Origin of the sequence: Leifsonia sp. EB34, from assembly GCF_041260585.1 — a bacterium.
In the GTDB taxonomy this organism is placed as follows: domain Bacteria; phylum Actinomycetota; class Actinomycetes; order Actinomycetales; family Microbacteriaceae; genus Leifsonia.
The window spans coordinates 1,293,213-1,347,993 of record NZ_JBGCCV010000002.1 but is presented as its reverse complement, the minus strand read 5'-3'; the positions used below and the strand labels follow the sequence as shown (position 1 = coordinate 1,347,993).

The following is a 54,781-nucleotide window of genomic DNA, read 5'->3' as shown; positions in this document are numbered from 1 at the left end:
CCTCATGGTGCGCATCCCGACCTGCCCGACCCCGGACGGCAAGGACACGGTCAGCGGGTCCTCCTACGCGCAGTTCAACACGACGCTGTCGCGCGGCGGCCTCGCCTGCGTCGTGCTGACGGTCGAGAAGCTCACCGGCGTGGACATCCCGTTCGGAGCGGTCATCAACTTCGACGGCGTGAGCGCGATGTCCACGGCGGTGGGCGGCGTGACGGTCTGCCTGGCCTCGAAGGTGAAGGACGACTACACCAACCCGCCGCTCGACCTCCCGGCGGGTGAGAACACGCTCGTCGGGGACCAGGCGCTCTCGTTCCTGCGCAGCCGGCACGGCGTCGGCGACGGCAGCGACCTCGGCCGCATCTCCAACCAGCAGGTGTTCCTGTCCGCGCTCGCGCGCAAGATCGTCAGCGGGGGTGTGCTCGGCAACCCGGTGCAGCTCTACGCGCTCGCCAAGGCGGCCGTCCAGAACGTCACGCCGTCTCAGACGCTCACCAACCCGACCACGCTGGTGGAGATCGCGCTCGCCCTCAAGGACACCGGACTGCAGAACATGGTCTTCCTGCAGTACCCCGCGGTGGCGGACCCGGACAACCCCAACCGCGTCATCCCGGACGACGAGGCCTCCACCGCGGTGAACAACGCGCTGGTCAACGACCAGCCGGTGGCGCTCACCGGCACGACCGGGCGTGCGGCGGAGGACCCGAACGCGACGGCGACGCCGACGCCGGGCCCGATGCCGACGACGCCGCCGAGTGCGACCGCGTCGCCCGCCCCCACCATCCCGAGCAGCCCGACCGGCACCGGCACCCCCGCGCCCACGAACGCGTCGGGCTCGGTCGAGCTGCCCTCCACCGTCACCGGCCAGACGGCCGCGCAGCAGACCTGCACGAAGGGCAACAACTAGTCACACCGTGGGCGGCACGACCAGGAAGTGCCACCCGATCCACCACCAGAACAGCAGGATGGTGACCCGCGCCGTCCGGTCGGCCATGACGCGGTCGAGGAGGCTGCCGAGCGGTGCGATCCGCTCGGGGCGGCGCCGGGACTGGACGACGAGCGCGACGATCAGGAGGCCGCACAGCACGAAGCCGCCGATCGTGACCCACCTCACGCGGACCTCCCGTTCACGACGACCTCCCGCGCCGCAGCAGCGCGTACCCGCCGAGCAGCCAGCATGCGACCAGCACCACCCGCGCCGGCGGCCAGGCCAGCAGCGGGTCGATCAGGTCCGAGAGCGCGGGGAAGGCGTTCTCGCTGCCGCTGAGGTCGCGGCCGAGGAAGTACACGCCGATCTCCCACACGCAGCCGGCGACGAGGACCACCGACCACAGGATCGCGGCGCGGCGTACGGCCGAGCCCGGCGGCCCGGCGTCCGAGCGGGAGCGCTCGGCCCACGCCACCGGCAGCAGCAGCACGCCGAGCCCCACCACGATCGCCGCGTCCGCCGGTCCGTAGAGCGGCGTGAAGCCGAGGCTCACGGCGGCGACCGCGATCAGCGTCCCGGCGACGACACGGCGGGAGGCTGTATCGCGGTCGGCGGGCATCCGCAGCGGGACACGCAGCCAGCCGAGCGCGTCGAGGGTGAGCACGACGGCCCCCGCGAGGTAGATCGCGGCGTCCACGGGCGCGCCGCGCACCGTGTGGAAGGCGGCCGTGATCACGAGCACGCCGATCCAGCCGACCCGCATGATCGCGGTCGGGGTCGGTCGGCGCCGGCCGGAGGATCGCTGGGAGTGCGATAGCTCTGACACGAGGGAAACCGTACGCCCGACGCCGCGGTTGCGCGATCAGCACGCCGAGACGTTGAATGAGCACATGGCCACCGAGAAGATGACGTCCCTGCAACTGCGCGTCCTCCTCGTCGCGATCCTGGCCAGCTTCGTGGCGTTCCTCGACGGCGCCGTCATCAACGTGGCGCTGCCCGCGATCTCCCGGGAGCTCGGCGGCGGCCTCCCGTTGCAGCAGTGGGTGGTCGACGCCTACCTGGTGACGCTCGGCTCGCTGATCCTGATCGCCGGCTCGCTCTCCGACGTGTTCGGGCGCAAGCGCATCCTGTACGTCGGGCTGATCGGCTTCGCGATCACCTCGCTGCTGTGCGCGTTCGCGCCGAGCGGGCTGTTCCTGGTGCTGTCGCGCGCACTCCAGGGCGTGGCGGGGGCGCTGCTGGTGCCGTCGTCGCTGGCCATCATCATCTCCCGGTTCGAGGGCCCGGCCCAGGCCAAGGCGATCGGCCGGTGGACGGCGTGGACCGGCGTCGCGATGATCGCGGGACCGGTGGTCGGCGGCTTCTTCGTGGATGCGCTCTCCTGGCGGTGGGTATTCGTGATCAACGTGGTCCCCATCGCGGTGACACTCGTCCTGATGTGGACCCTCGGCGACACCGGCAAGGGGTCGGGCGGCCGCGTGGACTACCTCGGCGCCGTGCTCGGGTCGGTCGGTCTGGCGGGTACGGTGTTCGCGCTCATCGAGCAGGGGGCGTACGGCTGGGGGAGCCCGCGGGTGTGGATCCCGTTCGTCGTCGGCGTGCTCTCGCTCATCGGCTTCTTCTTCGCCGAGACGCGGGTGAAGCAGCCGATGCTGCCGCTCGGGCTGTTCTCGGTGCACAACTTCTGGGTCGGCAACCTGGCCACGGCGTTCGTCTACGGCGCGCTGTCGTTCGGGCCGCTGATGGTGACGCTGTTCCTGCAGCAGGTCGCCGGGTTCTCGGCGTTCGTCGCGGGCTTCGTGTTCATCCCGTCGACGCTCTGCATGCTGCTGCTGTCGGGCTACTTCGGCGGCCTGGCCGGCAAGTACGGGCCGCGGTTCTTCATGGCGGTCGGGCCGATCGTCGCCTCGGCCGGCTTCCTCTGGCTGCTGATGATGGGGCAGGGCGTCAACTACTGGTTCGAGCTGCTGCCTGCGGTGCTTCTCTTCGGTGTCGGCCTCTCGATGACCGTCGCCCCGCTGACCAGCGCGATCCTCGGCTCCATCCACCCCGGCCAGGCCGGGATCGGCTCGGCGGTCAACAACGCGGTCGCCCGCATCGCCGGGCTCCTCACGGTCGCGATGGCCGGCATCGTGGTCGGCCAGAAGCTGGACGTCGAGGGGATGCACCGGGCGATGCTCGCGACGGCGGGCCTCCTCATCGTCGGCGGCGTCGTGTCGGCGATCGGCATCCGCAACCACGAGCCGGCGGCCGAGCCGATCAAGACCGCCGCGGTCGAGTAGCGCAGTCGAGTGGCGCAGTCGAGTAGCGCAGTCGAATAGCGCGCTCAGGCCACGGTGATCGACTGCCCGGCCAGCGCCAGCATCACCACGTCCACCAGGGCGCAGGTCATGATGAGCTGCATGAGCAACCGGGTCGGGCTCCGCCGCAGCAGCAGGACGACCCCCGCGACGACGGCGGCCAGCCCGATCACGAGACCGACGACGAGCAGCGGACGCACCGGGAGGCCGGGCCCGAACGTGATCAGCACGGTCGCAACGGCGAGGCAGCCGAAGGCGAGCAGCCCGCTGGCGCGCGCGCCGAGGCGGTGCGGGAGGCCGCGGATGCCGGTGCGGGCGTCGTCGGCGAGGTCGGGCAGCACGTTGGTCACGTGCGCGGCGACGCCGAGCAGTGCGCCGGCCGCGAGCACCCACGGCGCCGGCCAGGCCGGGTGCTCCTGGCCGAGCGTCGCGATCGCGGGAAGGAGCCCGAAGCTCACCGCGAACGGGACGAAGGAGGCGGCGGTCGACTTGAGCCCGAGGTTGTACGACCAGCCACCAGCGATCGCGACGGCGTGGGCGATCAGCGCGCCGAGGCCGAGGAACGCGGTGACCGCCAGGGAGAGCACGAGCGCGAAGAACGCCGAGGCGCGCACGAGGGCGAGCGGGACGTCACCGCGCGCCGCCGGTTTGTCTGCCCGCGCGACCTCCCGGTCGCGGGCAGCGTCGAGCCAGTCGTTGGACCAGCCGATCGAGAGCTGGCCGAGCAGGATGGCGAGCGCCAGGACGACGAGCCGGCCCGGCGGGTAGCCGAGACCGACGCCGAGGCCGGCGGCGACGACCGTGACCACCGCGGTGGGTCCGGGGTGGCTGGCGAGCAGCAGCGAGATCGGCTTGGACGCCATCCCGCCATCGTAGGACGGCCGGCGCCGAGAGGGCGACGGCACGGCGGGAACCGAGCGGGGGGCGCTCGGCGGGACCGGTCGGAGTTCGGAGCGGTCGCTAAGGGGGCGAGGGTTATCCTCGGGTGATGCGCCGCGCCCGATGGACGACGGCCGCCGCCCTCCTGGTGCTCGCGACGACGCTGGGCGGGTGCGCGGCCAGCGGTTCGGCGCACCCTCGGGAGGCCGCCAGCCCGTCTGCGGCGCCGCGGACCGCGACTCCCGCGCCCGACCCGATCCAGGCCTACGCGGACGAGCGGCTGCGCGACCTGACCCTCCGCCAGAAGGTGGCGAGCCTGTTCATGCTGCATGCGCCGGGCACGGATCCGGCCGCGCTGCGCGGGTTCGTCGACCGCTACGGCCTGGGCGGGGTCATCCTGATGCCGGATAACATCCCCGCCGCGCCCGCGGCCCTCGCGGCGGAGACCGCGGCGACCCGTGCGTCCGATCCCGGGCTGCCTCCGCTGGTCGGGATCGACGAGGAGGGCGGCGACGTCACCCGGCTGCCGTGGGACCGCTTGCCCGGCGCCGAGGCGCTGCGCTCCCTCCCGCCGGCGGCGACCCAGCAGGCGTTCGCGCAGCGCGCCGCCCTGCTCAAGGGGGCCGGCGTGAACCTCAACTTCGGGACGATCGCCGATGTGACGGCCGACCCGCGCTCGTTCATCGCCGACCGCATCCTCGGGACTGATCCCGCCTCCGCCTCCTCCCGCGTCGCCGCGTCGGTGACGGGGGAGCGCGGCGCCGTGCTCAGCACGCTCAAGCACTTCCCCGGCCACGGCGAGACCGACGCCGACTCGCACCGCACCGTCCCCACCGCCGCCGTCGATCACGCCCGTTGGGCCGCGCAGGACGCGCCGACCTTCCGTGCCGGCGTCCAGGCGGGCGCCGAGGTCGTGATGTTCGGCCACCTCGCCTACAGCGGCGTGGACGCCGCGCCCGCGTCGCTGTCGCCGACCTGGCACCGCATCCTCGCCGACGAGCTCGGCTTCCACGGGGTGACCATCACCGACGACCTCCGGATGCTGCAGGACACCGGTCTGCCGCAGTACCAGGACGCGGGTGCGAACGCCGTCGCCGCGATCGCGGCCGGTAACACGATGGTGCTGATGATCCAGGGCGCGGAGGACCCGGACACGCTGATCGACGCCGTGGTGGCGGCCGTGCGGAGCGGCCGCATCCCGGCCGCGCAGGTGGACGCGGACGCCAGGGAACTGCTGGTGCTGCGGAGGTCGCTCGCGGCGCAGGGTTGACGTGTCAACTTTTTTTCGGGATTCCGGAATACCCTCCCGACATATGCGGTTGCATGGACTTTGACAGCGTCCGTACACGCAAGCTTCGAGCAAGGAGAAACCGCATGAGCATCGACATCCCCGGATACAAGGCCGGCACCTGGACCATCGACCCCGCGCACACTGAGATCGGCTTCAGCATCCGCCACCTCATGATCAGCAAGGTGAAGGGCGTCTTCGAGAACTTCGACGCGACCTTCGTCACCGCCGAGAACCCGCTGGAGTCGACTGTCTCCGCCAAGGCGCACGTCGCCTCCATCAACACCAAGAACGCCGACCGCGACGCGCACCTGCGCACCGGCGACTTCTTCCTCGCCGACGAGTTCCCGACCATCGACTTCGTCTCCACCGGCGTCCGCCACGAGAACGGCGAGTTCCTCGTCGACGGCGACCTGACGATCAAGGGCGTGACCAAGCCGGTCACCTTCGAGTTCGACTTCGGCGGGTTCGGCCAGGACCCGTACGGCAACTACAAGGCCGGCGCGACCGCCAAGACCAAGGTCGCCCGTGAGGACTTCGGCCTCACCTACAACGCGGCGCTCGAGACCGGCGGCATGCTGCTCGGCGACGACGTCACCATCACCCTCGAGCTCCAGGCCGTCCTGCAGCAGGCCTGATCGCTCCGCACGTCCCGAAACCGCCGAGTACGCGAATTGTCCGCGTACTCGGCGGTTTTCGCCGTAATAACGGCGTACTCGACGGTGTGCGACGGGGGCGGGGTCAGGGGCGAGCGGAGTGCTTGCGGGCGCGGTAGGCGGCGGCCTTGGCGCGGTCGCCGCATCCGGCCATGCCGCACCAGCGCCGGTTGGCGGTGCGGGAGGCGTCCAGGAACGCGCGCGTGCAGTCGGTGCCCTCGCACCATTTGAGCCGCCCGGCGTTCCCCGGAAGGTAGAGCTCCACCGCCGCGCGGCCGACCGCGGCGAGGCACGCGGCGAGATCGCCGCTGGTCGTGACGGTACGGTCGGCGGTCAGGATGGCCGTTGGCCCGGGTGCGGTGGCGTAGCGGTTTACGCGGCGAAGGTCCGCGGGGACGAGCGGTCGGTCGGCCTCCGTGGTGAGCAGCGACCAGATCGTCTCGCGCAGGCGCAGGGCCTCGGCGAGACCCCGCTGGTCGACGGCGGGAGGCTCGTCGACGACTCCGGCGTCGGCGAACCAGCGTGCCAGGTCGGCGGGGTCGCGCAGGTGCTCGATGGCCGCCGTGCGGCGCTCGGCCACCGTCGCCACGAAGTCAAGAGCGAGGTTGCCCGCCACGAACTCGAATCCCACGTCACCATCTTGACAGGTGACGTGGGTGCGGGCAACGTGTGCGCAATGAGGGCGCGGAACGGCATCATCGTCTACGTGACGGTCGCGGTCGCCGCCCGGTCCGCCGACGCCGGCGCGATCGTCGCTGCCGTGCTCGCCGGCACAGCCGTCGGCGGGCCCGGGGCCGGGGGTCTGCTGGCCGGCGCGCTCACCCTTCCGCACCTGATCGGGCCGCTCGCCGGGCGGCTGCTGGACCGGCGCAGCCGGCCGGGACCCGTGCTCGCTGCCGCTTTCCTCTGGTACGCGGGGCTGATCGTTCTGGCCGCGGTCACCCTCCGGTTCAGCGTGGCCGGGGCCGCGGTCGCCTTGGCCGGGGCTGGGTGTGCGGGCCCCCTCGTCACCGGAGGGCTCAGCAGCCGGCTCGCCGGGATCGTGGACGCCGGCGGCCGCGCCGATCCCGCCGCTCGAGGTCACCGTCGCGGGCAGGCGCTCGACGCTCTCACCTACGGCATCGCGGGGACCGCTGGGCCAGCCGCGGTGGCCTTCCTGGCCACGACTTTCGGCCCGACGGTCGCGCTTGCGGCGACGGCGAGTCTCCTCGTTGTGGCGGCCGCCGTCGTGCTCTGGCTTCCGGCCTCCTCTCCCGAGCGCGGGCGCACCGAGCGGGGAAGCGTCCTCCGGCTCATCGTCGTCTCCGGCCCTCTTCGGCGCACCACGGTCGCGACGGTCGGCTCGGCGGCCGCTCTCAGCGCTGCACCCGTGATCGCGACGGCGCTCGCCACGCAGTGGGGCTCACCGCCCTCTGTGGTGGCCGTGCTCATGGCGGCGTACGGCGCGGGAGGGCTGGTGGCCTCCCTTCTTCTGATCGCCGCACCACTGCGCGGAACCCCGGAACGGCTTGTTCGGGCCGGTGTCGCCATCGCGAGCGCTGCGTTACTCCTCCCGTTGCTTGCTCTTCTCGTTCCCTTCGCGGAATCTGCGGTAGGCGCGGTCGCATTCGGCGTGATCGGGGCGGCGAGCTCGGTGCTGTTCGCTGCGACTCTCGCGGCGCGCACCGAGTTCGCACCCCCGGGAGCCGCATCGCGGGTGTTCGCCACGGTCGCCGGCGTGAAGGTCGGCGGCAGCGCGATCGGCGTCGCCGTCGCAGGCCAGCTCGCCCCGCTCGGTGGGGTGCCGCTCACCCTGTTCGCGGTTGCGCTCTGCGCCCTCACGCTCACGACGATCACGCTCGACGCCGCCGTCAGCGGCGACGCCCGCGCGGACTCCCGAAGCCGTCACCCGGGCTCGTCGACCTCGGTGCGAGACGAGCTGGGCTGACGGCAAGGACGTCACGAGGCGGCGCGACGCTCAGCGGAAGTCGCGGGAGGCGGTGCGGATGGCGGTGTCGAGGGGCTCCAGGCGGTCCGCGAGCACGTTGACCACCCCCTCCTCGCTGCGCTCCAGGATGCCGCGGACGATCATCGCCGGCGCCTGCCTGGCCACCCGGCGGTAGCGGTTCCACACCCCGACCGGGCAGATCACGTTCACCAGGCCGGTCTCATCCTCCAGGTTGAGGAAGGTCACCCCCGCTGCCGTCGCCGGCCGCTGCCGGTGGGTGACCACGCCGCCCACCTCGATGCGCCGCCCCGACTCCGCGACCGCCAGGCTGTCGGCCGCCCGCACACCGCGTACTGCCAGCGCCGGGCGCAGGAAGCGGATGGGGTGGTCGTCGGTGGAGATCCCGGTGGCCCACAGGTCGCTCGCGAGCTGTTCGGCGGGGGAGAGCATCGGAAGCAGGGGAGGCTGCACCGTGATCGCGGTGCCCGCCAGGTACTCGGGCCGCTCCTGCGCGGCGTTGCCGGCCTCCCAGATCGCCTGCCGCGGGGACAGCCCGAACCCCTCGAACGCGCCCGCCGCGGCGAGCGCCTCCAGCTGCGTCACCGTCAGCCCGACCCGGCGGGAGAGGTCGCTCAGGTCGCGGTAGGGTCCGGAGGCCTCCCGCTCGGCCACGATCCGCCCGGCGAGCGTCTCGCCGATGGAGGTCACGCCCGCCAGGCCCAGCCGCACCGCGTGCCCGGCGTCGCGGCGGTGGGCGGCGAAGTCGAGCGGCATGCTGCGGTCGAACGCGCCGACCGGGGGCTGGTCGTGCTCCAGGCACGGGTCGGTGCCGGTCGGTCCCTGCCGCGCCGGGTCGATGGCCTCCAGCAGCGGGAACACTCCGGAGAGCTGGATGTCCGGCCGGCGCACCAGCACGCCGTGCCGCCGGGCGTCGGCCGTGAGCGTGCGCGGCGAGTAGAACCCCATCGGCTGCGCGCGCAGCAGCGCCGCAAGGAACGCGCCGGGGTAGTGCAGCTTCATCCACGAGCTGACGTACACCAGCAGCGCGAAGCTGATCGCGTGGCTCTCGGCGAAACCGAAGTTGGCGAACGCCTCGATCTTCTCGTAGATGGCGTCGGCGTCGGCCCCGACGATCCCGTTGTGCGCCATCCCCTCGTAGAGCTTCGCGCGCAGTGCGCCGATCTTCTCGACGCCGCGCTTGGAGCCCATCGCCCGGCGCAGCAGGTCGGCGTCCTCCGCGGTGCAGTCGCCCACCGCGACGGCCATCTGCATGAGCTGCTCCTGGAACAGCGGGACGCCCATCGTCCGCTCCAGCACCGGCACGAGTGCGGGGTGCAGGTAGGTGACCGGCTCCTTGCCGAGCTTGCGGCGGATGTACGGGTGCACGGCGCCGCCCTGGATGGGGCCGGGCCGGATCAGCGCGATCTCGATCACCAGGTCGTAGAAGCTGCGCGGCTGCAGGCGCGGCAGCGTGCCGATCTGCGCGCGGCTCTCCACCTGGAACACCCCGATCGAGTCGGCCCGGCAGAGCATGTCGTAGACGCCGGGCTCCTCCTTCGGGATGCTGTCCAGCGTCCACGTCTCGCCGAGCGACGCCTCGATGGTGCGCATCGAGTAGTCGAGCGCGGAGAGCATCCCGAGGCCGAGCAGGTCGAACTTGACCAGGCCCATCCAGGCGCAGTCGTCCTTGTCCCACTGCAGCACGGTGCGGTTCTCCATCCGGGCGTGCTCGATCGGGCACACCTCGCCCACGGGCCGGTCGGTGAGCACCATCCCGCCGGAGTGGATGCCGAGGTGCCGCGGGAACTTCAGCACCTGCTGGGCGAGGTCGACCACGGCCTCCGGGATGTCGTGGTCGTCGGTGGTGGTGACCTTGCTCCAGGAGTCGATCTGCTTGCTCCAGGCGTCCTGCTGCCCGGCGGAGTGGCCGAGCGCCTTCGCCATGTCGCGCACGGCGTTCTTGGGCCGGTAGGTGATGACGTTGGCGACCTGGGCCGCGTTGTGCCTGCCGTACTTGGCGTAGACGTACTGGATGACCTCCTCGCGCCGGTCGGAGTCGAAGTCGACGTCGATGTCCGGCTCCTCCTCGCGCATGGAGGAGAGGAAGCGCTCGAACGGCAGGTCGTACTTGATCGAGTCGACCGCCGTGATCCCGAGCAGGTAGACCACCGCCGAGTTCGCCGCGGAGCCCCGGCCCTGGCAGAGGATGCCGCGGCTGCGGGCGAACTGCACGATGTCGTGGACGATGAGGAAGTAGCCGGGGAAGTCCTTCGCCTCGATCACGTCCAGCTCGCGCTCGATGCGCTCGCGCTTGGCAGGGCTGCGGTCGAGGTCGGGGTAGCGCTCGGCCGCGCCGCGCCAGGTGAGCTCGCGCAGCCAGCTCATCGGGGTGTGGCCCTCCGGGACCTCCTGCTTGGGGAGCTTCGGCCGGGCGCTGCGCAGCCGGAACGCCAGGTCGTCGGCGATGTCGGCTGTGCGCTCGACGGCGCCGGGATAGCGGGCGAACCGGGCCGCCATCTCCCGGCCGCTGCGGAGGTGCGCGGCGGCGGAGGCGGGCAGCCAGCCGTCCATCTCGTCGAGGCTGCGGCGGGCGCGCACCGCCGAGACCGCCGTGGCGAGCGGGTACTGGGCGGGCGTGGCGTAGTGGACGTTGTTGGTGGCGACGACCGGGAGGCCGAGCCGGCCGGCGATCCGGGCCAGCACGTCGTTGTCGGTGCTGTCGCGCGGGCCGCCCTGGTCGATCAGCTCCACCAGCACGTTGTCGTGACCGAACAGCTCGGCGAGGCGGGCGACCTCTCGTTCGGCGGCCCGCTCGCCGTGCTCGGCCAGCGCGAGGCGCACGTCGCCTTTGCGGCAGCCGGTGAGCACCATCCACTCGCCGCCGGACTGCTCGGCGAGGGTGGGGAGGTCGTACACCGGCCGGCCCTTCTCCTCGCCGGCGAGCTGGCCCGCGGTGATGGCGGCGGCGAGCCGGTGGTAGCCGGACTGCTGCCGGGCGAGCAGGACGAGGTGGCTGCCCTCCGGGTCGGCCTCGCCGTTCTGCGGCCGGCTGAGCGACAGCGACAGCTCGGCGCCGAACACCGTCTTCACGCGCTCGTACGCCTCGGCGGCCTCGGCGAGCCGGACCACGCCGTACAGGCCGTCGTGGTCGGTGAGGGCGAGGCCGCGCAGGCGGAGGCGGGTGGCCTCCTCCAGCAGCTCCTCGGGCGCGCTGGCGCCGTCGAGGAAGCTGAAGGTGCTGTGCGCGTGCAGCTCGGCGTAGGGGACGTGGCCGTCGTCCGGATCCTCCGGCATCGGCTGCGGCACGTACTTCTGCCGCTTGCGCGAGGAGGGCCGCTCCGGCTGCTCCTGCTCGCTGACGCGCCGCCCGCTCAGCCGCCGCTCGAACTCGGACCAGGGAATCGGCGGGTTATTCCATCCCATCGCGCGCCCCTCCCTGCATCCACCTGGCAGAACACGCCGTCTGGAGGTCGGGCCGCACGGCATGTCCTGCCAGGTGGATGCGCGGGCTAGTCATAGCGGGCCTCCGCGAGCCAGGCGGTGCCGGTGAGGGCGAGCAGCCAGGCCGTCCCGTCGGCGTCGACGAGCTGGAAGCGGTGCATGGCGCGGGCGAGCGTCGCGTCCCACCAGCGCTCGCGCACCGGCCACGGGCCGGCCCAGGAGTCCACCGGCCGGGCGTCCCGCGCCGCGCCGGTGGGGGAGAAGCTCGCGATCGGCGCGGTCACGTCGCCGCGATCGGTGACCTCCACCGGCTCGCCGGACGCACTCAGCACCGCCACCGGCCGCGGCACCTCGAACACCGTGGAGGGCGCGGGCGCCGGCAGCGACCCGGGCCACGGCCGGTCCGAGCGGGCGACGCCCACCGGCCGGTCGCCCCACGGCACCAGCACCTGCCGGTCGGACAGCGCCCGGCCGCCGCCGATGGTCGCGGTGACGACGGCGTCGTGGCCGAGCATCCCCTGCACCCGGGTGAGGCCGTGGTGGATGCGCTCGTCCGCGCCGCCGCCCCACAGGCCGTCCTCGTGGTGGCCGATGTCGTCCACGGCCTCCGGCGCGACCGCGACCTTGGCGATCGGGGAGGCCAGCCCGGAGTCGATGGAGCCGGCGCCCTGCAACTGCCAGCGCACCCGGTCCACCACGTCGGAGGCCGAGAACAGCCGGGGGTGCTGCCAGCTCCGCTCGCTCACCCGGCCGCGCTCGTCGGTCACCTCGATGCGCAGCGACGTGCACACCAGCCCGGCCTTGGTGAGCCCGGCGACGAACTGCTCGGCCGTGCCACGGAACGCGAAGGTCACCTGGTCGACCCGGTCGAGGGGAGGCTCGAACTCGATCGCCCGGTCCAGCACCTTCGGCGGGGTGCGCGGCACCACAGCGGCGCCGTCCATCCCGCTCGCCAGGTCGTGGGCGTGCTCGCCGCGCTCCCCGAACCGCTCCCGGACGTCCAGGCGGTCGAGCCGCGCCAGGTCGCCGAGGGTGCGCAGGCCCAGCCGGCGCAGCAGCGGAGTGAGCTCGGTCAGGCCGAGCTGGGCGACCGGCAGGGGTGCGAGGAAGGCGGGGGAGCCGCCGGGCGGCACGATGCGGACGCGGGCCGTCCCGGTGGAGCGTGCGGACTGCTCGGCGGCGAACGGCCCGTCGGCGATCCCGATCCGCACGTCGTCGAGCGCGAGCCCGAGCGTGTCCGCCAGCCCCTCCAGGCAGCGCAGCAACTCCGCGGCCGCAGCCTCCTCGCCGCCGTAGTAGCGCGCCGGACCGCGCGCCCGCAGCACGCACGTGCCCGGCCGCACGGCCTGTACGCCCGGGGTGATCTCCTCGATCGCGGTCAGCACCGGCTCGAAGGCGCGCGCGTCCAGCACCGGGTCGTAGAGGACGATCTCGAGCTGCGGGCAACGCGACTGCGCCTCCCTGACCCGGAGCCCGCGGGTGACCCCGTCGGCGCGGGCCTGGGCGGAGCAGGCGAACACCATCCCCTTCTCGACCAGCGCCAGCGGCACCTCCGCGGGCAGTTCGAGGCGCTGCCGGGCGGCGATGACGGGCCAGTCGGGGCACCAGAGCACGATCGCGCGCGTGACCTGCCGTATCGGAGACATCGCCTAGCTCACCGCTTCCAGGCGCGTGGGCGCCGAGGCGCGGAACGTCTCGTCGACCGCGGGCAGCCACAGCTCGGCGCGGCGCCGCGGTCCGGCCCCGCCGCGGGGTGCGGCCTCCACCGTCACCCGCCGGGAGGAGAGATAGCCGGCGCCGGCGCCCAGCCCGTCCCAGCCGCTGCGGACGACGGAGAGCGCCGCCTCCGCCTGCGGCCACTCGCCGGCGACGACGAGCGTGGCCTCCCGCTGCCGCAGCCGCGCGGTCAGCCGGGCGACGTCGCCGCTCTTCGGCCGCTCCGGGGGTGCGACGGCGATCACGCCGAGCACGTCCGCCATCGCGGCGGTGACGGTCAGCCACTGCGGCCCCGGATGCGGCACCAGCACGAGCCGCTCCAGGTCGATGCCGAACCGCCCGGCGGCCTCCGCCCCGAAGTCGGGCATCCCGACCACCCCGCACCAGGCGCCCGCGGCGCTCGGCCCGGCGAGCATCGCCATCAGGAGCGTGGTGGAGCCGTGCACCGTGTAGGCGGCGCCGGCCTTGAGCGCGCCGCCGGGCAGCAGCGCGGCGAGCGCGGGATGCGTCTCCAGCCGCCGCGCGTCGAGTTTCGTCGCCTGCATCTGCCGGATGCGCGACTGCAGCTCGTGCACCTGCGCCCGGTCGGCGACCGGGTCGGGGAAGGCGGGTGCGACTGCCAAGGACATACGTCTATTTTCGAACACATGTTCGAATACCGCAAATGTATTCTGGTGCACGAAAGTGCACGGGGCCATCTGTCTAGAACAGGAGAAACGACCCGAGACTCCTTCCGAACGCCATTCCGCAGGAGTTCAGGCGCGTGTCGCGGTGGAATCTCCTGCGCTATGCGCGGCCGACGGGCTCGGTGACGAAGTCGATGAGGCGTTCGACCCGGCCGAGGAGCTCCGGCTCCAGGTCGGCGTAGGTGCGCACGCGGCCGAGGATCAGCTTCCAGGCCCGCGCGATGTCCGCCTGGCTGTCGTGCGGCAGCCCGAGCGCGGCGCAGATGCCGTGCTTCCACTCGATGGAACGGGGGATCGAGGGCCAGGCCTCCAGCCCGACCCGCGCGGGCTTCACGGCCTGCCAGATGTCGATGTAGGGGTGGCCGACCACGAGCACGTGCGCGCCGAACGGTCCGCGCGCGACCTTCTCGGCGATCCGGCTCTCCTTGGAGCCCGGCACGAGATGGTCGACCAGCACGCCGACCCGGCGGCCGCGGTCGGGCGCGAACTCGCGCACGATCGCGTCCAGGTCGTCGACGCCTTCCAGGTACTCCACGACCACGCCCTCCACCCGGAGGTCGTCGCCCCACACGCGCTCCACCAGCTCGGCGTCGTGCCGGCCCTCCACGAAGATGCGGCTGGCGCGGGCCACGCGCGCCTTCTGCTCGCCCACGGCGAAGGAGCCGGAGGCCGTCCGACCGGGGGTGGCGGGCGCGCGGCTCGGCACGACGAGCTGCACGGGCTCCCCGTCGATGAGGAAGGACGCCCCCAGCGGGAACACGCGCTTCGCCCCGAAGTAGTCCTCCAGCTCGACGGTCTGCGCCTCCAGCCGGACGATCGCGCCGCAGAACCCGGTTCCGGCCTCCTCGACCACCAGGTCGCGCACGGCCTCCACGGTCGGCACGGCCTTGCGGCCGGCGTTCTTCCAGTCGGTGGCCAGCACATCGGAGCCGTAGCGGTCGTCGTCCATCACGTTGAGAGAGGCTAAGGGATAGGCAGTGGCGGGTGGCGGAGGCTCCCCGCGCGTGGGTGGATGCGGCCTCAGTCGAAGATCCGCACCAGCCGCCAGCTCCGGTCGTCGGCGTCGTGCCGCACGTCGAACACGTGCGCGATCCCGCCGTCGCTGGTCGCCTGGAACCGCCACCCGCCGATCTCCCGCGGCAGTGCGCCGACGCCGTACCGGTGCTCGCCGAACGGCTTCCACCACGCGCAGATCTCCGCCCACACCGTCGGGGTATCGCTCACCCGGTAGCGGGTGGAGCGCCAGACCAGGCGGGTCGGGATGCCGTCCTCGGTGGTCCACACGGCCACCGCCTCGTCGATGTCGGTCATGAGCACGGGTTCCTCTCGAATCGAACGTATGTTCGAATGCAAGTGTAAACCTGGCCGGTGACGAACGCACCCCAGTCGCCCTAGGGGGCACGAAAAGGTGCCTACTTCCGTTCCGGCCCCGACGATGAAAGCATGGAACTTCTTGAAATATCGATAGGAAGAATATGCCTTCAATCCTGCACGTGAACGCGAGCCCGCGTGATGCCCTCAGCCGGTCCTTGTCGCTGGCCCGCTCGTTCGTGGCGGAGGTCGTCGAGCACGCGCCGGACGTGGAGGTCACAACGCTCGACCTGTTCGAGCCGGGCGCCCTGCCGGCCTTCGGTACGATCGCCGCGCAGGCGAAGATGGCGGTGTTCGCCGGCGACGACCAGACGGACGCGCAGCGAAGCGCGTGGTCCGACGCGCGTGCAGTGTTCGACCAGTTCGCGCGCGCGGACGGCTATGTCTTCAACATCCCGATGTGGAACGCCGGCGTTCCCTACGTGCTCAAGCAGTGGATCGACCTCGTCACCCAGCCGGGCTGGAGTTTCGGGTTCGACCCCGGCGCCGGGTACTCGGGCCTGATGACGGGCAGGAAGGCGGTGGCGATCCATACGTCCGGCGTCTTCGCCCCGGGCCTGCCGCCCGCCTTCGGCTCGGACTTCTCGGTTCCGTTCTTCGCGGACTGGCTGGACTTCGTCGGTGTCACCGATGCCGACCATGTGCGCTTCGCCCCCACCGTCGTCGGGCAGGACCCAGAGGCCGGCCGCCGATCCGCCGAGCGAGAGCTCCGTGCGCTCGTCCCGGCCTTCCGCGCACACCTCGCGCAGCGGGCTGCGGATGACTGACGACTCGGCCCTCGCCGGATGTGCGGCGCGACGGCTGCTGGAGACCATCGGCAGCAAGTGGGCGATCCTGATCATCCTGTCCCTCGCGGACACCGAGTTGCGGCACAGCGAATTGCGCCGCCGGGTCGGCGCCAGCCAGAAGATGCTGACCTCCACCCTGAAGGTGCTCGAACGGGATGGTCTCGTGCGACGGACACTCACCCCGAGCGTGCCGCCGCGCACGGACTACGCCCTGACCGAGCGCGGCGCCTCGTTGCTCCCCGTGCTGCAGTCGATCAAGGAGTGGGCGAACGCCCACCCGGCCACTGTCAGCTCCTGACGATCGACGCGCCCCGCCTGCCATACTGACCGCATGACAGACTTCGGGGATCCGTCGAGCGCGTCGCTGCGCCTCAGCAACGACGAACGGGAGCGCGCCGTCGCCGCGTTGCAGTCGCACGCGGCGCAGGGGAGGCTGAGCGAGGCTGAACTGCAGTCGCGCGTCGCGGCCGCCCGGTCGGCTGTCACGCGCGGCGACCTCCAGCCGCTGTTCGCCGACCTCCCTGGCGTGCTGCACCTGGACGGCGCCGACACCCCGAATCCCGCAGCGAGTTCGCCCGCGGCCGCAGCGTGGCAGGCGTCGCAGCCCGGCCCGAGCCCGTGGAACTCCCCGCCGGCGACCGGCGACCAGGCCCGGCCGGTCACCCGGTGGGGGCTGCTCGTCGTCTCGATCGCGCCGTTCGTCGCGGTCGTCCTGTTCTTCCTGACCGGGATGGCGTGGGGCTACGCCTATAGCTGGTTGTGGTTCCTGCTCATCCCGCTGGCCGGCGCGCTGGTGTATGGCGCCGACGGGGGAGACCGCCGGAGGCGCTAGGCCGCACGACCGTGGGCGTCAGCCGACCGTCGCCCCGAAAAGCAGCCCCAGCAGGTACGTCGCTGCAGCCGCACCGTACCCGATCGCCAACTGCCGCAGCGCTCGCTTGAGCGGCGACGCGCCCGACAGCAGCCCGACGATCGCGCCGGTCCCGAGCAGGACGAGCCCGACGAGCACGGCGGCGACCACGATCGCGGCGGTGCCGGTCAGCCCGAACAGGAACGGCAGGATCGGGATGAGCGCGCCCGAGGCGAAGAAGCAGAAGCTCGACACCGCGGCGCTCCAGCCGTTGCCGACGGCCTCGTGCTCGTCCTCCACGACGCCCGGCACGGCGACCGGCGAGGTGTAGGCGCCGAGCGTGGTGAGCACTTCGTGGGCGTGCGCCTGGGCCTCGGTCTGGTCCATGCCGCGCGCCCGGTAGACGAGCGTCAGCTCGTTCGCGTCCACGTCCAGGTGCGAAAGCGCCGAGCTGGTCGCCGGGTTGGGGCTGGAGGCCTCCAGAAGCTCGCGCTGCGACCGCACGGAGACGTACTCGCCCGCGCCCATCGACAGCGCGCCGGCGAGGAGGCCGGAGACACCGGTGAGCAGCACGACGTGGCTCGGGACGCCGCTCGCCGCGACACCGAGCACGAGCGCCAGGTTGCTGACCAGGCCGTCGTTGGCGCCGAACACGGCCGCGCGGAACGTCCCGGAGAGCCGCTGCCGGCCGCGGGCGGCGAGAGCGCGCACGACCTCCTCGTGCACCTGCTCGTCGGCCGCCATCTGCGGCGTGGCGTCGGCGTCGTCCGCGTAGGGCGACCGTGCCTCCGCCCGCTGTGCGAGCGCGAGGACGAAGACCGAGCCGAACCGGCGGGCCAGGAAGCCGAGCATCCGGGTGCGGATGTCGCCGCGCAGCGGGCGGCCGACCTGGTCGCCGAGGAGGTCGAGCCAGTGCTGCTCGTGGCGGCGCTCGGCCTCCGCGAGCGCGAGCAGGATCTCCCGCTCCTCGCCTTCGCGGCGGCCGGCGAGGTCGCGGTAGACGGCTGCCTCGGCGCGCTCGTCGGCCAGGTACTGGCGCCAGCGCTTGATGTCGGCGTGCGTCGGGGTGCGCGGAGTCGGAGTGCGCGGAGTCGGGGAGGGCTCGGGGGTGCTCATCGGGTGACAAGTCTACCGGCGGAGGTGAAACGGTCGCCCCAGACCGCGGCCAGTTCGCGCACCTCATCCGGGCCGTCGATCGTGAACGGCGCGGCGACCGCGGCGAGTCCGAACAGTGCCCACTCGGCGGAGTCCGCCGTGATCCGCACGCGGGTGCGCGCCGTGCCGTCCGCCGCCGGCGCCTCCGTCTCGGCCTGCGCCCAGCGCCCGATGGCCTGCTCCACATCGGCGAGCGGAGCCGCGATCACGGCGTCCACGACCAGAGTCTCCACCGCCTCGGCGAGCGACGCGCGCACGTACTCGGCGGCGTCGGCCGCGGGCAGCGTCCGCGGGCGGAAGCGCGCCCCGGTCGGCCGCGGCTGCGCCATCCTGTCCAGCCGGAAGCTGCGCCAGTCGAACCGGCCGAGGTCATACGCGACGAGGTACCAGCGGCGCCCGAGCGAGACCAGCCGGTGCGGCTCCACCGTCCGCTCGGAGGCGTCCCCGTCGTGCCGCACGTAGGAGAACACCAGCCGCTCCTCGTCCCGGCAGGCCTGTGCGACGACGGTGAGGAGCTCGGCGTCGACCACCGGCCCCGGCCGCAGCTCGGACGCGAGCGTGGCGACACGGAGGGCGTCGACCCGGCGGCGCAGCCGCGGCGGCATCACCTGGACCACCTTGGCGAGCGCCCGGACGGACGCGTCGGCGACCCCGGCGACGCCGCTCTGGGCCGCGGTGCGCAGGCCCACCGCGAGCGCGACGGCCTCCTCGTCGTCGACGACCAGCGGCGGCAGGGACGCCCCGGCCGCGAGCTGGTAGCCGCCGGCGACGCCGCGGGTGGCATCGACGGGATAGCCGAGCTCGCGCAGCCGCTCGACGTCGCGCCGGAGCGTGCGCGGCGACACCTCCAGCCGGTCGGCGAGCTCCTGACCCGGCCAGTACCGGTGCGTCTGAAGCAGCGACAGGAGCTGGAGGGTGCGGGATCCGGTGCTGGCCATGCCCCCAGTGTGCCGCGTGATCCGGTCGGGATGTGACCGCTATCGCGCCTCCAACGCGTCGGGATCACGGGGCAGGAGGGCTGGTGCGGTTCGCCGGGAGAGCGTGAGCACCGCCTCGGCCACGTGCTCGTCGCGCTGGATCTCCTGCTCGACCGCGTACAGGTCGTCGGCGACGTCCGACTCCGGGTCGTCGCCCACCAGGTCGACCGCGGCGACGAGGAACACCCGCTCAGGGCCGACGTACTCCAGGTGCAGGTAGGTGACCCGCTCGACCTGGGGATGCCGGAGGAGCGCCACCAGCGCCGCCTGGTTCACCCGGTCCGGCGCCGGCTCGCCGAGCAGGAACCGCCGGTTGCGGTCGATCAGCACGACCGCGACGACCGCCAGCAGGATGCCGACCAGGATGGAGCCGACAGCGTCGTAGACGGCGTTCCCGGTGAGCTCGTGCAGCAGCACGCCGAGGAAGGCGATGACCAGTCCGATCAGCGCGGCGGCGTCCTCCGCGACGACCGCGCGCAGTGTCGGATTGGAGGTGCTCAGGATGTGCTCCAGCGTCCCGGTGTCACGGTCGGCCGCCGTCGACCTGGCCTGACCGTACGACTGCACGAACGAGACGCCCTCGAACACGAAGGCGACGGCGAGCACGATGTAGTTGATCAGGTAGTTGGTGTCCGGCTCGCCGGTGCCGAGCTGGGAGAACCCGTGCAGGATCGAGACGACGGCGCCGGCGGTGAACAGCCCGACGGCCGCGAACAGCGACCAGACGTACGCCTCACGGCCATAGCCGGTGGGGTGGAGGTCGTCCTGCGGCCGGCGTGCGCGCCGCTCGGCCTGCAGCAGGAAGACCTCGTTCCCGGAGTCCGCCCAGGAGTGCGCCGCCTCCGCGACCATCGACGCCGAGCCGGTGATCACCGCCGCGATCGTCTTCGCGAGCGCGACGAGGATGTTCGCGCCGAGCGCGAAGAGGACGGTGAACATGCTCTGGTGGGAGCGTTTCGGGTTCGCCATGCCCGCCACAGTACGACCGACTACCATGGCACGCGACAGCAGGACATAAAGAACCGTGACGTAAAAACGCAGAAAGCCCCGATCTCTGGATCGGGGCCTTCTTCGTTGGTGTCCGAGGGGGGACTTGAACCCCCACGCCCTATACGGGCACTAGCACCTCAAGCTAGCGCGTCTGCCATTTCCGCCACCCGGACGGGTGTTTTACGGCCGCCGAAGCTTCCGGCTGCCGAAGAAAGACATTAGCACGAAACCTTCTGTCGCTCTGACATCGTCCCGCACCTCGGGCGTGGCGGGGCGGCCCGCCCGGTAGCGTGGGGGCATGACCGACTCTGCCGACACCGCCGCGAACGGACCAGACGAGACCGAGCTGAACGAGGCCGAGCTGGACGAGACCGCGATCATCGCGCGCGACCTCATCCGCTTCGACACCACCAACTTCGGCGAGGGCCGGTCCAACGGGGAGGCCGAAGCGGCCCAGTACGTGGAGGCGCGGCTGAGCGCCATGGGGCTCGCCCCGCAGCTCTTCGAGTCCGACCCGGGGCGGACGAGCGTCGTCGCCCGGGTGCAGGGGCGCAACAGCGCCAAGCCCGCCCTCGTCGTGCACGGCCACCTCGACGTCGTCCCCGCCGACCCGCGCAACTGGTCGGTGGACCCGTTCGGCGGCGTGGTGAAGGACGGCCTCCTCTGGGGGCGCGGCGCGGTCGACATGAAGAACATGGACGCGATGATCCTGACCGCGGTCGGCGACATCCTGAGCGCGGGGGAGCAGCCCGAGCGCGACCTGGTGCTCGCCTTCTTCGCCGACGAGGAGGACGGCGGCCGGCGCGGCTCGCACTTCCTGGTGGACACCCAGCCGCAGCTCTTCGCGGGCGCCACGGAGGCGATCAGCGAGGTCGGCGGCTACTCCATCGACCTCGGCGGCCGGCGCGCGTACCTGCTGCAGACGGGGGAGAAGTCGCTGGTCTGGATCAAGCTGATCGCCCGCGGGCGCGCCGCGCACGGCTCCCGGCTCATCAAGGACAACGCCATCACGAAGCTCGCGGAGGCGGTCGTCGCGATCGGCCGGCGCGAGTGGCCGATCCAGCTCACCGACACCACGACCCGCCTGGTCGCCGAGCTCGGCCGGCTGCTCGACGTCGACCCCGAGCAGGTCGGCCCCGACGAGGTCGTGCTGCGCACAGGCGCCGCGGCGGGCTTCATCCTGGCGACGCTGCGCGCGACCAGCAACCCGACGCTGCTGGAGGCCGGCTACAAGCACAACGTCATCCCGGACACCGCGGAGGCGCTCATCGACATCCGCACGCTGCCCGGCGACGAGGACCGCGTGCTGGCGGAGGTCCGCGAGCTGATCGGCGACGACGTGGAGATCCAGATCATGCACCGCGACATCGGCCTGGAGGCCGAGTTCGGCGGCGAGCTGGTCGACGCCATCACGGGCACCCTGGAGCGGCACGATCCCGGCGCTCCGGTGCTGCCGTACCTGCTTTCCGGAGGCACGGACAACAAGGCGCTCAGCCGGCTCGGGATCACCGGCTACGGCTTCGCGCCGCTGCGGCTGCCGAGCGACCTCGACTTCCCCGGGATGTTCCACGGGGTCGACGAGCGGGTTCCGCTGGAGGCACTAGTGTTCGGCAGGTCCGTCCTGCGCGACCTCCTGCGCAGCTACTGAAAGAGCCTTCCGTGGATTTCCTCACCGCCCTCGTCCTGGGCGTCGTCCAGGGACTCACCGAGTTCCTGCCGGTCTCCTCCAGCGCCCACATCCGCATCGTCGGGACGCTGATGGGGACAGGCGCAGACCCCGGCGCCCGCTTCACCGCGATCATCCAGCTCGGCACCGAGGCCGCGGTGCTGCTGTACTTCTGGCGCGACATCGCCCGCATCGTCACCCGCTGGTTCCAGGCGCTGCTCGGCCGCATCCCGCGCAACGACCCCGACGCCCGGATGGGCTGGCTGGTGATCGTCGGCAGCGTCCCGATCGTCGTGCTCGGCCTGGCGTTCCAGGACGCGATCGAGACCACCTTCCGGTCGCTCTGGATCGTGGCGACGACGCTCATCGTCTTCGGCATCCTGCTCGGGGTCGCCGACCGGGTGGGAGCCAAGACCCGCCGGCTGCGCGAGCTCACCTGGGGGAACGGCATCGTCTTCGGCTTCGCCCAGGCGCTCGCCCTCATCCCCGGCGTCTCACGCTCGGGCGGCACGATCACGGCCGGGCTGTTCATGGGCTACCAGCGCCGCGCGGCCGCCCGGTACTCGTTCCTGCTGGCGATCCCCGCCGTGTTCGGCAGCGGGCTGTACCAGCTCTACAAGGCGTTCAAGGAGCCCTGCACGGCGGCGCTCCAGGCCGCGGGGACCTGCACCCCGGAGGTCTTCGGTCCGGTCGAGACGGCCGCGGCCACGGTGGTCTCGTTCGTGGTCGGGATCGTCGTCATCGCCTTCTTCATGGGCTACATCTCGCGGCGCAGCTTCCTGCCGTTCGTGATCTACCGCGTGGCGCTCGGCGGCCTGCTGATGGTCCTGCTGAGCACGGGCGTGCTGGAAGGCTGACCACGCTCCGACACGCCCGGCGTGTCCGGACGTGCGGGTGAATTCGCGCGGGATTCAGCCCCGGCGCGGGTCGTCGCCCGCTTTGCCGTCGCGTCCGTCGCGCCCGTCCCTGCCGTCGCCGCGGCGGCGCAAGTAGCGCTCGAACTCCTGGGCGATCGCCTCGCCGCTGGCCTCGGGGGAGTCCACGGTGTCGCGCGCCTGCTCGAGCTGCTGGATGTAGGCGGCCATCTCCTCGTCGTCCGAGGCGAGGGCGTCGATCCCGGCCTCCCAGGCGGAGGCCTCCTCGACCAGCGTCCCGCGGGGGATGGTCACGTCGACCAGCTCCTCGAGCTTGTCGATGAGGGCGAGCACGGCCTTCGGGCTCGGGGCGTTGTGCACGTAGTGCGGCACCGACGCCCAGATCGAGATGGTCGGGATGCCGACGTCCTCCGCGCCCTCCGCGAGCGCGCTCAGGATGCCGACCGGCCCCTCGTAGGTGGAGCGCTCGATCCCGAGCTCGGCGCGGACGGCGGCCGACTCGCTGGTGGCGAAGACCGAGATCGGGCGGGTGTGCGGGACATCGGCGAGCATCGCGCCGAGGAAGACGATCACGCCGATGTCCTCGGCGAGCGCCGCGTCCATGATCTCGGCGGTGAAGCTGCGCCAGCTCCGCGACGGCTCCGTGCCCAGCAGCAGGAAGATGTTGCCGGAGTTGTCGCCGGTCACGTCGAGCTCGGCGTCGCCGGCGAGCGCGTCGCCGACGCGACCCGGGCGGGCCGGCCCCAGCACGACCGCGGACGGCCAGATCAGGCGGCGGCGCCCGTCGTCGTCGGTGACGACCGGACGGTTGAACTGGAAGTCGAAGTAGAGCTCGGGGTCCACTTCGGCGATGGGGACGACGTCGAGCTGCTCCTTGAGCGTCTTCACCGCGCCGCTTGCCGCTTCGCCTGCGTCGTTCCATCCTTCGAAGGCCACCACCAGGATGCGCCCGCCGAGGATGTTCTTCGCGTCAGTCACGTGACCTACTCGTCCTCTCGTCGGCGAGCCGGTCGGCCGCCGTTCCCACCAGGATAGGCCCCGACCCCGTCGCGATAGACTTGCCGGTCGTGACCGATCTGACCACGCACCCACTGCCGGCCGCTGTCTTCTGGGACATGGACGGCACCCTCGTCGACACCGAGCCGTACTGGATGGCCTCCGAGCAGGAGCTCGTCGGCTCGTTCGGCGGCATCTGGACGCACGACGACGGGTTGCTGCTGGTCGGCCTGGGGCTCTGGAACTCCGCGGAGATCCTGCGCTCGCGCGGTGTGGCGATGGAGCCGGACGAGATCGTGCACTGGCTGACCGAGCGGGTGCGGCAGCGGCTCGCCGAGCAGGGCGTGCCGTGGCGGCCCGGAGCGCGGGAGCTGCTGCGCTCCCTGCGCGAGGAGGGTGTGCGCACGGCGCTGGTGACGATGTCGGTCCGCAGCATGGCCGAGCAGATCGTCGCGGCCATCCCGTTCGACGCCTTCGACATCATCGTCAGCGGCGACGAGGTCACCGACCCGAAGCCGCACCCGGCGCCCTACCTGCGCGCCGCCGAGCTGCTGGGCGTCGAGCCGGGCGACGCGGTCGCGATCGAGGACTCCCTGGTCGGGCTGTCCTCCGCGGTGGCCTCCGGCGCCGCGACGATCGGCGTGCCGCACATCGTCCCGCTGCCGGAGTCGGACGAGCACACGCTGTGGGACACGCTGGAGGGCCGCACGGCCGAGGACATCGCGGCCGTGGCCGCCGGGCGGCGCGCCGCCGCCATCGATCAGCCCGCCGCCATCGATGAGGAGGACGCACGATGACCGCCGACAGCACGATGAGCGAAGGTCGCAGGAATTCCGGCCCGTTCCGGGTGGGGGACCGCGTCCAGCTCACCGGACCCAAGGGCCGGATGAACACGATCACGCTGGAGCCGGGCAAGCTCTTCCACAGCCACCGCGGCGTGCTCGCGCACGACGCCATCATCGGCCTGCCCGACGGCTCCGTGGTCGTCAACAACGCCGGCGTCGAGCACCTGGCGCTGCGCCCGCTGCTCAACGACTTCGTGATGTCGATGCCGCGCGGCGCGGCGATCATCTACCCGAAGGACGCCGCGCAGATCCTCGCGCTGGCCGACATCTTCCCCGGAGCGACCGTCGTGGAGGCCGGCGTCGGCTCCGGCGCCCTCTCGCTCTGGCTGCTCCGTGCGATCGGCCCGGAGGGCCGGCTGCTGTCGTTCGAGCGCCGCGAGGAGTTCGCCGACGTCGCGCGCGCGAACGCCGCGACCTTCCTCGGCAGCGACCCGCAGAACTGGACCGTCACCGTCGGCGACCTCCAGGAGGAGCTGACCGCCGCCGTCGAGCCCGCGAGCGTCGACCGGGTCGTACTCGACATGCTCGCGCCGTGGGAGACCCTGGACGCCGTCACGGCCGCGCTCAAGCCCGGCGGCGTGGTGCTCTGCTACGTCGCGACCGTCACGCAGCTCTCCCGCGTCGCCGAGGCGATCCGCGCGACCGGCCACTACACGCACCCGCAGTCCAGCGAGACGATGGTCCGCGGCTGGCACGTGGAGGGCCTCGCCGTCCGCCCCGACCACCGGATGATCGCGCACACCGGCTTCCTCATCACCGCGCGCCGGCTCGCGCCGGACACCGTCCTCCCCGAGCTCAAGCGCCGGCCGTCGAAGAGCGACTACGACGACGCCGACGTCGAGGCCTGGACGCCCGGCGCCCTGGGCGAGCGCCAGTCCAGCCCGAAGAGCCTGCGCAAGCGCATGCGGGAGGCCGAGGCCAGCGCGACGCTCGCCCGCGAGGGCGGCACGGAGGGAGCGGCCGGCGCCGAGGCGCCCGGTGACGAGCGCGACCCGCACGTCGACTAGCATGGATGAGGTCGTGAGGCGCGCCGGCTGGCGCGCCTGACCGTTCGCATCGAACCCCACCGCTCGCATCGCCCCACCGCTCGCATCGAAAGAGGACCCGTGCGCAGAGTTACCGCACTCGGAAGATCGTCCGTCGCCCTCATCGTCGTCGGCATCGCCGCCGCGGCGCTGACCGGATGTTCGTCCAACCCGAACGCCGACTGCGGCTCCGCCCTGAAGAGCGGCCAGGCGTCGGATCTGGTCAGCGCGAGCGGCAAGGTCGGCGAGAAGCCGAAGGTCACGCTTCCGTCCCCCATCGACGCGCCTACGTCGGAGCGCACGGTGCTCACCCAGGGCTCCGGCACGACGGTGCACGCCGGTCAGCTGGTGGAGCTGGGCTACACCCAGTTCGACGGCCAGAGCGGCCAGGTCGCCGGCAGCGGCTACGGCGGCAGCGCCGTCGTGCTCCCGCTCGACCCCTCGGCGAGCGGCGTCACCGGCGCGATCTCCCGGGGGCTGCAGTGCACCACCGTCGGATCGCGCGTCTCGGTCGCCGTCTCGCCCAAGGACAACGGGTCGGAGGCGGCCGGGGCCGGCTCGACGCAGATCTTCGTCTTCGACATCCTCCACACGTCGCTCTCCGCGGCCAATGGGGATGTGCGACCCTCCGTGTCGGGCTTCCCGACCGTGGTCCTGGCCCCGACCGGCCAGCCCGGCGTCACCATCCCGTCCTCGGGTGGCGCGCCCACCGCGGTCCGCAGCGAGGTCCTCAAGGCCGGAGAGGGTGCCACGGTCAAGAAGGAGAGCATCGTCACGCTGCAGTACACGGCGGTCGGCTGGAACTCCAAGACCGTCACCACGAAGAGCTGGAGCAACGGCGGCCCCGGACTCGTCAACATGTCGACCGGCCAGCTCCAGATCCAGAACAACGACAACGTGACGGCCCTCCCGCAGTCGATGCTGGGGCAGCTCGTGGGCCACAAGGTGGGCTCCCAGCTCGTGATCGAGACGCCGAAGGACAGCAACTTCGACGCGCAGGCCTGGGTGGTCGACATCCTCGGCGTCCGCTGAGTCGCGACTAGGATGGTCGGGTGCCCCGATCCTCGTCTTCGCCCGCGCGCGTCCCGGTCGAGGAGCGTCTCTTCAGCCTCGTGCTGGCGCTGCTCGCGACCGAGAACGGCCTGACGAAGAACGAGATCCTCTCGACCGTCCAGGGCTACCGCCAGCGCTATGAGGCGCACGGCGACAACAGCAGCCTGGAGCGCCAGTTCGAGCGCGACAAGGACGACATCCGCGAGCTGGGCGTCCCCCTGGAGACGGTGGAGTCGCCGGAGGCCGCCGGCAACAACCAGCTCCTGCGCTACCGCATCCCGAAGGGCGCGTACGACCTCCCTGCCGACGTGGTGTTCTCGCCGGAGGAGATCACCCTGCTCGGCCTCGCCGCCACGGTCTGGCGCGAGGGCTCGCTGTCCGGGGAGTCGCGCCGCGCGCTGATGAAGCTGCGCTCGCTCGGCGTGGAGGCCGACGAACCGGTGGTCGGCTACGCCCCGCGGCTGCGCGCGCGCGAGAGCGCCTTCGACCCGCTCAGCCAGGCGCTGGAGCGCCACGCGATCGTGCAGTTCCCGTACCTCAAGCCCGGCGAGAGCGCGTCGCGCGTGCGCACGGTGGCGCCGCTCGCGCTCGTGCAGCACCAGGGCCGCTGGCACCTGCAGGGCATCGACCAGGAGGCCGGCGGCTCACGCACCTTCCTGCTGTCGCGCATGGTCGGTCCGGTCAAGGTCACCAACCGCACCTTCACTCCGGAGGGCGACGACTTCGCCGCGCGGGCGCTGGCGGACCTGGAGGCCATCTGGGCCGCGAACGTCGCCGAGATCGAGGTGACGGCCGGCACCGACGCCGCGACCCGCCTGCGCAAGCGCTACGGCGACGCCGTGCCGGCTCAGCACGAGGGCGCGGCCTTCCGGCTGACGGTCAACTTCTCGGACATCAACATCCTCGCCGACCAGCTCGCGGCCTTCGGGCCGGAGGTGCTGGTGCTGTCGCCCGAGGAGCTGCGCACCAAGGTGGTCGAGCGGCTGGTGGCGGTCGCCGAGGCGCACGAAGGCGCGCCGGGCGCGGGGGAGGAGCCGGCCCGTGGCTGAGCGCAGGCGGCCGATGCAGGCGCAGGACAAGCTGGCGTTCCTGCTCGCGCTGGTCCCGTATCTGATGGACCGCGACCGGGTGACCGTCGCCGAGGCGGCCGAGCACTTCGGCGTGGACGAGGAGAGCATGCGCGACGCCGTGCGGCTCATCGCCGTCTCCGGTATCCCGGGGGAGACGAACGCCTACCAGCCGGGCGACCTGTTCGACATCTCCTGGGACGACTTCGAGGAGAACGACCGCATCGTCCTGACCCACCAGGTGGCGATCGACGACTCTCCCCGGTTCTCGGCGCGGGAGGCCGCGGCGCTCATCGCCGGACTCCAGTACCTCACGGCGCTGCCGGAGAACGCCGACCGCGACGTGATCGGCTCGCTGATGGCCAAGCTGGCCCGCGGCGCGTCGGCCGCGCCCAGCCAGGTCGCGGTCGCCCGGTCGGAGTCGGACGAGGCGCTCGCGACCATCCGGGACGCCGTCATCGCCGGCACCCAGCTCGAGTTCGACTACCTCAACTCCCGCGGCGAGCGCGAGCGCCGCCGGGTGGACCCGCTGCGGGTCGAGTCCGCCGACCAGGACTGGTACCTGCGCGGCTGGGACCACCTGCGCACCGCGATCCGCACCTTCCGCCTCGACCGCATCGACGGCCTGGTGGCCACCGCGGAGCCGATCACCTACCGGCCGGGCGACCTCAAGCTGCCTGAGACGCTCTTCGAGGGCACACCGGAGGACCAGCTCGTCACCGTCGAGGTCTCCGCCTCCGCGATCCCGCTCATCGAGGACTACATCCCGGAGGGCGCGGCGCGGCAGGAGCGCGACGGCGTCATCCGCACCAGCGTGCGCGTGGCACACTTCCACGGCCTGAAGCGCCTGGTCGCCGGCCTCGCCGGGGTGCTCACCGTGCTCGACCCGCCCGAGGCCCGCCGGCTCGTCGCCGAATGGGCGCGTGCGGGCGCCGATCGCTACCGTTAGGCTCACGGCATGCCGTGGTGGTCGTGGGTCGTGATCTGGGTCGTGTTGGTGCTCGGCCTGCTCGGCATGCTCGCGTTCTTCGCCTGGTCGCTGTTCCGGAAGGTGATGGCCGCCGGACGGGAGGCGGCCGCGCTGATCGCGAAAGCGGACATCCTCAGCCAACGCTCGGCTGACATGCGGTACGCTGAGTTTCACAGCGCGGTCTTCGCCGATGCGGACGTGCTCCGCGCAGAGCGCGAGCAGGCCGTGGCCGATCGTCAGGTCGCACGGCAAGCTCGCAGAGATCGGCGGGTCAAGCGCGGTAAAATACTCGTCAATGCGGATCCGCTCCGCTACTCGTACTTGAACAGAAGGACGTAATCATGTTCGCCGGCCTCACCGGATGGCACCTGCTCATCATTCTCGCGGTCATCCTCCTTCTGTTCGGTGCGCCCAAGCTCCCCGGCCTCGCGAAGAGCATCGGCCAGTCCATGCGGATCTTCAAGGGCGAGGTCGACGAGATGAAGAAGGACGGCAAGGACGGCAGCGCGAACACCGACGCGTCGACCGCCGCCCCCACCGCTGCGCCCACGACCGCCGCGCCCACCACCGCTGCACCGACCGCCGCTGCACCGACCGCCGACTCGACCGAGTCCAAGCCGAAGCAGTAGTTGCGTGGCCTCCACCAAGCGAGGCAAGAACCGCGAAGGCCGGATGTCGCTGGCCGAGCATTTCGTCGAGCTTCGTAAACGTCTCTTCCGCGCGGCGATCGGCCTCCTGGTCGGCGCGGTCGTGGGCTGGATCCTCGCCGGTCCGGTCATGGACGCGCTGCGCGCTCCGATCACCGAGATCGCGAAGCAGCAGGGCCGCGAGGCGCTGCTCAACTACGGCAGCATCACCGGCGCCTTCGACCTGAAGATGCAGATGGCGGTCACGATCGGCATCATCGTCTCCAGCCCCGTCTGGCTGTGGCAGATCTGGGCGTTCTTCGTCCCGGCGCTCACGCGCAAAGAGCTCAAGTACGCGTTCGGCTTCTTCTTCACCGCCGTTCCGCTGTTCATCGCGGGCGGCGTCGCGGGCTGGATGCTCGTGCCGCACATGGTCAGCCTCCTGACCAGCTTCGCCCCGGAGCAGGATGCGGCGATCATCGACGCGAAGACCTACATCGACTTCGTGACCAAGCTCGTCCTCGCGGTCGGCGTCGCGTTCGTGCTGCCGGTGTTCCTGGTGCTGCTCAACTTCGTCGGCGTGCTGAGCGCCAAGTCGATCATCGGCTCCTGGCGCTGGGCGATCATCGCGATCGCGCTCTTCACGGCCATCGCGACGCCCGCGGCCGACGTGCTCTCGATGTTCCTGCTCGCCGTGCCGATGGTGCTGCTCTACTTCGGCGCCTACGGCGTGGCCTGGCTGCACGACCGCCGCGCGGCCAAGGCGGCGATGCGTCTGGAGGCCGAGCTCGCGGCATAGGCTGGTCGCGTGACGGACCAGCAGCAGCTCTCCCCGGCCGAACGCTTCGCCGCCTCGCGGCAGCGGGCGCAGCAGCCTTTGCTGGAGACCTTCCGGGCCGGGCTGCGGTTCGACCTCGACCCGTTCCAGCGCGAGGCGTGCGCCAGCCTGGAGAACGGCCGCAGCGTGCTCGTGGCGGCGCCGACCGGCGCCGGCAAGACCATCGTCGCCGAGTTCGCCGTCTTCCTCGCCATGCGCGAGGCGAACGCGAAAGTCTTCTACACGACGCCGATGAAGGCGTTGAGCAATCAGAAGTTCCAGGAGTTCGTGGAGGCCTACGGGCCCGAGTCGGTCGGCCTGCTGACCGGTGACACCAACATCAACTCACACGCCCGCATCGTGGTGATGACCACCGAGGTGCTGCGCAACATGCTGTACGCGGACTCCGACCTGCTCGGCGACCTGGCGTACGTGGTGATGGACGAGGTGCACTACCTGGCCGACCGGTTCCGCGGGGCCGTGTGGGAGGAAGTCATCATCCACCTCCCGCAGCAGGTCCGGATGGTCTCGCTGAGCGCCACGGTGTCCAACGCCGAGGAGTTCGGCGACTGGCTGCAGGCGGTGCGCGGCGACACGGACGTGGTGGTGTCCGAGGAGCGCCCGGTGCCGCTGGAGCAGCACATCCTGATGCGCACCAAGCTGATCGACCTGTTCGACTCGTCCGGGCTGGCCGCGACCAACCGGGTGAACCCGGAACTCGTGCAGATGACGCGCTACGGCGGCCGGGTGCTCTCCGGGCGGCAGGCGCGGGACGTCGGCCGCTACCACTCCCGCGGCGGGCGCCCCGACACGTTCCGGATGAACCGCGCGGACTTCGTCCGGATGCTGAACGAGCACAACCTCCTGCCCGCGATCTTCTTCATCTTCAGCCGCAACGGCTGCGACGCCGCCGTCCGCCAGACCCTGCGCGAGGGCGTGCGGCTCACCGAGCAGCGCGAGCGCGACGAGATCCGTACGATCGTCGAGGAGCGCTGCCGCACCCTGCTGGACGAGGACCTCGCGGTTCTCGGCTACTGGGAGTGGCTGGAAGGCCTGGAGCGCGGCGTGGCGGCCCACCACGCCGGCATGCTGCCGGCCTTCAAGGAAGTTGTGGAGGAGCTGTTCCGCCGCAAGCTGGTGAAGGTCGTGTTCGCGACCGAGACGCTCGCGCTCGGCATCAACATGCCGGCCCGCACCGTCGTGCTGGAGAAGCTCGAGAAGTTCAACGGCGAGGCGCGCGTGCCGATTACGCCGGGGGAGTACACCCAGCTCACCGGTCGCGCCGGTCGCCGCGGGATCGACGTCGAAGGGCATTCCGTCATCCAGTGGGAGGACGGCCTCGACCCGCAGTCGGTCGCCTCGCTGGCCTCCCGGCGCAGCTACCCGCTCAACTCCAGCTTCCGGCCCACCTACAACATGGCCGTCAACCTCATCGACCAGTTCGGCCGGGCGCGCACCCGCGAGATCCTGGAGTCGTCCTTCGCCCAGTTCCAGGCCGACCGTGCCGTGGTCGACCTGGCTCGCAAGGTGCGCCAGCAGGAGGAGTCGCTCGCCGGGTACGAGAAGGCGATGGAGTGCCACCTCGGCGACTTCCGCGAGTACTCGCGCATCCGCCGCGAGCTCAGCGACCTGGAGAAGAAGGGCCAGCGGATCGAGAACGCCTCCAAGGCCGAGCGCGAGCGGCGCCCGCGGCATCTCGCCGCGCTGCGGAAGCGGATGCGGGAGCACCCCTGCCACCGCTGCCCGGACCGCGAGCAGCACGCGCGCTGGTCGGAGCGCTGGTGGAAGCTCAAGCGCGACACCGACCGGCTGCGCGCCCAGATCCAGTCCCGCACCGGAGCGGTCGCGAAGGTCTTCGACCGGGTGTCGGACGTGCTGCTGGAGCTCGGCTACCTGACCGAGGAGGACGGCGAGACCGCCCTGACCATCCACGGCCGCACGCTCAAGCGCATCTACGGCGAGCGCGACCTCCTCGTCGCCGAGTGCCTGCGCCGCGGGTACTGGAAGGAGCTCGACGCCGCAAGCCTCGCCGCGATGGCGTGCGCGCTGGTCTTCGAGCCGCGCCGCGACGACGGCCTGGCGCACGACCGCAACCTCCCGCGCGGCGCCTTCCGCCCGGCGCTGGAACGCACGACCGACCTGTGGGCCCGGCTGGACGACCTGGAGCGCGACAACCGCCTGCCGGGCAGTGAGCCCGTCTCCACGGCGCTCGCGCTGGCGATGTACCAGTGGGCGCGCGGCGCAGCGCTCGACGTCGTGCTGCGCGAAGCCGACATGGCCGCCGGCGACTTCGTGCGCTGGGCGAAGCAGACGATCGACCTCCTCGATCAGCTCTCACTGGTCGCTCAGGGCGCCGTGGGGCGCACGGCACGGCAGGCGCTGGAGTCGATCCGCCGCGGCATCGTCGCCTACTCTGCTGTGGCGTGAGGGGGCGGCCGTGCCTGACGACGTGGCTGTGAAAGCCGCAGAGCGCGATGCCTTAAGCTCTCCCTTCGTGACCCGAACGCCGCGCGCCCGCCGCCAGCGCCGTGCGGCCCTGCCGCCCGCTCCTCTGCCACTGTGGCTCGCGGTCCTCGTCGCGATCGGCGCAGGTCCCGTCCTCGCCGCCGGCTTCCCGGGCCAGAACCTCTGGCCGCTGACCTTCGTCGGCATCGGGATGGTCCTGCTCGCCCAGCGCGGCCGGACCGCCGGGAACGCCTTCCTGGTCGGCTGGCTCGCCGGCGAGGCGTTCTACCTGGTGCACGTCTCCTGGACGTCGCTCTACCTCGGCCCGGTGCCGTGGATCGCGCTCTCGACCCTGGAGGCGCTGTTCTGGGGCGCCGGCGGTGTCCTGCTCACGCTGGCCTACCGCTGGGTGCCCAAGGCGTGGCCGGGTATCGCCGGCCGGCTCGGGATGGTGCCGGTGGTCGTCGCCGGCCTCTGGGTGCTGCGGGAGTACGTGACCGGCAACTGGCCGTACGGAGGCTTCTCCTGGGGCCGGGTGGCCGAGTCGCAGTCGCTCAGCCCCTACGCCCCGCTCGTCGCGTGGCTCGGCATCTCCGGCCTCGGCTTCGTCATGGTCTGGCTGGTCGCGCTCCTGATCGAGCTGTTCTTCGCCGTGGACGTGCGCGCTCTCGTGCGCGGCGCGGTCGCGGCCGGCGCGATCGCCGTGGTGCTGGCGGTGCCGTCCTGGCCGGCGACGACGCACGGCACCACGCGGATCGCCGCTGTGCAGGGCAACGGACCGGCCGGCTACTTCGACAACGCTCCGGAGGGTGCGGTGCTGGACACCCAGATCACCGAGACGCTGAGGATCCCGGCGTCGCAGTCCACGGGCGACAAGAAGCTCGACATGGTGGTCTGGCCGGAGGGCGCCGCCCAGCCGGACCCCACCCGCGACCCGGGCTCGGCCTCCGTCCTCGACGCCTTGAGCCGCAAGTTCGGCGCGCCCTTCATCGTCGGGACGATCACCTCCCGCGACGGCAAGATCTTCAACACTTCGCTGCAGTGGGAGGCAGGCAAGGGCGCCGTCGACTACTACGACAAGAAGCACCCCGTGCCGTTCGGCGAGTACGTGCCGGACCGGGCGTTCTGGCGGCCGTTCGCGCCATCGCTCATCGACCTCATCGGCCGCGACTACACGCCGGGCACGCGCGACAACGTGTTCGACGTCGGGGGAGTGCGCGCCGGCATCTCGATCTGCTTCGACATCGTCGACGATCAGCTCCTGACCGACATGATGAACGACGGGGCGCAGGTCATCCTGGCGCAGACCAACAACGCCGACTTCGGCAAGACCGACGAGAACGAGCAGCAGCTCGCGATCGCCCGGCTGCGCGCGATCGAGTCCGGGCGCGCGCTGGTCAACATCTCCACGGTCGGCAGCAGCCAGATCGTCGGGCCCGACGGCAGGACGATCACCATGATCCCGCCGTTCACGCCCGGTCACATGGTCGCGGACGTGCCGCTCGGCACGACGACGACGCCGGCGACGCTGCTCAGCCGCGGCATCGAGTTCCTGGTCGCGGGCCTCGGACTGTTCGGCCTCCTGGTGGCGGCGTTCTCGCGCAGCCTGCCGACTCCGGACACGAGAAAGCCGCTCCCGCCGGAACGGTGAGAGCGGCTTTAAAACGGGGTGCGACCGGTCAGGCAGTGTGCTTGTGCTCGGTCGTCCCGCGGCGTGCGCGCAGGTACTGCAGCCGCTCCTCGAGGAGCTCTTCGAGCTCGGCCCGGGTGCGACGCTCCAGGAGCATGTCCCAGTGGCTGCGCGGCGTCTTGACGTCCGAGTGGTCGATCTCGACGGGCTTGTCGTCGACCAGCAAGCGGGCCTCGTGGCCGCAGTGCTTGCACTCCCAGCCACTGGGAGGCTCGGCCTCGGCGGAGAAGACCATTTCGGTCTCCTTGCCGCAATCGGGGCACAGGTACGTGTAACGGGAACGCGGAGAGTAGACGACGCCTTCTTCGCTTTGTAAGCTCTGGGCGCCAAGCCTCATTCCGCGCAAACTGCGATCTGCCATCGTGTGGTCTCCTCTTCGCGCGAATCCTCACAGTTATAAACCAGCAAGCTGGGGATTCTCTTTCCGCGCCTCCCCTTCTCTCAGTGGCCTCACAGCGTCAGTAAAGGCGAGAGCGTCAGTTTCCTGCTTCGACCAGGGCTTTCAAGAGGTCGCAGCGGTTGGTGACAATACCGTCGACTCCCAGGGCGAGCAGCCGGGTCATCTCGGCGGGTTCGTCGACCGTCCACACGTGCACCTCGGCTCCGGCGGCGTGGATCGCGCGGACGGTGCGGGAGGTGACGAGGCGCACCGGGCCGCGACGTTCCGGGATCTGGACGGCGGCGAACCCGCTGAGCGCGCGGCGGGTGAGCGGGCCGAGACCGAGCTTCGAGCCCAGCAGCGCGGGCACGAACTCCGTCACAGAGGGCGACACGGCGACCTCCGGCAGTGCGGAGGTGGCGGCCTTCCTGCGCGCCGCGGAGAAGCTCGTCAGGAGGACGCGATCGGGGGCGCGGGTCTTCACGATCGCGGCGGCGGCCGGGGCCGCCGCTCGCTCGTCCTTGATGTCGATGTTGAACCGGGCGTGCGGGAAGGCGTCCAGCGCCTCCGCCAGCGAGCAGAACGACTGGCCTTCGCCGAGCGGGATGCGCCGCAGCTCGCTCAGAGTGAGCTGTTCCACACGCACGTCCCGTCCGGCCACCCGGGTCAGGTCGGGGTCGTGGCTGACGACGGCTTCCCCGTCGGCCGACGCGTGCACGTCGGTCTCCAGGTGCGTCGCGCCCGCGCTCAGCGCCTTCAGGAAGGCGAGCAGCGTGTTCTCCGGGGCGTCCAGCGCCAGGCCGCGGTGCGCGATGATGCGCGGCCGCGGCCCGTCGAGGAACGTCACGCCCGCGGAGCGGCCGGAGGAATGTGCGGGGGAGCGGCCGGAGGAACGGGCGGCGCGGCGAGCGGGGGAGTAGCGCCGCTCGGCGGAGCGGCGGCCGCCTCCTTCGGCCCGAACGCCTGGCCGATGCCCTTTAGCGCCTCCGTGAGCTCGCTCGGGATGACCCAGAGCTTGTTCGCACTGCCCTCGGCGAGCTTCGGCAGGGTCTGCAGGTACTGGTACGCCAGCAGCAGGTTGTCCGGGTTCCCCTCGTGGATGGCGCCGAAGACGGTGGTGATCGCCTTCGCCTCGCCCTCGGCGCGGAGCACGGCCGCCTTCGCGTCGCCCTCCGCCTTGAGGATCGAGGCCTGCCGCAGGCCCTCCGCGTTGAGGATCTCGGACTGCTTCGTGCCCTCGGCCGTCAGGATCAGCGCACGACGGTCGCGCTCGGCGCGCATCTGCTTCTCCATCGAGTCCTGGATGGACACGGGCGGGTCGATCGCCTTCAGCTCGACGCGGGATACTCGGATGCCCCACTTGCCGGTGGCCTCGTCGAGCACCAGGCGGAGCTGGCCGTTGATGTTGTCGCGGCTGGTCAGGGCGGCCTCGAGGTTCAGGCCGCCGACCACGTTACGCAGCGTGGTCGTGGTGAGCTGCTCCACGGCGCCGAGGTAGTTGGCGATCTCGTACGTCGCGGCGCGGGCGTCGGTGACCTGGAAGTACACCACCGTGTCGATGGAGACGACCAGGTTGTCCTCGGTGATGACCGGCTGCGGCGGGAAGGAGACGACCTGCTCGCGGAGGTCGATGAGCGGCCGCACCTTGTCGATGAAGGGCACGACGACGTTGAGGCCGGGGGTGAGCGTCTTGTGGTACCGGCCGAGCCGCTCGACGACACCGGCCCGCGCCTGCGGGATGATCCGGATGGCGCGGAACAGCGTGACCAGCACGAAGATCGCGATCACCAGGATGATGACCGAGACCACGATGGTCACGACGAGCTGGGTGACGTCGGTCACGTCAGGCTCCTCTCGGTGAGGTCGCCGGCTCCCGCCGACACCGGTGACGGGGCGACGACGGCTGTCGCGCCCTCGATGCTCAGGACGATGACGTGCTCGCCCGGCACCAGTTCGGAGGGGCCGGACTGCGCGGGCGAGAGCCGCGCGGTCCAGGTCTCCCCGACGGCGAGCTTGACCAGCCCCGCGGTGCGCGAGACCGTCGAGACGACGACGCCGTTCATCCCGATCAGCGCGTCCACGTTGCTCTTGGTGGGGTCGCCGCCGCGCTTGAGCCGGTGCAGGAGCGGCGGCCGGATGAAGAACACCAGGACCACCGAGAGCGCGGCCGCGATGATGAGCTGCAACCACCACGGTGCGCCGAGCAGTCCGGCGATCAGGCCGCCCAGGCTGCCGATCGCGATCATGAGGAAGACGAAGTCCAGCGTCAGCATCTCGATGATCACGAACACGAGGATGAGGACGAGCCAGGCGATCCAGGCGAAGGACGCGATGTCCATGAGCCGCCCCCTCTCTACACATCACTATGTACTTGCTAGAACGCTAGCATTCCCGCGGCCCACCTGACGGAACGCACTTGGTAGTCTCAGAAAGCCGTGTCGTCCAACGCTCTAGGAGTACCCGTGTCCAACGCTTCCGCGTCCGCCAGCCCGCTCGAGCCGGGCAGCCTCACCGGCAAACGCGCCCTCGTCACCGGTTCGTCGCGCGGCATCGGCGCCGACACGGTGCAGTACCTGGCCGACGCCGGCGCCGCGGTCGCGATCAACTACCGCAACAAGGAGGCGCGCGCCGTCAAGCTGGCCGACGCGATCCGCGCGCAGGGCGGCACGGCGATCACCGTGGGCGCCGACCTGACCGAGCCGGCGTCGGTCGCCGCGCTGTTCGAGACCGTCGCCGCGGAGTGGGGCGGCCTCGACATCCTGGTCCTGAACGCCTCCGGCGGCATGGAGTCCGGCATGGCCGAGGACTACGCCATGCAGCTCAACCGGGACGCGCAGGTGAACGTCCTGACCGCGGCGCTGCCGCTGATGGCCCCGGGCTCCCGCGTCGTGTTCGTCACCAGCCACCAGGCGCACTTCATCCGCTCCACGCCGACCATGCCGGAGTACGAGGCGGTCGCGCTCAGCAAGCGGGCGGGGGAGGACGCGCTGCGCAGGCTGCTCCCCGAACTGGACGCGCAGGGCGTCGAGTTCGTCGTGGTGTCCGGCGACATGATCGAGGGCACCATCACCGCGACGCTGCTCAACCGCCTGAACCCGGGCGCGATCGACGCCCGCAAGGAGGCCGCCGGCCGCCTCTACAACGTCGGCGAGTTCGCCGCCGAGGTCGCGTCGGCGGTCGTCGACCCGATCCCCGCCGACCACACCCGCCTCGTCGGGGACGTCTCCAGCTTCGAGCCGATCAGCGAATGAGGCCCGCCGACCTGGAGCTCCTGACCGGGGTCTCCCGTCCCACGGTCCATCCGGGGGGCGGCCGCGCCGTCGTCTCGGTCACGCACCCGTCGCTCGCCGCCGACGCGACCGTCGGCCAGCTCTGGAACGTCCCGCTGTCCGGGCACGGCGCGCCGCGTCGGCTCACGCGCGGCTTCCGGGACAGCGCGCCGAAGTTCTCGCCGGACGGCCGCCTGATCGCGTTCCTGCGCGGCGGTCCGAAGGCGCCCTCCCAGCTCATGGTGGTGGACGCCGCGGGCGGTGAGCCGGTCGTCGCCACCGACCGCAAGCTGGGCGTGACCGAGTTCGCCTGGTCGCCGGACGGCCGCTCGCTGGCCTTCGTCAGCCGCGATCCCGAGCAGGGGCGCTACGGCACGGTGGAGGGCATCGACCCGAACGGGGAGCCCGCCCGGCGCATCGACACACTGAAATATCAGGCCAACGGACTCGGCTACATCACCGACCGGCGCTCGCACGTGTACCTCGTGTCCGTGCCGGACGTCTGGGCGGAGCCTCCCGTGTCGCCGATCGCGGAGGCCGACGGCTCGAGCAGCCCGGCGCCGTCCGTCGCGACGCCGCGCGCGCTGACGAGCGGGGACTGGGACGACTCGACCATCGCGTTCTCGCCGGACGGCTCGACCCTGGCGTTCGTGTCGTCTCGGCACGACAGCCGGGACGACGACCTGCGCTCGAACGTCTTCCTGGTCCCGGTGGACGGCGGCCGGGAGCCCTCCGACGCGACGGGGGAGCACGGCGACTTCTCGGTGGTGGCCGTCGCCTACGGTCTGAACGGCGCCCTCTACTTCAGCGCGCAGGATGTGGGGCCGAGCGGCCGCGACTTCGTGGCGAAGAACACGGCACTCTTCGTGATCGACCGCCCGGGCGCCGAGCCGCGCCGGCTGACCGATCCGGAGACGGTCGACCTCACCGAGTCGGACATCGTCGCGTTCCGCGACGACAGCGTGCTGGTGTGCGACCGCCGCCGCGGCGTCCTCACCCTCACCGAGGTGAACGCCGACGGGGCCTCCCGCCGGCTCACCGACGACGCGACCGTGGTCAACGGCGTCGGCACGGCGGGCGGGACCATCGTGGCGAGCGTCTCCGACGCCGCCACCGCGGGCGACGTCGCCGTGATCGACGACGACGGTGTCCGGCGCCTCACCGACTTCTCCCGCGAGCTGCGTGCGGCCGGCGTGATCGCGCCGCGTGAGCTCACGGTGACCGGACGGGACGGCTACCCGATCCACGGCTGGGTCGTGGCACCGGAGGGGGCAGGTCCGCATCCCGTGCTGCTCAACATCCACGGCGGTCCGTTCGCGGCCTACACCGCGGCGCTCTTCGATGAGGCGCAGGTGTACGCCGCGGCCGGCTATGCCGTGGTCATGTGCAACCCGCGCGGATCGGCCGGCTACGGCCAGGAGCACGGCCGCGTCATCCGGCAGCGGATGGGCACCGTCGACCTGGCGGACGTCCTCGACTTCCTGGACGGCGCTGTCGCGGCGACCCCGGGCCTCGACGCCGAGCGTGTCGGCGTGATGGGCGGCTCCTACGGCGGCTACCTGACCGCGTGGACGATCGCCCACGACCACCGCTTCGCCGCGGCGATCGTGGAGCGCGGCTATCTCGACCCGGCCGCCTTCATCGGCACGAGCGACATCGGCAGCTTCTTCAGCGACGAGTACACCGGCACGGACCCGGCCGGGATCGCGGCGCAGAGCCCGCAGGCGGTGGTCGACCGCGTGCGGACGCCCACGCTGGTGCTGCACTCGTCGAGCGATCTGCGCTGCCCGCTCGGGCAGGCCGAGCGCTACTACGCGGCGCTGAAGCGCGGCGGCGTCGAGACGGAGCTCGTGATCTTCCCGGGGGAGGACCACGAGCTGAGCCGCAGCGGCCGGCCGCGGCACCGTCGCGAGCGCTTCGAGATCATCCTGGACTGGTGGGACCGGCACCTGCCGGTGAAGCCCCGCCGCTAGGCGGCCGCGGGCGCGGCGGGCGCCGCGGTGGTCTTGAGCACCTCGCGCCCGAACGTGAACGCGCGGACGATCCCGATCACGCCCAGCACGATCAGCGCGATCGCGGCGAACAGGATCAGGAACACGGCCGACGACGCCGGCAGGAACAGCACCACGAGACCCGCGATGATGCTCAGGATGCCGTAGGTGATCGCCCACCCGGCGGAGCGGGCGCGCCCGGCCTCCACCAGCGCCATCACGCCCTCGATGATCCAGCCGACGCCGATGAAGGCGAGGGCGAAGATCACCAGCACGGTCGCCGCCGTCGAGACGTTCTTCAGCGTCACGAGGGCGAGGAAGACCAGCAGCACGCCGAGGATGATGTTCAGCGTGCGGATGCCGCCGGCGATCCCGCGGGCGAAGATGCCGACGCCGAGCCGCATGATGCCGGCGATGAGGAAGTAGATGCCGAGGAAGATCGCCAGCACGGCGATGGTCTTGGCGGGCCAGAACAGCAGCACGACGCCGAGGATCACTGCGACGGCGCCGCTGACTCCGAGCACGGCCCGGATTCCGTTGATGGCCGAGCGGGTCATCTCCGAGGCGTCCAGCGAGAGGTCGCGGACGGCGGAGTCGAGAGGATCGGTGGAGGACATCGCACGCACCTTTCTGTCGGTCGGCCACAGTGTCGGGTGGCCGCTTACGCGCAGAATACTGAAAATATCCTGTGCATATCAGACCCATTCTTGCGACGGCGCAGCGGCAGGGGAGGGGAGCTGGTCGGCGGCACCTGGTTAAATCGGAGAGGACAGCGAACGGACGGAGTACGGCGATGACGACGGCCACCAGCGCGACCCCCAGCGCGACGAACCGCACGGACGGAGCGGCGCGGGCGGACAGCCACGACGTCATCCGGGTCCGGGGCGCGCGTGAGAACAATCTCAAGGACGTCAGTGTCGAGCTGCCGAAGCGCCGGCTGACGGTGTTCACCGGTGTTTCCGGCTCCGGCAAGAGCTCGCTCGTCTTCGGGACCATCGCCGCCGAGTCGCAGCGCCTCATCAACGAGACCTACAGCGCGTTCGTGCAGGGCTTCATGCCGTCGCTCGCGCGGCCCGACGTGGACGTGCTCGAGGGCCTGACGACGGCCATCCTGGTCGACCAGGAGCGGATGGGCGCGAACGCGCGGTCCACGGTCGGCACGGTCACCGACGCCAACGCCATGCTGCGCATCCTGTTCAGCCGGCTCGGGCAGCCGCACATCGGCTCCCCGCAGGCTTTCTCCTTCAATATCCCGACCCTGCGCGGCGCCGGGGCGATCGCCATCGAGGGCAAGGGGACGGTGAAGCGCAGCTTCGAGCAGACCGGCGGCATGTGCCCGCGTTGCGAGGGGATGGGCACCGCCTCCGAGATCGACTTGACCCAGCTCTACGACGAGACCAAGTCGCTGTCCGGCGGAGCGATCACCGTGCCCGGCTTCACGGCCGACGGCTGGCCGGTGCGGATCTTCAGCGAGTCCGGCTTCTTCGACCCGGCCAAGCCGATCCGGGACTACTCGGAGACCGAGCTGCACGACTTCCTCTACAGGGAGCCGGTGAAGGTCAAGATCAACGGCATCAACCTGACGTACGAGGGCCTGGTGCCGCGCGTCCAGAAGTCGATGCTGTCCAAGGACGTCGACGCGATGCAGCCGCACATCCGCGCCTTCGTGGAGCGCGCCGTCACCTTCGCGCCGTGCCCGGAGTGCGGTGGGACGCGGCTCAACGCGGGCGCGCGGTCCTCGCTCATCCGCGGCGTCAGCATTGCCGACGTGTGCGCGATGCAGCTCACCGACCTGGCCGCGTGGGTGCGGGGATTGGACGAGCCGTCCGTCGCGCCGCTGCTGGCGAACCTCCAGGGCACGCTGGACTCGTTCGTGGACATCGGCCTCGGCTACCTGTCGCTCGACCGGCCGTCCGGAACGCTGTCGGGCGGCGAGGCGCAGCGCACCAAGATGATCCGCCATCTCGGGTCGTCGCTCACTGACATCACCTACGTCTTCGACGAGCCGTCCGTGGGCCTGCACCCCCACGACATGCGCCGGATGAACGAGCTGCTGGTGCAGCTCCGCGACAAGGGCAACACGGTGCTGGTGGTCGAGCACAAGCCGGAGATGATCGTGATCGCCGACCACGTGGTCGACCTCGGGCCGCGCGCGGGCACGGCCGGGGGAGAGATCGTCTACGAGGGGACCATCGAGGGGCTGCGGGCGAGCGGGACGCTCACCGGCCGTCACCTGGACGACCGCGCGCGGGTCAAGGAGTCGGTGCGCACGCCGTCGGGGGTGCTGGAGGTGCGCGGCGCGACGGAACACAACCTCCAGGACGTGGACGTCGACATCCCGCTCGGCGTTCTGGTCGTGGTCACGGGTGTCGCGGGCTCGGGCAAGAGTTCGCTGATCCACGGCTCGGTGTCGCCGCGCGAGGACGTGGTATCCGTCGACCAGGGCGCGATCCGGGGTTCGCGACGGAGCAACCCTGCCACCTACACCGGCCTGCTGGAGCCGATCCGCAAGGCGTTCGCCAAGGCCAACGGGGTGAAGCCCGCGCTGTTCAGCGCGAACTCCGAGGGCGCCTGCCCGAACTGCAACGGCGCCGGCGTCATCTACACCGACCTCGGTGTGATGGCGGGCGTCTCGACCGTGTGCGAGGTCTGCGAGGGCAAGCGCTTCGACGCGTCGGTGCTGGAGTACCGGTTCGGCGGGCTCGACATCAGCGAGGTGCTGGCGCTGTCCGTGGAGGACGCCGAGACGTTCTTCGCGGGCGGGGAGTCGCGCATCCCGGCCGCCCACGCCATCCTGCAGCGGCTGGCGGACGTCGGCCTCGGCTACCTGACCATCGGCCAGCCGCTGACCACGCTGTCCGGCGGCGAGCGCCAGCGCCTCAAGCTCGCGACGCACATGGCCGAGAAGGGCGGCGTCTACGTGCTGGACGAGCCGACCACCGGCCTGCACCTGGCGGACGTGGAGCAGCTCCTCGGCCTCCTGGACCGGCTGGTCGACTCGGGGAAGTCGGTGATCGTGATCGAGCACCACCAGGCCGTGATGGCGCACGCCGACTGGATCGTCGACCTCGGCCCCGGCGCCGGCCACGACGGCGGCCGCATCGTGTTCGAGGGCACACCGGCGGACCTGGTGGCGGCGCGCTCGACGCTGACCGGGCAGCACCTGGCGGAGTACGTGGGCGCCTGATGCGGCGCTGAGGCGTCCCCGTCCCCGCGGGAGGAGAGTGGTGTGGTCCTTCCACTATGTTAGTGGGGTACATGTGAATGCCACATGTGTCAGTGAGGAAGCACCAATGAGTAAATCCATCGCCAGAGTGTTCTTCGGGGCGGCCGCCGTCGTCCCGGTGGTCCTGTGCACCGCCGGCGTCTCGGCCGTCGCAGCACCCGAGGACGACAAGTCCTGGAACAAGTCCAACATCGCCATGAATCTGGGCGCCGACAAGTCCGGTTTCTATGCGGACGCAGCGGGCGACACCTTGACGGTACGGGCCAGATCGTATTCGACATCGACGGGGCGTTCACCGACGGCAACCCGCTGATGAAGGACGCCAACGGCAAGTCGAAGGTCGCGGGCGAGTACTGCTTCGGGTACGGCGCCGACCCGAACGGGTGGTCGAGCCTGTGCGAGACCCCGACTGTGATCAACACGCCGTACCTCTACAAGGGTCCGACCGAGTTCAGCGCGCTTCCGAAGAGCTCGGCTCCGTCGTCGCGTTGCGTGGACGCTTCGGGTAATCCGTGCCACGACCTCCACGGCACAGCAACGGCGGGCGCAGTGGTCGGTCAGCCGGGCGTGCGGTACGAGCTCGCGCCGAATGACGACTACATTCCGGTCTCCACCGCCGGGGCAGCCGTCGGAGCGAAGGTGGTCCAGGTGAAGGTCGGCGGCGGCACGACGACCGGCGCGAATGACTCTTACGGCTGGCAGGGAGACTCTGTCGCGAATGCCCTCCATTGGATCGACATGATCGAATCCGAACAGCTGTACCGCGGAAAGGTCGCCGCGGTCACGCTGTCCGTCTCCGGGAACCCCATCGGAGTCGACGGAAAGTGCAGCGCGATCGGACAGTCGGTCGACGCGGCCGCGGGCAAACTCAAGGCCAAGGGCATCGCGGTCATCATGGCCGCCGGTAACGACGGTCTCGACTCGGTGGGCTCCTGGAACTGCGGAAAGAATGTGATCACGGTCGGCGCCACCAAGACCCTTCAGGCGCACGCGCGGGCCAGCTACTCCAACTACGCGGCGAGCACGCGCCTGTACGCCCCGGTCGGCGAAGGCGACTACGTGAAGCGGGACGGCGTGCTGCTCCCGTACAAGAGCTCCGGCACCTTCTACGCGATGGGAACGTCGTTCGCCGCGCCCCAGGTGGCCGGCGCCTTCGCCGTGCTGCGCGAGAAGTTCGGCTCCAAGCCGACGGTCGATCAGTTGGCCGATGTCCTCGCGAAGACCGGGGCACCCGTCGACGGTGCGCCTGCGACCGCGCGAGACATCAACGTCAAGGCTGCGCTCAACGCGACTCCGTAGCGAGCGCTGTCCGGCCCCCGGTCGATCGTCGCCAGCCTCGGCTCGGTGTCGATCGACCGGGGGCCATTCGTGGCCTTAGTGGGTCGCGACCGCGCTTCCGGTGAGCTCGTGGCGCGAGTACGTGTCCACGAAGCACTCGTAGACGCGGTCTCCTGACGCCCATTGCGCCTCGGAGTTCGGGTAGCGCAGCTGCACCTGCACGTCCTCGTTCCAGACCGCGACCCAGTTCCAGTCCAGCAGGCCGGGCGCGGTGCACAGGTCGCCGACCTGGGCGTTCAGCGCCTGCGCGCCGGGGAACGGCGTGCCGGGGGACTGGGGGAGGGTGCCTTTCGAGAGCACCTGGGCGATGTGCGGTGACGCGCAGTCGACGACGGGGTAGGCGTTCTCCCGCGGCGAAGGGAAGACCTGGAGGCACGCGCCGGTGGGGATGCCGGCGACCGGCTGCTCGGGGACCGTGGCGACGGGTGGCGTGGGCGTCGCGCGCGGAGGTAGTCCGAGCGGTGTGGGACCCGGGTCCGGCGTGTGCGGGGGAGCGGCCGCGCTGGAGGCGGTCAGGTCGACGCGCGCGTGGCTCGCGGGAACGCCGAGGGCGACGGCTGCGACGGTGAGGAGGGCGAGCGCTGCGGCGCCGGTCGCGCCGACGAGGATGAGCCAGCCGCGGCGCGACAGACCGTCCGGGCTGCGGGGCGGTCGGCGGTCTCTCACCGCCTCATCCTACGGTCGGCTGTTGAGATCGCGGGTCGTGCCGCAGAACGCGCACACGAGCGTGAACCGCGGGCTCCGGTCGACGGTGACGATGGCGGGGTGGGCGGTGCGGCCGTGACAGCGCGGGCAGAAGCTCGTGGTGTCCGAGGCGCGGGTGTCGAGGGTGGTCATACCAAGGAGACCGCTGCGGCGCGCGGTCGTGACGCGGGTGACTAGCCTGGTGGGATGGAGCGAGCCGAGCTGAACCTGCGTCTGACGGTGGGCGGGGCCACCCGCAGCGGCCTCCGGGAGGCGCTGGAGTCACGTGGCGTCCAGCTCAACACGTACGCCGAGACCCTGCTCGACCACCCGGTCTTCGACCTGCGGGATCCGGTGGAGCTGTCCGTCGTCGAGCGCGACCTGGACGAGTTGGGCCTCGGCGACGGCGGGACCCTCCCGGAGGTCTTCGCCGCGGCGCGGGAGCTCGGACTCTCGCTGTGCCCGCCGGACACCGGCCCGTACCTCCGGCTCGCGATGCGGTCGCAGGCGAACGCGCCCGACTCGGTGCTGTCGGCGGGACGGTCGCCGGCGGGCGCGATCAAGGTGGCGAGCGCGCCGCTGAGGGACGACGTCGAGTTCCCGAAGGGCTTCTACCTGCGCGTGGTCGACGGGGTGCAGTGGCTGCGCGGCTACCGCTGCGACGACGAGTACCGGTACACGTCCGAGGACCGCTTCGCGTTCGCGCTCCCGTCGCGCTGAGGGGCGTTCCGGCTCAGGACCGGTACTCGGGGTTCGGGAAGTCGAACCGGGTCCCGGCGTCCCACTCCCGGCGCTGGTTGCCGTAGTCGGGGAAGCCGCCGGCGTCCTTCAGCAGCCGGGCCAGGTGCAGCAGGTTCCAAGTCAGGAAGGTCGTGTTCCGGTTGGTGAAGTCGTTGTCGAACCCGACGCGGCGGCCGTCGCCGGCGTCGTCCCCGTAGCTGGGTCCGGGTCCGGCCTCCCCGATCCAGCCGGCGTCCGCCTGCGGCGGGATGGAGTAGCCGATGTGCTGCAGGCTGTAGAGGACGTTGGAGGCGCAGTGCTTGATGCCGTCCTCGTTGCCGGTGATGAGGCAGCCGCCGGTGCGGCCGTAGTAGAGCCACTGGCCTTTCTCGTTGAGCTCGCCGGAGTGCGCGTAGAGCCGCTCGATGATCTTCTTGGTCTCGCTGCTGTTGTCGCCGAGCCAGATGGGACCGGCGATCACGAGGATGTCGGCGGCGAGCACCCGCGGGAACAGCTCCGGCCAGGCGTCCACCTCCCAGCCGTACTCGCGCATGTCGGGGTAGACGCCCGTGGCGATCGGGTGGTCGACGGCGCGGAACTGGTCGACCTGCACTCCCTGGGCCGACATGATCGACGCGCTCACGTCGATCAGCGACTGGGTGTGGCTGCGGCCGGGGGAGCGGGTGAGGGTGGTGTTGATGAAGAGCGCGCGCAGATCGCTGAAGTCGGTTCCCGAGGGGCTCATGGGGGTCACGCTACATCCGCGTCGCCGTGCCGCGCGACGAACAGCGGTGAGAACAGCACGATGAGCGCCGCGACGGCGAAGATCGCGGCGCCGATCCCGAGGGTGACGCGGTAGCCGAGGAACGTCGCGAGCAGCCCCGCCAGGAGGGCGCCGACGAAGAAGACGACGCGATTGACGGTGCGGATGGTCGAGTTCATCCGCCCCTGGATGGCGTCGGGCGCGACGGACTGCCGGTAGCCGGTGTCGTTCGGGTCCTCCACGCCCATCGCCAGGCAGTAGAGGAACTGGGCGGCCGCCACGAGCGTCACGAGCGCGGCCCCGCCGCCCGTGCCCGTCGGCACGACCGCGAGGGCGAGCCACGGCACGACCACGAGCGCGCGGGCGAGGAAGATCGCGCGTCCGGCCCCGAGCCGTTCACCGAGCCGCGGGGCGACGAGCGCGCCCAGGAAGCCACCGAGGCCGCCGAACGCGAGGGCGACGCCGAACTCCCAGGGCTGGAGCCGGAGCTGACGGAGGACGAAGACCGCGAACACCGTCGTCACGATGCTGTTTCCGAGGAACCAGGTGTGGATGGAGAGCGCCAGCGGGCGCAGCGTGCGGTGCCGGTAGGTGTAGCGCATCCCGTCGGCGATGTCGTGACCGATGTGACGGCCGGGAGCGCGCGGGCCGAACCGCGGCTCGTCGACGCGGATCCGCGACTGGAGCACGGCGGAGACCGCGGTGAGGATCGCGTCGAACGCGAACAGCAGCGGCGCCCCGAGCAGGGTCAGCAGCGCGCCGCCGAGCGCCGGCCCGGCCGTCCCGGCCACCGTCTCGCTCTGCCCGAGGCGCGCGTTCGCCAGGATGAGGGATTCTCGGGGAACGAGCCGGGGGAGCAGCGGCTGAGCGGCCGAGTCCGCGAACAGGACCAGGACGCCGAGCGCGAGCGTGATGATCGCGACCGACCAGAAGCTGAGCGTGCCGGTGAGGATCAGCACGGGGATGGCCGCCAAGGCGATCGCGCGCCCGATGCTCGTGAGGACGAGCGTTCGCTGACGTCGCCGACGATCCATGAGCGCTCCGACGAGCAGCCCGAGGAAGAGGTACGGGACGACGCTCAGCGCGCTCAGGACGCTGATCTGCGCGGCGGACGCGTGCAGGACGGAGACGATCAGGACGCTGAAGGCGACACCGGAGATCGCGCTGCCGAAGGCGCGGACCGTGCTGGCGCTCCAGAACAGTGCGAACGCGCGGTGGCGGAGGATCTCGGGGGCGCGAGCGGCGACAGCGGGCACAGGGTCGGCGTCGTCGTCCACACGGCCAGCCTATTCCGGCGCCCGTCGTAGCCGGGCAGTACGCTCACCTCATCGGCGGGACGGACCCGCCGCGAGCCTGGAGCAGAGCGATGTCACAGCCGTCTACACCTACCGGAGCATCCACCGCCACCGCCCCTGCACCCGAGCACCGGCGCCCCTTCATCCGGCCCAGCCGCCTGCTCGCCAACGCCCCGCACGAGCGGCTCCATCCCGCGGTGCTCGCCGAGGCCGAGCGCCGCGCCTCCAGCGTCCAGCTCCGCATCGCCGACGCGATCACGGCATTCGCCGGGTCGATGATGTTCGTCTACCTGCACATCGCGCTCTTCGCCGTGTGGATGCTCGTCTTCGAGAAGAGCCCGTGGCCGACCCTGACCCTCATCGTCTCGCTCGAGGCGATCTTCCTGTCGACGTTCGTCATGATCGGCCAGAACCGCCAGGCCGCCTTCCAGCAAGCGAAGGCGGACCACGACTACATCGCCCAGCAGAAGCTGCTCGAGGAGAACACCGAACTCACGCGCACGATCCACAGACTCACGGAGGAAATCCACGCGCGGATGCCCGAGAGCGGGACGGCGGCGGCCGGCGCGGCGGGCGCGCCCCGGTAGCGCGGGTCGTCGGTTTCGCGACGCGGTCGATCGGGCGGTCCCGACGAGAAGCTCGTATGGCAGAGCCGCCGCGGCAGGCGTACCGTCGATGCTGACGCTTCCGGAAATCCGGAAGTCGCGGCGTCCCGACGCGTAGGGGAGAGTCACATGGGACTCGATCTCGACCCGGACGACGACTGAGCACGCCCATGGAAACGACCCGATCCGGCCTCGGCCAGGGCACGTGGTACCTGGGCGAGCATCCGTCACGCCACGATAGCGAACGGGATGCGCTGCGAACCGGCATCGACGTCGGCCTCACCACCATCGACACCGCCGAGATGTACGGCGATGGCGCATCCGAGCTCCTGGTCGGCGAAGCCATCGCGGGCCGCCGCGACGACGTCTACCTGATCAGCAAGGTGCTGCCGACCAACGCCGACCGCCGACGGATGGGGGAGTCGTGCCGGGCGAGTCTCCGCCGGCTGGGCACCGACCACCTCGACCTCTACCTGCTGCACTGGCGGGGGCGCCATCCCCTGCGCGAGACGGTCGAGGGATTCGAGGATCTGCTCCGAGAGGGACTCATCCGCTCGTGGGGCGTCAGCAACTTCGACACCGAGGACATGGACGAGCTCGTCGCCGTGCCGGGCGGCGACCAGGTCGCCACCGACCAGGTGCTCTACAACCTCGAAACCCGCGGGCCCGAGATCGACTTGCTCCCGTGGTGCCGGGAGGCAGGCATCCCGCTGATGTCGTACTCACCGATCGGCCACGGCAGCCTGCTACGCACCCCGTTCCTCGCCTCGCTGGCGGAGGCCAAGGACCTCACCTCTGCCCAGATCGCCATCGCCTGGGTGCTGCGCCATCCCGACGTCTTCGCCGTGGCCAAGGCGTCGACGCGTGAACACGTCCTCGAGAACCGAGCCGCCATGGACGTGACGTTCACGCCCCTCGAGCTGGCCGGTCTCGACCGCCTGTTTCCCCGCCCGCCTCGAAAGGTGCCGCTGGAAGTACTCTGATCGACGGCCGGTGCGGGATGGGATGTCGCGGTCGCGAACGCGCGTCTCCTTCCGGTTATCTATCGCTGATAATGCACATTATGTCAGCTTTTGTCGAGCGACTTGTCAGAATCTGCACGGTGGCCGTCCCTCGACCCCGTAGAAAGCCCGGAAATCCAGGACTCATCGAACTACAGGGACCTATGGCCCCTGACTAGTCGGGTATGACGACGTTCGTTCCGGCCGCGATGCACGCGTCGCGGATGGCGTAAGCGGTGTGAATCTGCGTGTCTTTCTCCGTGGGGGGTAATCCGTTGTTCGCGATTTCTTTGGCGGAGAGATCGTGGAAGGTCTGCAGCTGGGACGCCATCGTTGTCCACTGGGGGTCCTGCTCAGCGGCGTCGCGACCGAGATCGCTTGCCCATTGTTCTTGCGTCGTCCGCTGTGAGAAGTCGGGGTTGGCAAGTGCAGCATTGGTGATGACGCAGGCCTGCGTCATCTTGGTTTTCGCGTCAGCGATGGCGGTGTTCGTGGATGAGTCCGACGAAGGGTCTTGCGGCGCGGGTGCCGCCGAGGACACCTCGGGTGTGTGAATGGACTCGCTCTTGCTATTCGGTGACGTGGTCGACGAAGGAGATGACACGTTATGGGAGGCCGCCGAGGAGACACATGCGGTCACTGTCAGCACCGATAGCAGCGCGACGCCGACTGGGATGCCTCGACGGTGTTTCATCTCACGATTTCTGCCGGATTGCGCTGCGCTCATGCTGTGCATTATAGCCTGTAACTTATTGACATGAGTCCAAGATGTGTCGATGTCACAATCTGGCATTCCAACACCTTGTGGCTATTGTTCTTGGCCGAGGGGTGACATTCGTGGCAAAAGATGGCAAATGTTTGTCCAGCACGCCTGCCGCATGATTTGGTGTTTCTCAGAATCAGCTCGAAGGAGAACCGTGACTCGCAGAATCATCCGCGGTGCGGCCGTTGCGACGGGCGCAGCGTTCGCTGCAGCCCTCCTCGCCGCCACGCCCGCCGTCGCCGACCAGAACACGAATCCGGACTTCGGGCCGAATGTCTTCATCGCCGACCCGTCGATGAGCGACGCGACGATCGCAGCCGCGCTCAACTCGATCAACCAGGAAGCGCAGTTCAGCGACAACCGCCATGCGGTGCTTTTCACGCCGGGAACCTACGGGCAGTCGTCCGTCGCCACCGGCGGCCTGAACGCCCAGGTCGGCTACTACACCTCGATCGCCGGCCTCGGGGCTTCACCCGATGACGTGAACATCGTCGGCGGGCTGCAAGCGGAAGGTCAGCTCTCCGGTCCGACCAGCGACAACGCCACCACGAACTTCTGGCGCTCGCTCGAAAACCTCTCGATCAAGCCGCTCGCGCCCGGGAAGAACAACGACACCAGCCGAGCACTGCACTGGGCCGTCTCGCAGGCCGCTCCCCTGCGCCGGGTGGATGTCCAGGGCAACCTCCAGCTCTTCCCGACCTACGGCGGATACTCCAGCGGCGGTTTCCTCGCGAACACCCGGGTGACCGGCGTGAACGGTGTCAACGCCAAGACCAGCTCCGGGTCGCAGCAGCAGTGGTACTCCAGGGACAGCGACCTGGGAACGTGGTCCGGCTCCGTCTGGAACATGGTCTTCTCTGGCGTGACCGGCGCCCCGGCCGACTCCCCCGCGACCGGCACACCGCCCAAGACGAACTTCACGACGCTGCCTCAGACGCCCGTGACCCGGGAGAAGCCGTACCTCTACATCGATGCGACGGGTTCCTATCGCGTCTTCGTTCCGGGAGTGGCCCACAACACCTCCGGCGTCGACTGGACCCAAGGCAACGGGGTCTCGCTTCCGCTCTCCGACTTCTACATCGCCAAGCCGAGCGACACCGCCGACAGCATCGACGCCCAGCTCGCAGCCGGCAAGCACCTCGTTCTCACGCCGGGCATCTACGACCTCGACCACAGCCTCCACGTCACCAGGCCGGACACGGTCGTCTACGGGATGGGATTCGCGACGCTCCGCCCGCAGAACGGCGCCTCGGCCATCCAGGTCTCCGACGTCGACGGAGTGAGCATCAGCGGCATCCTCGTGGACGCCGGCACCACGCCGTCCGCGAACCTCATCCAGGTCGGCGACGCCGGCGCGACTGCGGCCCAGCGGGCCGGCCACTCCGCTGATCCGACGTGGCTGAGCGACGTGTTCTTCCGTGTCGGCGGCGCCGTCCCCGGCAGCGCGACCACGAGTCTCGAAGTCGACAGCAACGATGTGCTCCTCGACGACATCTGGGCGTGGCGCGCCGACCACGGAAACGGCGTGGGCTGGACCCAGAACACCGCCGACTACGGTGTCGTCGTCAACGGCGATGACGTCGTCGCCCTCGGGCTCGCCGTCGAGCATTACCAGAAGGAGCAGGTGCTCTGGAACGGTGAGGGCGGCACCACGATCTTCTACCAGAGCGAAGAACCCTACGATGTGCCGGACCAGGCCTCGTGGATGGACGGCGCGAGCAACGGATACGCGTCCTACCGCGTAGCAGACGACGTCGTCACCCACCACGCCTACGGCCTCGGGGTCTAAGCGTACTTCAACGTCGGACAGTCCATCGTCCTCGACAGTGCGATCCGGGCTCCACGCTCCGCGAATGTCCAATTCCACCACTCGGTGACCGTGCGCCTCGGCGGCGCCGGCCAGATCACGAACATCGTCAACGACCAAGGCGCGACCGCCTCGTCGGCGACCGCGGTCTACCTGCCCGACTACCCGCCGGCGGACACCACACCACCCACGCTGACGCTGACCTCGGTACCCGCTGCGCCGAGCTTGTCCGGCTGGTACACGACACCCGTGATCGTCTCCATCGCGGCCAGCGACGACTACACGCCCGGACCGACCGTGGTCGCCTCGCTCGACGGAGCCGCCCCGAACCCCGTCACCGGACCGATCACGATCCCCGACGGACAACACACCCTCACCGTCACCGCGACGGACGCCTCGGGAAACGTGACGACGGCAACCTGGACCGGCCGCGTGGACACGACGCCACCGACCACCACGTCCGACGCGACCGACACGCCGACCACCTCATCCGATACGCCTTCCGGCAGTGCCGCCCCATCGGGATCGGTGAGCATCGCGGTCGCTGGCGAGCTGGCCGACACCGGCTCCTCCTCCCCCGCTGCACTCAGCGCCGCCGGCGCTCTGGCCGTTCTGATCGGCAGCGCCCTGACCTGGACGATGCGCGGGCGACGCAGGGCGACGCAGACGGGGTGACCGGGCAGCGTCGTCGCTGAGTCCGGGAGCACCGCCCCTGCCGACAAGGTGGGCGGTACTCCCGGGCCGCACAGCGGACCGCTCCCGTCAGTGGACCACGTCGTACACGACCTTCTGCACCCCGTTCCCGTACGTCTCCGTCTCCACCACGGTCAGCTTCTCGATGCCGTGCTCTGAGGTGCTGAACAGGCGCTCCCCGTCGCCCAGCAGCACAGGGAAGACGAGCACGTGGTAACGGTCGACCAGCCCGGCGTCGGCGAGCGCGTGGCCGAGCGCCGTGCTGCCATGGACGATGATCGGGCCGCCCTCGGTCGCCTTCAGGGTGACCACGTCGTCCAGCGAGCGCAGGATGGTGGCGGGCCAGCGTTCGTCGTCGTGCTCGAGGGTCGTGGAGACGACGTAGCGCGGCATCGCGTTGTAGCCGGCGAACTCCTCCATCGTCGGCCAGACCGGGGCGAAGAGCTCATAGCTCTTCCGGCCGAGCAGGACCGCGGTCGCCTCCCCCTGCTCGCGGCCCTTCAGCTCGTAGGCGGCCGGGTCGAACTCGACACTGTTGAAGGTCCAGCCGGCGTTGCGGTAGCTCGCGTCGCCTCCCGGAGCCTCGGCGACGCCGTCGGCGGAGACGAAGGCGGAGATGATGAGGTCGCGCATGGGAATCCTCTCGGTGCGGATTGCGGCGGGGTGCTGCGCTGATGTATTCAACCTAGCAGTTCTGAACTAACAAGTTCAATACTGATATTGGGCGCCCGTCAGGCCTCCGCGAGCTCGCCGAGGACGTCGAGGAAGGTCATCCAGCCGGCGATAGTGCCCTGGCGCTGCTCGTCCGAGAAGCCGGGGGTCTGCTGGGTCAGGCGCAGCCGCGTGCCCACCGGGGACGGGGTCAGGTCCACCGTCAGGACGGCGCGCTCGGCGACGTCTGGACGGTCGGTGAGGGTCATCACCAGACGCGTCGGAGGGTCGACCTCCAGGAACTCGCCCGCCCACTGGATGGTGGTGCCGTCCGGCAGCACCATCATCGCCGACCAGGACCGGCCCTCCACCGCGCGGTAGTCGAGCCCGTCGAGCGGCACCTGGACGTCGAGACCGCCGAACCAGCGGGCGAACGACTCCGGCGTCGTCCACGCGGCGAACACGGCGGCCGGCGGCGCCGCGAACTCTCGATCGATCACGATCCCGTCCGCGGTGAACCCGGTCACTCGGCGTCCTTCCGGTCCACGTCGTTCTGCTCGGCGCCCTTCGCGGCGAGGAGGTCGTCGAGCGCGTCGAATCCGGCCTCCCAGAACCGGTGATAGTCCTCGATCCACGCGGAAGCCGCCACCAGCGGACGCGCATCGAGCATGGCCGGGCGATACTGCGCCTCGCGGCCGCGCGCGACCAGGCCGGCGCCCTCCAGGACCCGCAGGTGCTTGGACACCGCCGCGAAGCTCATGTCGAACGGCGCTGCGAGATCGCCGACGGTCGCCGAGCCCTGCGCGAGCCGCGCGAGGATCGCCCGCCGCGTCGGATCCGCCAGGGCCGCGAAGGTCCGGCTCAACGGATCGTCCACCACCGTCTTGACCACGGCCAACCTCCCGCAGGCACCGTATTGAACCGATCGGTTCCGTAGCAGGGTAGCACCGGTGGGCCTAAGCGCTCAGGATCCGCGCCTTCTGCGCCTCGAACTCCGCGTCCGTCAGCACGCCGGCCGCGCGCAACTCACCGAGCTGTGCGAGCTGGTCGAGCACCGAGGGGGCCGAACCGAGCGGTGTCGGAGCGGCGGTCGGCGTCTCGCTGACCGGCGTCACGGCGCCCGCGCCCGCGCCCGCCGTGGCGTCTTGCGCCGCCCAGCGCTGCTGCTGGCGTCTGTGGGTGCTGCCGATGACGCGCGTGGCGACGGAGGCGCGCGCGGCGGTGCGGAGGAGGCTCATCGGTCGGTTCCTTTCACGTCCAGGGAGTTGGCGAGGTCGATGATGTCGACTCCCCCGGCGAACAGTTCGGCGCCGCCCGCCGCGATCCAGGCGTCGGCCGCCGGAGCCAATGAGCGGTCCTCGTAGACGAGTGCGATGGCGAACGCGCCGGGATCCAAGGCCTCGGCGACCCGCTGGACGTCCTCCGTGTCGAGGATGCCCGAGTAGGCGCCCTCGAAGCCGGCGAGGCTGTCGAGACCGGGAAGCTGGTCGAGCGGGCTCCGCAGCGGCGTTCCCGTGTCGTCCACGTGGATCAGCTCGAGGTCGAGGATCTCGATAATCCCCACGTCGACCC

The 54,781-nt window shown here is 70.9% G+C and carries 58 protein-coding genes and 1 tRNA gene (2 of these 59 only partly in view); 30 read left to right on the top strand and 29 right to left on the bottom strand.

All coding sequences use genetic code 11. The annotated features are described in order from the left end of the window. Positions 1-904: the 3' portion of an LCP family protein gene (locus tag ABIA36_RS15885; protein ID WP_369963502.1), read on the top strand. 434 nt of this gene lie to the left of the window's left edge; 904 of the gene's 1,338 nt are visible here — the last part of the coding sequence; the start codon falls outside the window, past its left edge; the stop codon is at positions 902-904. Here the strand turns inward: ABIA36_RS15885 and ABIA36_RS15880 are convergent, their stop codons facing one another. Together ABIA36_RS15880 and ABIA36_RS15875 are read right to left on the bottom strand one after the other, a co-directional pair. Then, entirely contained in the window at positions 905-1,111 is a 207-nt protein-coding gene (locus ABIA36_RS15880) for a DUF6186 family protein (RefSeq protein ID WP_369963501.1), read from the bottom strand. Between the two features lie 13 nt (positions 1,112-1,124). After that, positions 1,125-1,751, bottom strand: coding sequence for a hypothetical protein (locus ABIA36_RS15875; RefSeq protein ID WP_369963500.1), 627 nt, complete (start codon positions 1,749-1,751; stop codon positions 1,125-1,127). A 64-nt stretch (positions 1,752-1,815) separates the two neighbouring features. On the opposite strand from ABIA36_RS15875, the gene ABIA36_RS15870 reads away from it, so the two are divergent. Next, positions 1,816-3,207, top strand: coding sequence for an MFS transporter (locus tag ABIA36_RS15870; protein WP_369963499.1), 1,392 nt, complete (start codon positions 1,816-1,818; stop codon positions 3,205-3,207). A gap of 44 nt (positions 3,208-3,251) precedes the next feature. Here ABIA36_RS15870 and ABIA36_RS15865 read toward each other — a convergent pair whose 3' ends face one another. Next, positions 3,252-4,088: a UbiA family prenyltransferase gene (locus ABIA36_RS15865; protein WP_369963498.1), complete on the bottom strand. Its 837-nt coding sequence runs from the start codon at positions 4,086-4,088 to the stop codon at positions 3,252-3,254. A gap of 125 nt (positions 4,089-4,213) precedes the next feature. Here ABIA36_RS15865 and ABIA36_RS15860 point away from each other — a divergent pair, with 125 nt between their 5' ends. Together ABIA36_RS15860 and ABIA36_RS15855 are read left to right on the top strand one after the other, a co-directional pair. Then, positions 4,214-5,374 (top strand): glycoside hydrolase family 3 N-terminal domain-containing protein, encoded by a 1,161-nt coding sequence (locus ABIA36_RS15860; protein WP_369963497.1) that lies wholly within the window; start codon positions 4,214-4,216, stop codon positions 5,372-5,374. Between the two features lie 104 nt (positions 5,375-5,478). Further along, complete coding sequence (locus tag ABIA36_RS15855; RefSeq protein WP_369963496.1) at positions 5,479-6,030, top strand: YceI family protein; 552 nt, start codon at positions 5,479-5,481, stop codon at positions 6,028-6,030. Positions 6,031-6,133: 103 nt separating this feature from the next. On the opposite strand, the gene ABIA36_RS15850 is transcribed toward ABIA36_RS15855, so the two are convergent. Continuing rightward, positions 6,134-6,679 carry an ABATE domain-containing protein gene (locus tag ABIA36_RS15850; RefSeq protein WP_369963495.1) on the bottom strand — a complete coding sequence of 182 codons (546 nt, stop codon included), beginning with the start codon at positions 6,677-6,679 and terminating at the stop codon, positions 6,134-6,136. 45 nt (positions 6,680-6,724) lie between these two features. On the opposite strand from ABIA36_RS15850, the gene ABIA36_RS15845 reads away from it, so the two are divergent. Beyond that, complete coding sequence (locus tag ABIA36_RS15845; RefSeq protein WP_369963494.1) at positions 6,725-7,975, top strand: hypothetical protein; 1,251 nt, start codon at positions 6,725-6,727, stop codon at positions 7,973-7,975. A 30-nt stretch (positions 7,976-8,005) separates the two neighbouring features. Here the strand turns inward: ABIA36_RS15845 and ABIA36_RS15840 are convergent, their stop codons facing one another. The 5 genes from ABIA36_RS15840 to ABIA36_RS15820 form a co-directional block, all read right to left on the bottom strand. Then, positions 8,006-11,398: an error-prone DNA polymerase gene (locus tag ABIA36_RS15840; RefSeq protein WP_369963493.1), complete on the bottom strand. Its 3,393-nt coding sequence runs from the start codon at positions 11,396-11,398 to the stop codon at positions 8,006-8,008. Between the two features lie 86 nt (positions 11,399-11,484). Continuing rightward, positions 11,485-13,062, bottom strand: a complete 1,578-nt coding sequence (locus ABIA36_RS15835; RefSeq protein WP_369963492.1) for a DNA polymerase Y family protein — start codon at positions 13,060-13,062, stop codon at positions 11,485-11,487. A 3-nt stretch (positions 13,063-13,065) separates the two neighbouring features. After that, positions 13,066-13,761, bottom strand: a complete 696-nt coding sequence (locus ABIA36_RS15830; RefSeq protein WP_369963491.1) for a hypothetical protein — start codon at positions 13,759-13,761, stop codon at positions 13,066-13,068. A gap of 157 nt (positions 13,762-13,918) precedes the next feature. Next, positions 13,919-14,767 (bottom strand): DUF3097 domain-containing protein, encoded by an 849-nt coding sequence (locus tag ABIA36_RS15825; RefSeq protein WP_369963770.1) that lies wholly within the window; start codon positions 14,765-14,767, stop codon positions 13,919-13,921. A gap of 71 nt (positions 14,768-14,838) precedes the next feature. Then, positions 14,839-15,129: a DUF6504 family protein gene (locus tag ABIA36_RS15820; protein WP_369963490.1), complete on the bottom strand. Its 291-nt coding sequence runs from the start codon at positions 15,127-15,129 to the stop codon at positions 14,839-14,841. 164 nt (positions 15,130-15,293) lie between these two features. On the opposite strand from ABIA36_RS15820, the gene ABIA36_RS15815 reads away from it, so the two are divergent. Genes ABIA36_RS15815 through ABIA36_RS15805 form a run of 3 tightly spaced genes read left to right on the top strand, consistent with a single transcriptional unit; the run spans position 15,294 to position 16,809 of the window. Further along, positions 15,294-15,956: an FMN-dependent NADH-azoreductase gene (locus tag ABIA36_RS15815; RefSeq protein ID WP_369963489.1), complete on the top strand. Its 663-nt coding sequence runs from the start codon at positions 15,294-15,296 to the stop codon at positions 15,954-15,956. Next, a complete protein-coding gene (locus ABIA36_RS15810; RefSeq protein WP_369963488.1) occupies positions 15,949-16,275 on the top strand; it encodes a winged helix-turn-helix transcriptional regulator in 327 nt (108 codons plus the stop codon). The genes ABIA36_RS15815 and ABIA36_RS15810 overlap by 8 nt, the downstream gene beginning before the upstream one ends. Positions 16,276-16,308: 33 nt before the next feature. Next, positions 16,309-16,809 carry a DUF1707 domain-containing protein gene (locus tag ABIA36_RS15805; RefSeq protein WP_369963487.1) on the top strand — a complete coding sequence of 167 codons (501 nt, stop codon included), beginning with the start codon at positions 16,309-16,311 and terminating at the stop codon, positions 16,807-16,809. 18 nt (positions 16,810-16,827) lie between these two features. On the opposite strand, the gene ABIA36_RS15800 is transcribed toward ABIA36_RS15805, so the two are convergent. From ABIA36_RS15800 to ABIA36_RS15785, 4 genes are all read right to left on the bottom strand, one after another. Continuing rightward, complete coding sequence (locus ABIA36_RS15800) at positions 16,828-17,943, bottom strand: VIT1/CCC1 transporter family protein (RefSeq protein ID WP_369963486.1); 1,116 nt, start codon at positions 17,941-17,943, stop codon at positions 16,828-16,830. Beyond that, entirely contained in the window at positions 17,940-18,920 is a 981-nt protein-coding gene (locus ABIA36_RS15795) for a helix-turn-helix transcriptional regulator (RefSeq protein ID WP_369963485.1), read from the bottom strand. The genes ABIA36_RS15800 and ABIA36_RS15795 overlap by 4 nt, the downstream gene beginning before the upstream one ends. A gap of 39 nt (positions 18,921-18,959) precedes the next feature. Then, positions 18,960-19,928 carry a cation diffusion facilitator family transporter gene (locus tag ABIA36_RS15790; RefSeq protein ID WP_369963484.1) on the bottom strand — a complete coding sequence of 323 codons (969 nt, stop codon included), beginning with the start codon at positions 19,926-19,928 and terminating at the stop codon, positions 18,960-18,962. Between the two features lie 106 nt (positions 19,929-20,034). Further along, positions 20,035-20,122, bottom strand: a tRNA-Leu gene (locus ABIA36_RS15785). A gap of 125 nt (positions 20,123-20,247) precedes the next feature. On the opposite strand from ABIA36_RS15785, the gene ABIA36_RS15780 reads away from it, so the two are divergent. After that, complete coding sequence (locus tag ABIA36_RS15780; protein ID WP_369963483.1) at positions 20,248-21,597, top strand: M20/M25/M40 family metallo-hydrolase; 1,350 nt, start codon at positions 20,248-20,250, stop codon at positions 21,595-21,597. A gap of 11 nt (positions 21,598-21,608) precedes the next feature. Continuing rightward, positions 21,609-22,472, top strand: coding sequence for an undecaprenyl-diphosphate phosphatase (locus ABIA36_RS15775; RefSeq protein ID WP_369963482.1), 864 nt, complete (start codon positions 21,609-21,611; stop codon positions 22,470-22,472). 54 nt (positions 22,473-22,526) lie between these two features. Here the strand turns inward: ABIA36_RS15775 and ABIA36_RS15770 are convergent, their stop codons facing one another. Then, positions 22,527-23,468, bottom strand: coding sequence for a proteasome assembly chaperone family protein (locus ABIA36_RS15770; RefSeq protein ID WP_369963481.1), 942 nt, complete (start codon positions 23,466-23,468; stop codon positions 22,527-22,529). An 89-nt stretch (positions 23,469-23,557) separates the two neighbouring features. Here ABIA36_RS15770 and ABIA36_RS15765 point away from each other — a divergent pair, with 89 nt between their 5' ends. From ABIA36_RS15765 to lnt, 10 genes are all read left to right on the top strand, one after another. Beyond that, positions 23,558-24,283, top strand: a complete 726-nt coding sequence (locus tag ABIA36_RS15765; RefSeq protein ID WP_369963480.1) for an HAD family hydrolase — start codon at positions 23,558-23,560, stop codon at positions 24,281-24,283. 14 nt (positions 24,284-24,297) lie between these two features. Further along, positions 24,298-25,338: a tRNA (adenine-N1)-methyltransferase gene (locus tag ABIA36_RS15760; protein ID WP_369963769.1), complete on the top strand. Its 1,041-nt coding sequence runs from the start codon at positions 24,298-24,300 to the stop codon at positions 25,336-25,338. Between the two features lie 99 nt (positions 25,339-25,437). Further along, positions 25,438-26,388 carry a peptidylprolyl isomerase gene (locus tag ABIA36_RS15755; RefSeq protein ID WP_369963479.1) on the top strand — a complete coding sequence of 317 codons (951 nt, stop codon included), beginning with the start codon at positions 25,438-25,440 and terminating at the stop codon, positions 26,386-26,388. Between the two features lie 20 nt (positions 26,389-26,408). Then, entirely contained in the window at positions 26,409-27,458 is a 1,050-nt protein-coding gene (locus tag ABIA36_RS15750; RefSeq protein WP_369963478.1) for a helix-turn-helix transcriptional regulator, read from the top strand. Continuing rightward, positions 27,451-28,425: a helix-turn-helix transcriptional regulator gene (locus tag ABIA36_RS15745; RefSeq protein WP_369963477.1), complete on the top strand. Its 975-nt coding sequence runs from the start codon at positions 27,451-27,453 to the stop codon at positions 28,423-28,425. The genes ABIA36_RS15750 and ABIA36_RS15745 overlap by 8 nt, the downstream gene beginning before the upstream one ends. A gap of 9 nt (positions 28,426-28,434) precedes the next feature. After that, positions 28,435-28,785, top strand: coding sequence for a hypothetical protein (locus tag ABIA36_RS15740; RefSeq protein WP_369963476.1), 351 nt, complete (start codon positions 28,435-28,437; stop codon positions 28,783-28,785). A gap of 2 nt (positions 28,786-28,787) precedes the next feature. Beyond that, positions 28,788-29,075, top strand: coding sequence for a Sec-independent protein translocase subunit TatA (gene tatA, locus ABIA36_RS15735; protein WP_369963475.1), 288 nt, complete (start codon positions 28,788-28,790; stop codon positions 29,073-29,075). A gap of 43 nt (positions 29,076-29,118) precedes the next feature. Next, positions 29,119-29,871 carry a twin-arginine translocase subunit TatC gene (gene tatC / locus ABIA36_RS15730; RefSeq protein WP_369963768.1) on the top strand — a complete coding sequence of 251 codons (753 nt, stop codon included), beginning with the start codon at positions 29,119-29,121 and terminating at the stop codon, positions 29,869-29,871. Positions 29,872-29,880: 9 nt separating this feature from the next. Then, complete coding sequence (locus tag ABIA36_RS15725) at positions 29,881-32,316, top strand: DEAD/DEAH box helicase (RefSeq protein WP_369963474.1); 2,436 nt, start codon at positions 29,881-29,883, stop codon at positions 32,314-32,316. A gap of 67 nt (positions 32,317-32,383) precedes the next feature. Beyond that, entirely contained in the window at positions 32,384-33,985 is a 1,602-nt protein-coding gene (lnt, locus tag ABIA36_RS15720) for an apolipoprotein N-acyltransferase (RefSeq protein WP_369963473.1), read from the top strand. Between the two features lie 28 nt (positions 33,986-34,013). On the opposite strand, the gene ABIA36_RS15715 is transcribed toward lnt, so the two are convergent. The 4 genes from ABIA36_RS15715 to ABIA36_RS15700 all read right to left on the bottom strand — a co-directional run bounded on the left by ABIA36_RS15715 (position 34,014) and on the right by ABIA36_RS15700 (position 36,742). Then, a complete protein-coding gene (locus tag ABIA36_RS15715) occupies positions 34,014-34,385 on the bottom strand; it encodes an RNA polymerase-binding protein RbpA (RefSeq protein WP_369963472.1) in 372 nt (123 codons plus the stop codon). A 115-nt stretch (positions 34,386-34,500) separates the two neighbouring features. Next, positions 34,501-35,250 carry a glycerophosphodiester phosphodiesterase gene (locus ABIA36_RS15710; protein WP_369963471.1) on the bottom strand — a complete coding sequence of 250 codons (750 nt, stop codon included), beginning with the start codon at positions 35,248-35,250 and terminating at the stop codon, positions 34,501-34,503. Continuing rightward, positions 35,247-36,245 carry an SPFH domain-containing protein gene (locus ABIA36_RS15705; protein ID WP_369963470.1) on the bottom strand — a complete coding sequence of 333 codons (999 nt, stop codon included), beginning with the start codon at positions 36,243-36,245 and terminating at the stop codon, positions 35,247-35,249. The genes ABIA36_RS15710 and ABIA36_RS15705 overlap by 4 nt, the downstream gene beginning before the upstream one ends. Continuing rightward, complete coding sequence (locus ABIA36_RS15700; protein ID WP_369963469.1) at positions 36,242-36,742, bottom strand: NfeD family protein; 501 nt, start codon at positions 36,740-36,742, stop codon at positions 36,242-36,244. Before ABIA36_RS15700 ends, ABIA36_RS15705 begins: the two co-directional genes overlap by 4 nt. A 123-nt stretch (positions 36,743-36,865) precedes the next feature. On the opposite strand from ABIA36_RS15700, the gene ABIA36_RS15695 reads away from it, so the two are divergent. Further along, positions 36,866-37,654, top strand: coding sequence for an SDR family oxidoreductase (locus ABIA36_RS15695; RefSeq protein WP_369963468.1), 789 nt, complete (start codon positions 36,866-36,868; stop codon positions 37,652-37,654). After that, positions 37,651-39,645 (top strand): prolyl oligopeptidase family serine peptidase, encoded by a 1,995-nt coding sequence (locus ABIA36_RS15690; protein ID WP_369963467.1) that lies wholly within the window; start codon positions 37,651-37,653, stop codon positions 39,643-39,645. The genes ABIA36_RS15695 and ABIA36_RS15690 overlap by 4 nt, the downstream gene beginning before the upstream one ends. Here ABIA36_RS15690 and ABIA36_RS15685 read toward each other — a convergent pair. Further along, entirely contained in the window at positions 39,642-40,280 is a 639-nt protein-coding gene (locus ABIA36_RS15685) for an HdeD family acid-resistance protein (protein WP_369963466.1), read from the bottom strand. The two genes, ABIA36_RS15690 and ABIA36_RS15685, sit on opposite strands and share 4 nt — an antisense overlap. A gap of 176 nt (positions 40,281-40,456) precedes the next feature. Between ABIA36_RS15685 and ABIA36_RS15680 the strand changes: the two genes are divergently transcribed. The 3 genes from ABIA36_RS15680 to ABIA36_RS15670 all read left to right on the top strand — a co-directional run bounded on the left by ABIA36_RS15680 (position 40,457) and on the right by ABIA36_RS15670 (position 44,188). After that, positions 40,457-42,850 (top strand): ATP-binding cassette domain-containing protein, encoded by a 2,394-nt coding sequence (locus tag ABIA36_RS15680; protein ID WP_369963465.1) that lies wholly within the window; start codon positions 40,457-40,459, stop codon positions 42,848-42,850. Between the two features lie 106 nt (positions 42,851-42,956). Further along, positions 42,957-43,202 carry a hypothetical protein gene (locus tag ABIA36_RS15675; RefSeq protein WP_369963464.1) on the top strand — a complete coding sequence of 82 codons (246 nt, stop codon included), beginning with the start codon at positions 42,957-42,959 and terminating at the stop codon, positions 43,200-43,202. Further along, entirely contained in the window at positions 43,202-44,188 is a 987-nt protein-coding gene (locus ABIA36_RS15670) for a S8 family serine peptidase (protein ID WP_369963463.1), read from the top strand. The genes ABIA36_RS15675 and ABIA36_RS15670 overlap by 1 nt, the downstream gene beginning before the upstream one ends. Before the next feature lie 75 nt (positions 44,189-44,263). Here the strand turns inward: ABIA36_RS15670 and ABIA36_RS15665 are convergent, their stop codons facing one another. Together ABIA36_RS15665 and ABIA36_RS15660 are read right to left on the bottom strand one after the other, a co-directional pair. Further along, positions 44,264-44,893 (bottom strand): septum formation family protein, encoded by a 630-nt coding sequence (locus ABIA36_RS15665; protein ID WP_369963462.1) that lies wholly within the window; start codon positions 44,891-44,893, stop codon positions 44,264-44,266. 9 nt (positions 44,894-44,902) lie between these two features. Continuing rightward, entirely contained in the window at positions 44,903-45,064 is a 162-nt protein-coding gene (locus ABIA36_RS15660; protein ID WP_369963461.1) for a hypothetical protein, read from the bottom strand. A gap of 54 nt (positions 45,065-45,118) precedes the next feature. Between ABIA36_RS15660 and ABIA36_RS15655 the strand changes: the two genes are divergently transcribed. Next, entirely contained in the window at positions 45,119-45,631 is a 513-nt protein-coding gene (locus tag ABIA36_RS15655; protein WP_369963460.1) for a hypothetical protein, read from the top strand. Positions 45,632-45,644: 13 nt separating this feature from the next. Here the strand turns inward: ABIA36_RS15655 and ABIA36_RS15650 are convergent, their stop codons facing one another. Further along, a complete protein-coding gene (locus ABIA36_RS15650; RefSeq protein ID WP_369963459.1) occupies positions 45,645-46,376 on the bottom strand; it encodes a flavodoxin family protein in 732 nt (243 codons plus the stop codon). A 5-nt stretch (positions 46,377-46,381) separates the two neighbouring features. After that, positions 46,382-47,671 carry an MFS transporter gene (locus tag ABIA36_RS15645; RefSeq protein ID WP_369963458.1) on the bottom strand — a complete coding sequence of 430 codons (1,290 nt, stop codon included), beginning with the start codon at positions 47,669-47,671 and terminating at the stop codon, positions 46,382-46,384. Between the two features lie 89 nt (positions 47,672-47,760). Here ABIA36_RS15645 and ABIA36_RS15640 point away from each other — a divergent pair, with 89 nt between their 5' ends. Together ABIA36_RS15640 and ABIA36_RS15635 are read left to right on the top strand one after the other, a co-directional pair. After that, entirely contained in the window at positions 47,761-48,276 is a 516-nt protein-coding gene (locus ABIA36_RS15640) for a DUF1003 domain-containing protein (RefSeq protein ID WP_369963457.1), read from the top strand. Positions 48,277-48,464: 188 nt separating this feature from the next. Then, the gene (locus ABIA36_RS15635) at positions 48,465-49,277 is read left to right on the top strand and encodes an aldo/keto reductase (RefSeq protein WP_369963456.1); all 813 of its coding nucleotides are present in this window, start codon (positions 48,465-48,467) and stop codon (positions 49,275-49,277) included. Between the two features lie 193 nt (positions 49,278-49,470). Here ABIA36_RS15635 and ABIA36_RS15630 read toward each other — a convergent pair whose 3' ends face one another. Then, on the bottom strand, positions 49,471-50,022 hold the full coding sequence (locus ABIA36_RS15630; RefSeq protein ID WP_369963455.1) for a hypothetical protein: 552 nt from the start codon (positions 50,020-50,022) through the stop codon (positions 49,471-49,473). Positions 50,023-50,212: 190 nt separating this feature from the next. Here ABIA36_RS15630 and ABIA36_RS15625 point away from each other — a divergent pair, with 190 nt between their 5' ends. Together ABIA36_RS15625 and ABIA36_RS15620 are read left to right on the top strand one after the other, a co-directional pair. Next, positions 50,213-51,847: a hypothetical protein gene (locus tag ABIA36_RS15625; protein WP_369963454.1), complete on the top strand. Its 1,635-nt coding sequence runs from the start codon at positions 50,213-50,215 to the stop codon at positions 51,845-51,847. A gap of 84 nt (positions 51,848-51,931) precedes the next feature. Next, positions 51,932-52,540: an LPXTG cell wall anchor domain-containing protein gene (locus ABIA36_RS15620; RefSeq protein ID WP_369963453.1), complete on the top strand. Its 609-nt coding sequence runs from the start codon at positions 51,932-51,934 to the stop codon at positions 52,538-52,540. Between the two features lie 87 nt (positions 52,541-52,627). Here ABIA36_RS15620 and ABIA36_RS15615 read toward each other — a convergent pair whose 3' ends face one another. The 5 genes from ABIA36_RS15615 to ABIA36_RS15595 form a co-directional block, all read right to left on the bottom strand. Next, on the bottom strand, positions 52,628-53,191 hold the full coding sequence (locus ABIA36_RS15615) for a dihydrofolate reductase family protein (RefSeq protein WP_369963452.1): 564 nt from the start codon (positions 53,189-53,191) through the stop codon (positions 52,628-52,630). Between the two features lie 98 nt (positions 53,192-53,289). Further along, complete coding sequence (locus tag ABIA36_RS15610; RefSeq protein ID WP_369963451.1) at positions 53,290-53,736, bottom strand: SRPBCC domain-containing protein; 447 nt, start codon at positions 53,734-53,736, stop codon at positions 53,290-53,292. After that, a complete protein-coding gene (locus ABIA36_RS15605; protein WP_369963450.1) occupies positions 53,733-54,101 on the bottom strand; it encodes an ArsR/SmtB family transcription factor in 369 nt (122 codons plus the stop codon). Before ABIA36_RS15605 ends, ABIA36_RS15610 begins: the two co-directional genes overlap by 4 nt. 64 nt (positions 54,102-54,165) lie before the next feature. After that, positions 54,166-54,447, bottom strand: coding sequence for an SHOCT domain-containing protein (locus tag ABIA36_RS15600; protein ID WP_369963449.1), 282 nt, complete (start codon positions 54,445-54,447; stop codon positions 54,166-54,168). Further along, positions 54,444-54,781 carry the 3' portion of a DUF6325 family protein gene (locus ABIA36_RS15595; protein WP_369963448.1) on the bottom strand. It continues 97 nt past the right edge of the window, so 338 of the gene's 435 nt are visible here — the last part of the coding sequence; the start codon falls outside the window, past its right edge; the stop codon is at positions 54,444-54,446. Before ABIA36_RS15595 ends, ABIA36_RS15600 begins: the two co-directional genes overlap by 4 nt.

Excerpts from the sequence above, each read along its gene's own strand:
- ABIA36_RS15805 (WP_369963487.1), top strand. The coding sequence starts at position 16,309 with ATGACAGACTTCGGGGATCCGTCGAGCGCGTCGCTGCGCCTCAGCAAC.
- tatA (WP_369963475.1), top strand. The coding sequence starts at position 28,788 with ATGTTCGCCGGCCTCACCGGATGGCACCTGCTCATCATTCTCGCGGTC.
- ABIA36_RS15715 (WP_369963472.1), bottom strand. The coding sequence starts at position 34,385 with ATGGCAGATCGCAGTTTGCGCGGAATGAGGCTTGGCGCCCAGAGCTTA.
- ABIA36_RS15835 (WP_369963492.1), bottom strand. The coding sequence starts at position 13,062 with ATGTCTCCGATACGGCAGGTCACGCGCGCGATCGTGCTCTGGTGCCCC.
- ABIA36_RS15650 (WP_369963459.1), bottom strand. The coding sequence starts at position 46,376 with ATGAGCCCCTCGGGAACCGACTTCAGCGATCTGCGCGCGCTCTTCATC.
- ABIA36_RS15865 (WP_369963498.1), bottom strand. The coding sequence starts at position 4,088 with ATGGCGTCCAAGCCGATCTCGCTGCTGCTCGCCAGCCACCCCGGACCC.
- ABIA36_RS15630 (WP_369963455.1), bottom strand. The coding sequence starts at position 50,022 with ATGAGCGCAGCGCAATCCGGCAGAAATCGTGAGATGAAACACCGTCGA.
- ABIA36_RS15845 (WP_369963494.1), top strand. The coding sequence starts at position 6,725 with ATGAGGGCGCGGAACGGCATCATCGTCTACGTGACGGTCGCGGTCGCC.
- ABIA36_RS15820 (WP_369963490.1), bottom strand. The coding sequence starts at position 15,129 with ATGACCGACATCGACGAGGCGGTGGCCGTGTGGACCACCGAGGACGGC.
- ABIA36_RS15825 (WP_369963770.1), bottom strand. The coding sequence starts at position 14,767 with ATGGACGACGACCGCTACGGCTCCGATGTGCTGGCCACCGACTGGAAG.
- ABIA36_RS15870 (WP_369963499.1), top strand. The coding sequence starts at position 1,816 with ATGGCCACCGAGAAGATGACGTCCCTGCAACTGCGCGTCCTCCTCGTC.
- ABIA36_RS15795 (WP_369963485.1), bottom strand. The coding sequence starts at position 18,920 with ATGGCCAGCACCGGATCCCGCACCCTCCAGCTCCTGTCGCTGCTTCAG.
- ABIA36_RS15810 (WP_369963488.1), top strand. The coding sequence starts at position 15,949 with ATGACTGACGACTCGGCCCTCGCCGGATGTGCGGCGCGACGGCTGCTG.
- ABIA36_RS15670 (WP_369963463.1), top strand. The coding sequence starts at position 43,202 with ATGAAGGACGCCAACGGCAAGTCGAAGGTCGCGGGCGAGTACTGCTTC.
- ABIA36_RS15780 (WP_369963483.1), top strand. The coding sequence starts at position 20,248 with ATGACCGACTCTGCCGACACCGCCGCGAACGGACCAGACGAGACCGAG.
- ABIA36_RS15660 (WP_369963461.1), bottom strand. The coding sequence starts at position 45,064 with ATGACCACCCTCGACACCCGCGCCTCGGACACCACGAGCTTCTGCCCG.
- ABIA36_RS15740 (WP_369963476.1), top strand. The coding sequence starts at position 28,435 with ATGCCGTGGTGGTCGTGGGTCGTGATCTGGGTCGTGTTGGTGCTCGGC.
- ABIA36_RS15675 (WP_369963464.1), top strand. The coding sequence starts at position 42,957 with ATGAGTAAATCCATCGCCAGAGTGTTCTTCGGGGCGGCCGCCGTCGTC.
- ABIA36_RS15790 (WP_369963484.1), bottom strand. The coding sequence starts at position 19,928 with ATGGCGAACCCGAAACGCTCCCACCAGAGCATGTTCACCGTCCTCTTC.
- ABIA36_RS15700 (WP_369963469.1), bottom strand. The coding sequence starts at position 36,742 with ATGGACATCGCGTCCTTCGCCTGGATCGCCTGGCTCGTCCTCATCCTC.
- tatC (WP_369963768.1), top strand. The coding sequence starts at position 29,119 with ATGTCGCTGGCCGAGCATTTCGTCGAGCTTCGTAAACGTCTCTTCCGC.
- ABIA36_RS15760 (WP_369963769.1), top strand. The coding sequence starts at position 24,298 with ATGAGCGAAGGTCGCAGGAATTCCGGCCCGTTCCGGGTGGGGGACCGC.
- ABIA36_RS15830 (WP_369963491.1), bottom strand. The coding sequence starts at position 13,761 with ATGTCCTTGGCAGTCGCACCCGCCTTCCCCGACCCGGTCGCCGACCGG.
- ABIA36_RS15855 (WP_369963496.1), top strand. The coding sequence starts at position 5,479 with ATGAGCATCGACATCCCCGGATACAAGGCCGGCACCTGGACCATCGAC.
- ABIA36_RS15600 (WP_369963449.1), bottom strand. The coding sequence starts at position 54,447 with ATGAGCCTCCTCCGCACCGCCGCGCGCGCCTCCGTCGCCACGCGCGTC.
- ABIA36_RS15800 (WP_369963486.1), bottom strand. The coding sequence starts at position 17,943 with ATGAGCACCCCCGAGCCCTCCCCGACTCCGCGCACTCCGACTCCGCGC.
- ABIA36_RS15840 (WP_369963493.1), bottom strand. The coding sequence starts at position 11,398 with ATGGGATGGAATAACCCGCCGATTCCCTGGTCCGAGTTCGAGCGGCGG.
- ABIA36_RS15860 (WP_369963497.1), top strand. The coding sequence starts at position 4,214 with ATGCGCCGCGCCCGATGGACGACGGCCGCCGCCCTCCTGGTGCTCGCG.
- ABIA36_RS15615 (WP_369963452.1), bottom strand. The coding sequence starts at position 53,191 with ATGCGCGACCTCATCATCTCCGCCTTCGTCTCCGCCGACGGCGTCGCC.
- ABIA36_RS15690 (WP_369963467.1), top strand. The coding sequence starts at position 37,651 with ATGAGGCCCGCCGACCTGGAGCTCCTGACCGGGGTCTCCCGTCCCACG.
- ABIA36_RS15655 (WP_369963460.1), top strand. The coding sequence starts at position 45,119 with ATGGAGCGAGCCGAGCTGAACCTGCGTCTGACGGTGGGCGGGGCCACC.
- ABIA36_RS15685 (WP_369963466.1), bottom strand. The coding sequence starts at position 40,280 with ATGTCCTCCACCGATCCTCTCGACTCCGCCGTCCGCGACCTCTCGCTG.
- ABIA36_RS15815 (WP_369963489.1), top strand. The coding sequence starts at position 15,294 with ATGCCTTCAATCCTGCACGTGAACGCGAGCCCGCGTGATGCCCTCAGC.
- ABIA36_RS15680 (WP_369963465.1), top strand. The coding sequence starts at position 40,457 with ATGACGACGGCCACCAGCGCGACCCCCAGCGCGACGAACCGCACGGAC.
- ABIA36_RS15635 (WP_369963456.1), top strand. The coding sequence starts at position 48,465 with ATGGAAACGACCCGATCCGGCCTCGGCCAGGGCACGTGGTACCTGGGC.
- ABIA36_RS15640 (WP_369963457.1), top strand. The coding sequence starts at position 47,761 with ATGTCACAGCCGTCTACACCTACCGGAGCATCCACCGCCACCGCCCCT.